Annotated in this window: 46 protein-coding genes and 2 pseudogenes (1 of these 48 running past the window's edge); 31 read left to right on the top strand and 17 right to left on the bottom strand. The window is 64.8% G+C overall.

Annotation, left to right across the window (positions count from 1 at the left end; genetic code table 11):
• Positions 1–338: 338 nt before the first annotated feature.
• The 9 genes from V0R59_RS16535 (at position 339) to V0R59_RS16575 (ending at position 12,602) form a co-directional block, all read left to right on the top strand.
• A complete protein-coding gene (locus V0R59_RS16535; protein ID WP_330073982.1) occupies positions 339–821 on the top strand; it encodes a CS1 type fimbrial major subunit in 483 nt (160 codons plus the stop codon).
• A 109-nt stretch (positions 822–930) separates the two neighbouring features.
• Positions 931–3,438, top strand: coding sequence for a TcfC E-set like domain-containing protein (locus tag V0R59_RS16540; RefSeq protein ID WP_330073983.1), 2,508 nt, complete (start codon positions 931–933; stop codon positions 3,436–3,438).
• The gene (locus tag V0R59_RS16545; protein WP_330073984.1) at positions 3,438–4,622 is read left to right on the top strand and encodes a hypothetical protein; all 1,185 of its coding nucleotides are present in this window, start codon (positions 3,438–3,440) and stop codon (positions 4,620–4,622) included. The genes V0R59_RS16540 and V0R59_RS16545 overlap by 1 nt, the downstream gene beginning before the upstream one ends.
• Before the next feature lie 21 nt (positions 4,623–4,643).
• Entirely contained in the window at positions 4,644–5,375 is a 732-nt protein-coding gene (locus tag V0R59_RS16550) for a fimbrial biogenesis chaperone (RefSeq protein WP_330073985.1), read from the top strand.
• 157 nt (positions 5,376–5,532) lie between these two features.
• Positions 5,533–6,159 (top strand): response regulator transcription factor, encoded by a 627-nt coding sequence (locus V0R59_RS16555; protein WP_330073986.1) that lies wholly within the window; start codon positions 5,533–5,535, stop codon positions 6,157–6,159.
• Positions 6,160–6,184: 25 nt separating this feature from the next.
• Complete coding sequence (locus V0R59_RS16560) at positions 6,185–9,805, top strand: transporter substrate-binding domain-containing protein (protein WP_330074128.1); 3,621 nt, start codon at positions 6,185–6,187, stop codon at positions 9,803–9,805.
• Positions 9,806–9,922: 117 nt separating this feature from the next.
• Positions 9,923–11,092 carry an EAL domain-containing response regulator gene (locus V0R59_RS16565; protein WP_330073987.1) on the top strand — a complete coding sequence of 390 codons (1,170 nt, stop codon included), beginning with the start codon at positions 9,923–9,925 and terminating at the stop codon, positions 11,090–11,092.
• Between the two features lie 104 nt (positions 11,093–11,196).
• Positions 11,197–11,664, top strand: coding sequence for a YbjN domain-containing protein (locus V0R59_RS16570; RefSeq protein WP_330073988.1), 468 nt, complete (start codon positions 11,197–11,199; stop codon positions 11,662–11,664).
• Positions 11,661–12,602, top strand: coding sequence for a peptidylprolyl isomerase (locus V0R59_RS16575; protein WP_330073989.1), 942 nt, complete (start codon positions 11,661–11,663; stop codon positions 12,600–12,602). Before V0R59_RS16570 ends, V0R59_RS16575 begins: the two co-directional genes overlap by 4 nt.
• Before the next feature lie 49 nt (positions 12,603–12,651).
• On the opposite strand, the gene V0R59_RS16580 is transcribed toward V0R59_RS16575, so the two are convergent.
• Positions 12,652–13,974, bottom strand: coding sequence for a spinster family MFS transporter (locus tag V0R59_RS16580; RefSeq protein WP_330073990.1), 1,323 nt, complete (start codon positions 13,972–13,974; stop codon positions 12,652–12,654).
• A 238-nt stretch (positions 13,975–14,212) separates the two neighbouring features.
• Here V0R59_RS16580 and V0R59_RS16585 point away from each other — a divergent pair, with 238 nt between their 5' ends.
• The 10 genes from V0R59_RS16585 (at position 14,213) to V0R59_RS16630 (ending at position 25,496) form a co-directional block, all read left to right on the top strand.
• The gene (locus tag V0R59_RS16585; RefSeq protein WP_330073991.1) at positions 14,213–15,295 is read left to right on the top strand and encodes an alkene reductase; all 1,083 of its coding nucleotides are present in this window, start codon (positions 14,213–14,215) and stop codon (positions 15,293–15,295) included.
• The gene (locus V0R59_RS16590) at positions 15,292–17,127 is read left to right on the top strand and encodes a long-chain-acyl-CoA synthetase (RefSeq protein WP_330073992.1); all 1,836 of its coding nucleotides are present in this window, start codon (positions 15,292–15,294) and stop codon (positions 17,125–17,127) included. Before V0R59_RS16585 ends, V0R59_RS16590 begins: the two co-directional genes overlap by 4 nt.
• Positions 17,120–18,178 (top strand): MBL fold metallo-hydrolase, encoded by a 1,059-nt coding sequence (locus V0R59_RS16595; RefSeq protein WP_330073993.1) that lies wholly within the window; start codon positions 17,120–17,122, stop codon positions 18,176–18,178. Before V0R59_RS16590 ends, V0R59_RS16595 begins: the two co-directional genes overlap by 8 nt.
• Before the next feature lie 39 nt (positions 18,179–18,217).
• The gene (locus tag V0R59_RS16600; protein ID WP_330073994.1) at positions 18,218–19,867 is read left to right on the top strand and encodes a DUF1302 domain-containing protein; all 1,650 of its coding nucleotides are present in this window, start codon (positions 18,218–18,220) and stop codon (positions 19,865–19,867) included.
• A gap of 46 nt (positions 19,868–19,913) precedes the next feature.
• Positions 19,914–21,125, top strand: a complete 1,212-nt coding sequence (locus V0R59_RS16605; RefSeq protein WP_330073995.1) for a thiolase family protein — start codon at positions 19,914–19,916, stop codon at positions 21,123–21,125.
• 2 nt (positions 21,126–21,127) lie between these two features.
• Positions 21,128–22,069, top strand: a complete 942-nt coding sequence (locus V0R59_RS16610) for a bifunctional OB-fold nucleic acid binding domain-containing protein/MaoC family dehydratase (protein WP_330073996.1) — start codon at positions 21,128–21,130, stop codon at positions 22,067–22,069.
• A 93-nt stretch (positions 22,070–22,162) separates the two neighbouring features.
• On the top strand, positions 22,163–22,738 hold the full coding sequence (locus V0R59_RS16615; RefSeq protein ID WP_330073997.1) for a flavin reductase family protein: 576 nt from the start codon (positions 22,163–22,165) through the stop codon (positions 22,736–22,738).
• Between the two features lie 286 nt (positions 22,739–23,024).
• A complete protein-coding gene (locus tag V0R59_RS16620) occupies positions 23,025–23,693 on the top strand; it encodes a helix-turn-helix transcriptional regulator (protein WP_330073998.1) in 669 nt (222 codons plus the stop codon).
• A gap of 10 nt (positions 23,694–23,703) precedes the next feature.
• Positions 23,704–24,492: a PhzF family phenazine biosynthesis protein gene (locus V0R59_RS16625; protein WP_330073999.1), complete on the top strand. Its 789-nt coding sequence runs from the start codon at positions 23,704–23,706 to the stop codon at positions 24,490–24,492.
• A 101-nt stretch (positions 24,493–24,593) separates the two neighbouring features.
• The gene (locus V0R59_RS16630; protein ID WP_330074000.1) at positions 24,594–25,496 is read left to right on the top strand and encodes an SDR family oxidoreductase; all 903 of its coding nucleotides are present in this window, start codon (positions 24,594–24,596) and stop codon (positions 25,494–25,496) included.
• Between the two features lie 45 nt (positions 25,497–25,541).
• On the opposite strand, the gene V0R59_RS16635 is transcribed toward V0R59_RS16630, so the two are convergent.
• On the bottom strand, positions 25,542–26,660 hold the full coding sequence (locus tag V0R59_RS16635) for an aminotransferase (RefSeq protein ID WP_330074001.1): 1,119 nt from the start codon (positions 26,658–26,660) through the stop codon (positions 25,542–25,544).
• A 125-nt stretch (positions 26,661–26,785) separates the two neighbouring features.
• Positions 26,786–27,400 carry a helix-turn-helix transcriptional regulator gene (locus V0R59_RS16640; protein WP_330074002.1) on the bottom strand — a complete coding sequence of 205 codons (615 nt, stop codon included), beginning with the start codon at positions 27,398–27,400 and terminating at the stop codon, positions 26,786–26,788.
• Between the two features lie 133 nt (positions 27,401–27,533).
• Here V0R59_RS16640 and V0R59_RS16645 point away from each other — a divergent pair.
• A pseudogene (locus V0R59_RS16645) lies at positions 27,534–28,037 on the top strand (DUF4142 domain-containing protein); the annotation flags it as partial.
• Between the two features lie 381 nt (positions 28,038–28,418).
• On the opposite strand, the gene V0R59_RS16650 reads toward V0R59_RS16645, so the two are convergent.
• From V0R59_RS16650 to V0R59_RS16665, 4 genes are all read right to left on the bottom strand, one after another.
• Positions 28,419–32,540 carry a CheR family methyltransferase gene (locus V0R59_RS16650; protein WP_330074004.1) on the bottom strand — a complete coding sequence of 1,374 codons (4,122 nt, stop codon included), beginning with the start codon at positions 32,538–32,540 and terminating at the stop codon, positions 28,419–28,421.
• A 113-nt stretch (positions 32,541–32,653) separates the two neighbouring features.
• Positions 32,654–32,884, bottom strand: a complete 231-nt coding sequence (locus tag V0R59_RS16655; protein WP_330074005.1) for a hypothetical protein — start codon at positions 32,882–32,884, stop codon at positions 32,654–32,656.
• Between the two features lie 76 nt (positions 32,885–32,960).
• Positions 32,961–34,475 (bottom strand): MDR family MFS transporter, encoded by a 1,515-nt coding sequence (locus tag V0R59_RS16660; RefSeq protein WP_330074006.1) that lies wholly within the window; start codon positions 34,473–34,475, stop codon positions 32,961–32,963.
• Between the two features lie 42 nt (positions 34,476–34,517).
• Entirely contained in the window at positions 34,518–35,168 is a 651-nt protein-coding gene (locus tag V0R59_RS16665; protein ID WP_330074007.1) for a TetR/AcrR family transcriptional regulator, read from the bottom strand.
• Between the two features lie 226 nt (positions 35,169–35,394).
• On the opposite strand from V0R59_RS16665, the gene hflK (V0R59_RS16670) reads away from it, so the two are divergent.
• Genes hflK (V0R59_RS16670) through V0R59_RS16685 form a run of 4 tightly spaced genes read left to right on the top strand, consistent with a single transcriptional unit; the run spans position 35,395 to position 41,381 of the window.
• Positions 35,395–37,377, top strand: a complete 1,983-nt coding sequence (hflK, locus tag V0R59_RS16670; RefSeq protein WP_330074008.1) for a protease modulator HflK — start codon at positions 35,395–35,397, stop codon at positions 37,375–37,377.
• Positions 37,374–38,396, top strand: coding sequence for a protease modulator HflC (hflC, locus tag V0R59_RS16675; RefSeq protein ID WP_330074009.1), 1,023 nt, complete (start codon positions 37,374–37,376; stop codon positions 38,394–38,396). The genes hflK (V0R59_RS16670) and hflC overlap by 4 nt, the downstream gene beginning before the upstream one ends.
• Entirely contained in the window at positions 38,389–39,417 is a 1,029-nt protein-coding gene (gene hflK / locus V0R59_RS16680; protein ID WP_330074010.1) for a protease modulator HflK, read from the top strand. The genes hflC and hflK (V0R59_RS16680) overlap by 8 nt, the downstream gene beginning before the upstream one ends.
• A 14-nt stretch (positions 39,418–39,431) precedes the next feature.
• Entirely contained in the window at positions 39,432–41,381 is a 1,950-nt protein-coding gene (locus V0R59_RS16685) for a cation-translocating P-type ATPase (RefSeq protein ID WP_330074011.1), read from the top strand.
• Between the two features lie 3 nt (positions 41,382–41,384).
• Here V0R59_RS16685 and V0R59_RS16690 read toward each other — a convergent pair whose 3' ends face one another.
• Both V0R59_RS16690 and V0R59_RS16695 read right to left on the bottom strand, forming a co-directional pair.
• Complete coding sequence (locus tag V0R59_RS16690) at positions 41,385–42,293, bottom strand: LysR family transcriptional regulator (protein WP_330074012.1); 909 nt, start codon at positions 42,291–42,293, stop codon at positions 41,385–41,387.
• Positions 42,294–42,431: 138 nt separating this feature from the next.
• A complete protein-coding gene (locus V0R59_RS16695; RefSeq protein WP_330074013.1) occupies positions 42,432–43,046 on the bottom strand; it encodes a class I SAM-dependent DNA methyltransferase in 615 nt (204 codons plus the stop codon).
• Positions 43,047–43,128: 82 nt separating this feature from the next.
• On the opposite strand from V0R59_RS16695, the gene V0R59_RS16700 reads away from it, so the two are divergent.
• Positions 43,129–43,863 carry a PA3715 family protein gene (locus V0R59_RS16700; protein ID WP_330074014.1) on the top strand — a complete coding sequence of 245 codons (735 nt, stop codon included), beginning with the start codon at positions 43,129–43,131 and terminating at the stop codon, positions 43,861–43,863.
• Positions 43,864–44,012: 149 nt separating this feature from the next.
• On the opposite strand, the gene V0R59_RS16705 is transcribed toward V0R59_RS16700, so the two are convergent.
• A complete protein-coding gene (locus tag V0R59_RS16705; RefSeq protein WP_330074015.1) occupies positions 44,013–44,939 on the bottom strand; it encodes a LysR family transcriptional regulator in 927 nt (308 codons plus the stop codon).
• A 229-nt stretch (positions 44,940–45,168) separates the two neighbouring features.
• On the opposite strand from V0R59_RS16705, the gene V0R59_RS16710 reads away from it, so the two are divergent.
• Both V0R59_RS16710 and V0R59_RS16715 read left to right on the top strand, forming a co-directional pair.
• The gene (locus V0R59_RS16710; protein ID WP_330074016.1) at positions 45,169–46,605 is read left to right on the top strand and encodes an NAD-dependent succinate-semialdehyde dehydrogenase; all 1,437 of its coding nucleotides are present in this window, start codon (positions 45,169–45,171) and stop codon (positions 46,603–46,605) included.
• Positions 46,606–46,617: 12 nt separating this feature from the next.
• A complete protein-coding gene (locus V0R59_RS16715; RefSeq protein WP_330074017.1) occupies positions 46,618–47,613 on the top strand; it encodes an NAD(P)H-quinone oxidoreductase in 996 nt (331 codons plus the stop codon).
• 130 nt (positions 47,614–47,743) lie between these two features.
• Here the strand turns inward: V0R59_RS16715 and V0R59_RS16720 are convergent, their stop codons facing one another.
• The 4 genes and pseudogenes from V0R59_RS16720 to V0R59_RS31960 form a co-directional block, all read right to left on the bottom strand.
• Positions 47,744–48,394 (bottom strand): DCL family protein, encoded by a 651-nt coding sequence (locus V0R59_RS16720; RefSeq protein WP_330074018.1) that lies wholly within the window; start codon positions 48,392–48,394, stop codon positions 47,744–47,746.
• A 20-nt stretch (positions 48,395–48,414) separates the two neighbouring features.
• On the bottom strand, positions 48,415–49,398 hold the full coding sequence (locus tag V0R59_RS16725) for a 5'-nucleotidase (RefSeq protein WP_330074019.1): 984 nt from the start codon (positions 49,396–49,398) through the stop codon (positions 48,415–48,417).
• 157 nt (positions 49,399–49,555) lie between these two features.
• Positions 49,556–49,957 (bottom strand): CZB domain-containing protein, encoded by a 402-nt coding sequence (locus V0R59_RS31955; protein WP_375547353.1) that lies wholly within the window; start codon positions 49,955–49,957, stop codon positions 49,556–49,558.
• A 12-nt stretch (positions 49,958–49,969) separates the two neighbouring features.
• Positions 49,970–50,230, bottom strand: a pseudogene (locus V0R59_RS31960) (methyl-accepting chemotaxis protein); the annotation flags it as partial.
• 601 nt (positions 50,231–50,831) lie between these two features.
• Between V0R59_RS31960 and V0R59_RS16735 the strand changes: the two are divergent.
• From V0R59_RS16735 to V0R59_RS16750, 4 genes are all read left to right on the top strand, one after another.
• Positions 50,832–51,215, top strand: a complete 384-nt coding sequence (locus V0R59_RS16735; protein WP_330074021.1) for a DUF2946 family protein — start codon at positions 50,832–50,834, stop codon at positions 51,213–51,215.
• A gap of 106 nt (positions 51,216–51,321) precedes the next feature.
• Positions 51,322–53,238, top strand: a complete 1,917-nt coding sequence (locus tag V0R59_RS16740; RefSeq protein WP_330074022.1) for a TonB-dependent receptor — start codon at positions 51,322–51,324, stop codon at positions 53,236–53,238.
• Between the two features lie 55 nt (positions 53,239–53,293).
• Positions 53,294–53,731 carry a copper uptake system-associated protein gene (locus V0R59_RS16745; RefSeq protein ID WP_330074023.1) on the top strand — a complete coding sequence of 146 codons (438 nt, stop codon included), beginning with the start codon at positions 53,294–53,296 and terminating at the stop codon, positions 53,729–53,731.
• A gap of 136 nt (positions 53,732–53,867) precedes the next feature.
• Positions 53,868–54,311, top strand: coding sequence for a GNAT family N-acetyltransferase (locus V0R59_RS16750; protein WP_330074024.1), 444 nt, complete (start codon positions 53,868–53,870; stop codon positions 54,309–54,311).
• A gap of 10 nt (positions 54,312–54,321) precedes the next feature.
• On the opposite strand, the gene V0R59_RS16755 is transcribed toward V0R59_RS16750, so the two are convergent.
• The 3 genes from V0R59_RS16755 to V0R59_RS16765 all read right to left on the bottom strand — a co-directional run.
• Positions 54,322–54,942, bottom strand: coding sequence for a dTMP kinase (locus V0R59_RS16755; protein WP_330074025.1), 621 nt, complete (start codon positions 54,940–54,942; stop codon positions 54,322–54,324).
• A 78-nt stretch (positions 54,943–55,020) separates the two neighbouring features.
• On the bottom strand, positions 55,021–56,361 hold the full coding sequence (locus tag V0R59_RS16760; protein ID WP_330074026.1) for a hypothetical protein: 1,341 nt from the start codon (positions 56,359–56,361) through the stop codon (positions 55,021–55,023).
• A 65-nt stretch (positions 56,362–56,426) separates the two neighbouring features.
• Positions 56,427–57,671, bottom strand: the final stretch of a protein-coding gene (locus V0R59_RS16765) for a hypothetical protein (RefSeq protein WP_330074027.1). 5,010 nt of this gene lie beyond the right edge of the window; 1,245 of the gene's 6,255 nt are visible here — the last part of the coding sequence; the start codon falls outside the window, past its right edge — the gene reads right to left on this strand; the stop codon is at positions 56,427–56,429.

Raw genomic sequence — 57,671 nt, forward strand, 5'->3', positions numbered from 1 at the left:
CGACCCCTGTCTACCTCAACTACCCGCCCCCCCCCCCCCGTGGGGGCGCGGGTTGCCCCCCGATGGCGGTGGTGAGTTCACCATCGCAATCGCGGGTAAACCCGCTCCCACAGGGTCCGTGTCGCTCTTCTCACTCCCCGCCGGGTAGTCCCCAACCACCTTTCAACGGACGTCGGTGGGAAATTTCCTCGTCTCGCTGGGACACGTCTGATGTAAGCCATTTCCGCAGTCGCGAATAATCCGCCTCGCTCACCGGGACATCTGCCAGTCACTCCGACGTTCGCCGATGTTCCCTGTGGATTCAGCGGATTTTTCTCACCCATACAAGGAAATTGGTAATGAAATACAGCATTCTCGCCCTCCCTCTGGCACTGATGATGGCCGCCGGCAGCGCCATTGCAGCCGACCCGATCGAAAAGCAGGTGACCATTACCGCCACCATCCCGACCGAGAGCTTCTACGTCGAGCCGGTCGGCGGCAACTGGATGAACGAACCGCAGGACATGGCCTGGAACTCGTTCCAGCAAACCCTGCAACCGATCCGCAAGCAGCTCCAGGTGCGCAGCACCACCGGCCCGATCTCCGCCTACCTGCTCAACCCGGCGACCATCACCAGCGGCGCCGACACCATCGGCCTGGATGTCAGCGTCGCGGGCAAGGCCCTGACCCTGACCTCGTCCGAGGTCATCAGCGAAGAACAGGCGGCGCCGGGTGCCATCGTCGGCTTCGAAGTCGCGGCGCAGACCGCCGGTGCTGGCGGCTACACCCCGGGCAACTACCTCGGCGTGGTCAACATGATGTTCGAGACCACCACCGAGTAAGCCCTTCGGGCACGTTGCTTTCTCCCTTTCCGATCGTCTCCGGTCCGGCGCTCCCCATGTCGGACCGGAGGGGGTTGGTGCAGCCTCCCTCTGCGACGAGCAATCACACATGTCTCTTGCGACATCCATACGACTGGCGGTCGGCTGCTGCGTGGCCACCGTCTGGCTGACCGACGTCAGCGCCAGGGAAGAGACGGGACGAACCAGTCAGCTTGGCATCCTGCGACAGGCCGAAGGATTGCCCAAGGAATTCGACCAACACTTCTTCGATGTACCGCTTGCCGTGCGCATCGACCTCGACGGCCGCCTGCTGGGCGAGGCCATGGTGGTCCTGGGCCGCGACGAACGCGTACAACTGCTGGAATTCACCGATACCCACGAAAGCCAGGAACCCGACACCGTGCGCCAGCGCTGGGGCGAGGTGCTGCAGGCCGGGCAAGCCCTGGGCAACTGCGTCAGTGCCTGCCCGCAGGACCTGGTGGCAGTGCACTACAGCCTGGTCAATTCGCAACTGTCGATCCTCACCCGCAATGCCGAACGCGGCCAGCAGGCGGCCTGGTACAGCCTGCCGGAGCAGGGTAGCCAGGGCGTGATCCTGCGCAACCAGCTCAACCTCAGCCGCGACGGCCAGGACACCGTGGGCCGCTACGCCCTGCGCGGCCAGGGCAGCGTCGGCAACTGGACCACAGTGGCCGAGGCCCAGGTCGACCGCAGCAACGAGGACCGCCCACAGACCCGCCATCGGGTCGACGAGCTCTACGCGGAGCGGCTCCACGAGGACCATTTCTATCGCCTCGGCTACTTCACGCCCTCGGCGCAGGGCCTCAGCCGCCAGCCACGCCTGCTCGGCAGCAGCCCGGATACCACGGTCGGCCTGATGTTCGGCAGCAGCGACAGCCTGGCGGTGAACAACGGCACGGCCAGCGCCACGCCGATCTACGTCACCCCCAACCGCCCGGGGATCGTCGAGATCTACCGCAACGACCAGTTGATCAACAGCCAGCCGGTGCAGCCGGGCCTGCAAGCCCTGGACACCCGCGTGCTGCCGGGCGGCATCTATGAAGTGGAGGTGCGCCTGGTCGAGGACGGCCAGGTCACTTCGCGCAGCCAGGAATTCATCTACAAGCCGAGCAACTGGAGCAACACCGGCTCGCCCTGGCGCTACAACCTGTACCTCGGTCGCCAGGAAGAACTGCTGAGCAACTGGGAAGACGACGCCTACGGCGGACTGGCCGCCGGGGTCATCGGCAACTATCTGCTGCATCCGCGCATGGTGGTCGGGCTGTCGACCCAACGCATCGACGGGCAGATGCAGTACGGGACGTCGCTGGACTGGGACGTGCTGGACCGCTTCAAGGTCTTCGGCAACCTGTTCCACACCGACGAGCAGGGCAATGGCTACGACCTGCAAGGCGTGTGGCATCACGATTCCGGCAGCGTGGTGCTCAGCCACAATCGTTCCTGGCTGGAGTACCCGCGGGTCTACCGCCTGGAAAACCGCGACCAGCCGCGGATCCGCGAGGTGCGCCAGACTTCGCTGTCCCTCAGCCAGCGGGTCACTCGCAAGAGCACCGCGACCCTGCGCCTGAGCCAGAGCAGCGGCAGCAACGGCGGCACCGGCCTGGACCTGGGCTGGTCGCAGTACGGCCAGGTCATGGGCTCGGACGCCAACTGGCGGGTCGCGCTGTTCGACCGCCCGGGCAACTTCAGCAGTGGCAACCAGCGCAACCGCGGCATCACCTTCAGCCTGAGCATGAGCCTCGGCGGGCCGGGCCGGCGCATCAACGGCAGCCTCGGCACGCGTACCTCGCGGGACGGCGGGCGCGACCTGAACGCCTCGCTGAGCTACCAGCAGGACCTCGACCACGGCACCTTCCGCTCGCTGGCCGGCACCCTCAATGCCGACCGCTATGGCGCGGCCTTCGCCGCCAACACCCAGTTCGAGAACCAGGCGCTGTATGGCGACGCCTACGTGCAGAATTCCTCCTACAACAACGACATCAGCGCCGGCCTCAACCTGGAAAGCACCCTGGCGCTGGGCGGCGGCAAGCTGGCGTTCAGCGGCCAGTACCTGCCCTACGAGGCCGGGCTGATCGTCGACGTCGAATCGGACCTGGACAACCTGCGCCTGCGCGTCGACGACCTCGACGGCCACAGCAGCCTGTTGCGCCCCGGGCGCAACGTGATTCCGGTGAACGCCTACCGCAGTGGCAGCGTGCAACTGGACTTCGAGGACGGCGCCGTCCCGGCGGCGGTGATCCAGCCGTCCTCGCTGAGCTACCACCTCAACCGCGGCGGCGTGGACTACCGGGTCCTGCGGGTGATGCGCACGGTGACCGTGCTTGGGCGCCTGCTGGATGCCCATGGCCAGCCGCTGCGTGGCGCCATGGTGATCAACCATGCCAGCCGCAGTGTCAGCGAGGCCGACGGCTTCTTCGCCGTGGAAATGAGCGAATCGACCCCGACCCTGGAGATCCGCCAGGGCAGCCAGCGCCTGTGCCTGCTCAGCCTCGACACCGGCGCCCAGCGCCAGGACGACGTGCTGCTGGTGGGCGACCAGGTGTGCACCCCGGACAGCCTCGCCGCCACCGACAAAACCGCAAGCGGAGACGCCTGATGTCAAGCCAAAACTATCTGCTCCGTGCCGCGCTGGTGGCCCTGGCCCTGCACTGGGCGCCACCCGTGGAGGCGGCGGAGGTGACCATCACCGCCCAGTACCGTGGCGGCACCGAGTTCACCAACACTACGCCGCAGGCGGCGTTCTGCGGTCGCTGGCCGCACTACTGCAATGGCGTGGAAACCGTCGGCCTGCCCATTACCTACGAGAAGAAGACGGTCAACGAGGCGCCCGATCCGCGGGACAACTTCTACATCGGCTTGCCACCGCGGCGCAGCGTTACCGTGACCCATGAGCTGACCGGGGAAACCTACACCCTGACCTTCGAGATGTACGCCGTCAGCCAGTACGTGGCGACCCTGCAGGGAGGCGGCCAGCCACCGGTGCACACCCGCTATGTCAGGGGCGGCTGCAGCTACCTGTTCACCCTCAGTGGCGGCAACTGGTCGTCCTACCTGTGGGATGTAAAAACGCCGGCGAGCCCGACGGGTTGCTATCCCATCGGCAGTCCCGGTGGCGTCGGTGCAGAACGGCTGGTAGGTACCCGCGACTTCGGCGTGGCCTACCGCCTGGTCATGCCATCGCCACTGAAGATGAAGCAGGGCGTCTACCGCGGCAGCCTCGACTACAGCGTCGGTCCCGGCCAGGACTTCGACTTCGGCAACGACGTCAGCAACCTCAGCGACAACAGCCTGACGGTCAACTTTGAACTGGACGTGGTGCATGCCTTCGTCATCGACTTCCCGGCCGGTTCCGAGCGGGTGGTGCTGGAGCCGCCGGGCGGCTGGACCCAGTGGCTGAACCACCGGCGCCTGCCGGATCGCCTGTACCGCGACCTGCCGATGCGCATCTGGTCGTCCGGGCCGTTCACCGTGCATACCCGCTGCGAATACCCCCTGGGTGGTCGTTGCGCGATCCGCAACCCGGGCAACCAGCACCAGGTGCCGGTGCAGGTGGCGCTGACCTTGCCCACGGTGATCCATCACAACGGCCAGCCGGTCAACCGCTTGCCGCTGCCGGTAAGCGAGGCCGAGGCGATCCAGTTCGAAGCCATGCAGCCAGCACTTAACCGCAGTGCCAGCCTGCATTTCCAGGTGGACAAGGCCGCGGTAGAGGAAATGACCCGCTACCCCGGCGCCCGCTACGAAGGCGACGTGACCATCGTCTTCGACGCCAATTTCTGAGCACTCTGAAGGAGCACAAGCATGAAACCACTGTTGGCCGGGATGCTCCTGGCCCTTTTCGCGGGCGCCGCGCAGGCGGGGCCGCAGATCAATGTCGGCGGCCTCTACGACTACCTCGAAGGAGGCTCCAGCACCTTGCTCAAGCGGGTGCGCAACGTCGGCGATACCACGGCGTTCGTCAAGGTCAGCGTGGTCGAGCTGATCTATGACGGTCGTGGTCAAGTCCGCGAGGTCTCCCATGACGATCTGCCGGTCGGCGAGCGGCCGCTGATCGCCAGCCCGGCGCGGCTGATCGTGCCGGCCAATGGCATGCAGGCGGTGCGCCTGCTGTACCGCGGCGAGCGCGAGCAGGAGCGTTACTTCCGCCTGCGTTTCGTCCCGGTGCTGCCCGAGCAAGGCGACGGCTTCGCCATCAGCGACGACGAAGCGCGCAGCTACGAGGCCGAGCTCAAGGCCGGGGTGAACATCCTTGCCGGTTACGGCTCGCTGCTGTTCATCCGCCCGCAAGAGACCCGCTTCGCCACCGAGATCAGCGAGCTGGACGGCCAGTTCCGCGTGCTCAACAACGGCAGCGCCACCGTAGTCCTCGACCATTTCAACGACTGCGACCGCGGCGGCAGCCAGTGCGCGGTGGCCACCAAGCACCATATTCGCCCTGGCCTGGCGCGACCATTCAGCCGCGCGCCTGGGCGGGTCTACCGCTTCGAACTGATCGAGGGAGGAGAGCGCCGGCGCGTCGAGATCAAGGGCTGAATTGCACGTTCGGAAATTTCCTTCGCTATCGCGGGAATCGTCCGGTGCACATGTGCCTATCCGGCAATCGATACTCCTGCTCCAGCGGTGGTGGCTATTTGATGTTATCGGCCGCTTCACCCGCCGACAGGCAAGTCATCAGAAAAGTGAGGGACCCATGTACAAAGCCATGATCGTGGACGATCACCCCTTCATCCGCGCCAGCGTGCGAATGCTGCTGCGCCAGGAACAGTTCGATGTGGTCGCCGAGGCCGACAACGGTGTCGACGCCATGCGCCTGATCCGCGAACACGAACCGGACATCGCCATTCTCGACATTTCCATCCCGCGCATGGACGGCCTGGAGATCATCACCCGGGTCAAGGCCGCCCATATGAGCATGAAGATGCTGGTGCTGACGTCCCAGGTCCCGGGTTACTTCTCCTTGCGCTGCATGCGCCTTGGCGCTTCGGGGTACGTGTCGAAGAACGACGATCTCAGCGAACTGCGCAAGGCGATCATGGCGATCATGTCCGGCTATACCTACTTCCCGGAAATCTCCCTCAGCTCGGTGAACCGCTACGACTGCCAGGCGACCGAGACCCAGCGCATCGAGCGGCTCACCGACCGCGAACTGCTGATCCTCCAGCAACTGGCCCGCGGCCTGAGCAACAAGGCCATCGGCGAGATCATGCTGCTCAGCAACAAGACCATCAGCACCTACAAGACCCGCCTGCTGGAAAAGCTGCGCGTCACGTCGCAGGTGGACCTGGCCGACCTGGCCAGGCGCCACTCGCTGATCTGACCGCCTGCACTTGCCCTTGGCATCGATGAAGTACCTCGCCAGGTTGGCCTCGCTGCTCGTGCTGTGCCTGTGGCTGGGCAACGCCCTGGCCTGGGGCGAGGCGCCGAGCCTGCTCGGGCGTTCCAGCCTGGCCGAGGACCTGCGCCTGGAGCTCGATACCGAGGACCGCAACTGGCTGTGGACGCGCAATGTCCTGTGGCTCGGGGTCAGCCGGCCGGACCGGGTACCGTTCGACATCACCACCACCGGACGCGACTACGAGGGCCTGACCGCCGACTATGCCGGCCTGCTCGGCGAGTTGCTCGGGGTGCAGGTGCGGGTGCGGCGCTATGCGTCGCGCGGCGCCGCACTGGCGGCGCTCAACCGTGGCGAGATCGACCTGCTCGGCACCGCCAACGCCGATGAGGCCGCCCGTGGCGGCCTGTTGCTGTCCAGGCCCTATGCGGAGAATCGCCCGGTGCTGGCCAGCCGCAGCGAAGAGGGCGGCATGCCCGACCCGCAGCGACCGGGAATCCGCCTGGCGATGCGCGAAGGCTACCTGGCCGAAGCCCATGTCCGCGAACTGTTCCCCCAGGCACAACTGACCCTCTATCCCTCGATGCGCAACGCCCTCGGCGCCGTGGCGTTCGGCCAGGCCGACCTGTTTCTCGGCGACGCCCTGGGCACCCACTACCTGTTGCAGACCAGCTACCTGACCCAGTTGCAACTGTCGCCCACCGACCTGTTCGAAGACAGCCACTACGGCTTCGCCCTGAGCCCGGCCAACCTGCGTCTGAAAGGCCTGGTCAACCAGGCGCTGGCGAACATCCCGGAGCAGGCCCGCCTGGACATCCTGCAACGCTGGAACGCCGGGACCAGCAAGGTCATCGCCCCACGGCGACTGGAACTGAACCCGGCGGAGCGCCATTGGCTGGACCAGCACCCACGGGTTCGCGTGGCCATCGACGAACAGTTCCTGCCGGTCAGCTATCGCGACGACCAGGGCGTGTTTCGCGGCATCAGCGCCGACCTGCTGGAGCTGATAAGCCAGCGCAGCGGGCTGGCCTTCGACATCGTCGACAGCAGCGGCTTCAGCGACAGCGTCAGGCGCCTGGAGCTGCAGGAAATCGATCTGCTGGCGGCGGTGCCGTTCAGCCTGCGCCGGCAGAAGCAGGTGGGCTTTACCCGCTCCTGGCTGAGCAACAGCCTGGTCCTGGTGACGCCGGAGCGCTCGGCCCTGGAGAACCTCGAACAGATGGCCGGCAAGCGCCTGGCCGTGGTCGAGGGCAGCGTGCTGGAAGACTACCTGCGCGAGCAGCACCCGCGCATCCGCGTGCTCTGGAGCCGCGGCCCGCAGGAAGCACTGGAGCGGGTCGCCAATGGTGAGGCCCAGGGCGCAGTGGTCAGCCTGATCGGCGCGCGCTACACCATCGCCCGGCAATTCCGCGGGCAACTGCGCATCCGCGCGGCGCTGCCGGTACCGGCCATGCATTTTGCCTTCGCTACCCAGCGCGGTGCCGGGGAACTGCTGTCGATCATGAACAAGGCGCTGCTGAGCATCTCGCCCCGGGAACTGGACGAACTGACCAACCGCTGGAGCAGCGAGGTAATCATCAGCGACAGCTACTGGCGCAAGTATCGCGGCATGATCCTGCAGGGCTTGTTGATGGCCGGGGGGCTGCTGTTTCTCGCGGTGTACTGGATCCGCGGGTTGCGCCGCCAGGTGCGCCGGCGCCTGCAGGCGGAGCGGGAGCTGGGCGACCAGGTGGAGTTCATGCGGGTGATGATCGACGGCACGCCGAACCCGATCTACGTGCGCGACTGCAACGGCCTCCTGCTGACCTGCAACGTCAGCTACCTGGAAGCGTTGGACGTGCCGCTGGAAGCGGTGATCGGCCAGGTGCTGCCGGAGTGGCTGATCGGTGCGGCGCAGGCCCGGCAATGCCGCGAGGCCTATCGCCAGGTGATCGCCCAGGGCGCCTCGGTGGTGGAGGACCGCGAGCTGGTGCTGGGCGGGCGCCGCCTGACCATCTACCACTGGATGCTGCCGTACCGCGGCAGCAATGGCGAGGTGGCCGGGCTGATCGGCGGCTGGATCGACATTTCCGAACGCCAGCAGCTGTACCACGCCCTGCAACTGGCCAAGGACGAGGCCGAAGCGGCCAACCGGGCCAAGACCAACTTCCTCGCCACCATGAGCCACGAGATTCGCAATCCGCTGAACGCCCTGCTGGGGATGCTCGAACTGGCCCTGCGCAAGTCCGATGACGGCCTGCTCGACCGCCTTGCCCTGGAAGTGGCTTCCGGCGCGGCGCGGGGGCTGCGCGACCTGGTGGGGGACATCCTCGATATCACCCGCATCGAGTCCGGTCACCTGACCCTTTCGCCGCAGCAGGTCGACCTGTACCGCGAAGTGGAAAGCACCGTGCGCCTGTTCGAAGGCCAGGCACGGCAGAAGCGCCTTCAATTGAAGCTGGACATGGACGGCCAGGGTTCGCTGCAAGTGCTGCTGGACCCGCTGCGCTTCAAGCAGGTGCTGTCCAACCTGATCAGCAACGCGATCAAGTTCACCGACGAAGGCATGGTCTGCGTGACCCTGGTTTTGGACGTCGGCCATGAGCGGGTCGGGCTGCACCTGGCAGTGGAGGACACCGGGGTCGGCATCCCCGCCGACGAACTGGCCGAGCTCGGCAGCCCGTTCCGCCAGGCCAGCAACAACCAGCAGAGCGCCCGCAGCGGCTCGGGGCTGGGCCTGAGCATCAGCCATGCGCTGTGCGCGATGATGGGCGGCGAGATGCAGCTGGACAGCACCCTGGGGGCCGGCACTCGGGCCCAGTTGCGTCTCGACGTGCCACGCCTGGTGCCGTCCGGGGCGACGCTGGCCAGCTTGCCGCCAGCCATCGCCGATACGGTCATGCCGCTGCATATCCTGGTGGTCGACGACTACCCGGCCAACCGCCTGCTGCTGCAGCAACAACTGAGTTTCCTCGGCCACCGGGTGGCCACCGCGGCCAACGGTCATGAAGGCCTGCGCACCTGGTTGCGCCAGCGCTTCGATGTGCTCATCACCGACTGCAACATGCCCGGCATCAACGGCTACGCCCTGACCCGGGCGATACGCCTGGACGAGCGGCGCAAGGGCAAACCCTCGGTGCTGCTGCTTGGCTGTACCGCCAACGCCCAGCCGGAAGAACGCGTGCGCTGCCTGCAGGCGGGCATGGATGACTGCCTGTTCAAGCCCCTGAATCTCAAGGAACTGGCCGGCAAGCTGGGCGCCTGCGAGCAGCGTCCGCCGGTGGCGGGGCAGACGGCGGAAAGCGAGCTGCGCGAAGGCCTCGACCTGTCCAGCCTGGACCAGCTCACCGGCGGCGACCCGAAGGCGATCGGCGACCTGCTCATGGACCTGCTGAACAGCAACCGGGAAGACCTCGAGCAACTGCTCGCACTGCATGCGGCCAACGATCTCGGCGGCCTTGTCGACCTGGTCCACCGGATCAAGGGCGGGGCGCGGATCATCAAGGCGCGCTGGTTGCTGCAGGCCTGCGAAAGCCTTGAACAGGCGTTCCAGGACAGTCGTCCGGGACATTGTCTCGATCCGCTGGTTGACGACCTGCGCCAGGCCATGACGGCGCTGGCCGAGCGTCTGCAACCGTTCTGCAAACCCTAGCGTCGGAGATTTCCGCCGAAGGCTGGGAAGCCTCCTGATTCATCCGCCGTCCGGCCGTAGCACCATGGGGCCTGGACCTTAGCGAGGGAAGCGGTTGTGCCGGCCAAGTCTTTGCGTGTGTTGATCCTAGAAAACCAGTCATTCCAGCGCGCCATCGCGGTGAAGATCCTCGGCCAGCTGGGCTGCCGGGAAGTCTTCGAAGCGTCCGGCGGCAGCGAGGCGATCACCTTGCTCGAACGCATCGGTCGGGTGGACGTGGCCATCTGCGACGTGCGCATGGAAGGCATGGATGGCGTGGAGTTCATTCACCGGGCGGCGGAGTCGTCGCTGATCGGCGGGGTGATCGTCAGCAGCGGCCTGCATTCGGAGGTGCGCCGGGCGATCACCCAACTGCTGACGCGCCTGGGCGTGAGCTTTCTCGGTGATGTCGGCAAGCCGTTGCAGCTGGACAGCATGCGCCAGGCCCTCGATCGCCTGCGGGGATCGGCGACACTGACGCTGCCGGCGCCCAACCGCTGGGCACCGGTCAGCGAAGCGGACATCCGTCGTGGGCTGTCCTACAAGGAATTCGTCGCCCACTACCTGCCGCGCTGCGACCTGGCCAATGGCGAAATCCATGGCGTCGACGTGGTCGCCCAGTGGCGGCACCCGGAAAAGGGCATCCTTGCCGGGAACCAGTTCATGCCGGTGGTGGAGCGTTGCGGACTGCTCGACGACATGCTCGTGGTGCTGCTGGAGCAAGGCCTGGAGCTGCAGCGCACGGTGATGTCGGAAGGTCAGGTGCTGCGCCTGTCCTTTGCCCTGGAACTGGCGCAACTGGGCAGTCGCGGGCTGACCCGGCGCATCAAGTCGCTGATGCAGTTCCACCGTTCGGTGGGGCAGGGCATCGGCTTCGAACTGGCCTTCGACGGCGCGGCCGAGCCCACGGTGATGCACCTGGAGAGTCTGATCCGCCTGCGCATGCTGGGCTGCGGCCTGGGCCTGGGCGCGTTCGGTGGGCATGGCGGATCCTTCCTGCGACTGAGTCAATTGCCCTTCAACGAGGTCAAGACCTCCAGCCAGCTCATGCACGAACTCGATAACCAGCCGCGCAACCGGGCCGCACTGCGGGCCAGCCTGGGCCTGGCCCGCAGCCTCGGCATGAACATCACGGTGGCTGGCGTGGAGAACGCCGAACAGCATCTGATGCTGATGTCCATGGGCTGCACGCTCGGCCAGGGCCGTTATTTCGCGCCGCTGCTGGGGCAAGAGGAACTGCTCAAACGATTGGGCAGTGTCCGCCGCTAGCGCCAACGGGCAGAAGGTTTGCGTGCGTGCTATACCCAATGCCATCAATGTGCTACAAATTTTGCCTTTAATTCAGGCTTTTAACCGCGCTAGGAAGGTGACACATGACTGCAAGTACGCTGATCGAAACCGTAAGTGCCGATTCCCTGACCACCCTGTTGCAGGACGCCGGCTGCCGCGTCAACCGCAACGAGCAGAACTCCGTGGTCCAGTTGCTCAGTGCCAGCCAGGGCGTGGGATACGCAGTACGTTTCGGCAATCGTGCGGTGGAAGAAGGCCAGTTCCTCGATTTCACCTACAGCTGCGCGCTGCGTATCCAGGGCGACCTGCCGGAAGGCCTGGCCAACCTGTGGAACGCTTCCCGCCGTTACTCGCGCCTGTCGGTACAGGGCGAATTCCTGGTCCTGGAAAAGGACGTGGTGGTCGCTGACGGCGTGACCCAGAAACACCTGCAAGGTTCTCTGGTGCTGTGGGACCGCCTGCTGCAGGAATTCATCGTGTTCCTGCGTGACTACAGCCGCAATATCGCGGCTGCCCAGGAAGCTGCCGCGCAAGCGGAAAGCGCCTCGTGAGTCGTCGCAAACTCTGGGCCGGCGCCGGTGCGCTGGCCGTCCTGGCGGTTGCGGTTACGCTGGCGCTGCGTCCGGGTGCAGACCCGGTCGCAGCCAGCCGCTCGCCGGAAGCGGCGCAAAGCGGTGATGCCCTGGCTCGCCTGGGCGAGCAGAAGGTCGATGCCGGCGAGCTGAAGGCGCTGTTCGCACAGCTGCCGGTTCAGGCCCGCGAGCAACTGCGCAACGACCGTCCGGCCCTGGAAACCTGGATTCGTGCACGCCTGGCAGAGAAGGCCCTGTACCAGCAGGCCGAGTCCAAGGGCTGGTCCAAGCGTCCGGAAGTGGAGGCACAGGCCAAGGCTGCTGTCGAGCAGATCGTCCTGCGCAGCTACCTCAACAGCGTGACCGAGGTGCCGAAGGACTATCCAAGCGACGAGGAGCTGAAACAGGCCTACGAGAACGGCAAGGCATCCTTCCAGGTGCCCGCGCTGTATCGCGTCAGCCAGATCTTCCTCAGCGTGCCGGACGAAAGTGCCCTTGAGTCGGTGCGCAAGCAGGCCCAGACCCTGGCCAAGCGAGCCCAGGCCGAGGGTGCGGACTTCGCCGAGATGGCGCGCACCTATTCGCAGGACAACGGCAGCGCGACCCGTGGCGGCGACACCGGCCTGCAACCGCTGACCCAGCTGTTGCCGGAAGTGCGTGGCAGCGTGTCGAAGATGAAGGTCGGCAGTGTCAGCGAGCCGCTGCAAAGCTCGCTGGGCCTGCACATCATCAAGCTGACCGAGCTGCAGCCGGCGCGCACCGCGACCTTCGAGGAAATGCGTGCCCAGCTGCGCGATGCCTTGCGCAGCCAGCGCCAGGAGCAGGCGGCCAAGGCGTATGTCGAAGGCATGTTCAACAGTGCCACCCTGAGTATCGACGGGGCGGTGTTGAACAAGGTGATCGAGGCCGAGCGCTGAGATCCATCAAAAGGGCCACCTCGGTGGCCCTTTTCTTTATATCCCCGAATCAGGCCGCTACCACCCGACCCAGCGCAACGTCCCCGCGCAACTGGCGCCGATACCCCGGCAACGCCATCCCCAGGAACAGCGCCGCCAGCACCAGCATGCCCACCGAAGCGGCCAGTGCGTAACGCAACGATTCCCCGCCCAGCGTGCCCACGAAGAAATCACTCAGCACACCGATCAGCAAAGGCCCGATGCCGACGCCGAGCAAGGTCATGGCCATGACGAAGATCGCCGTGGCCTGGGCCAGCCGCGTGGCCGGGAACAGATGGGTGATGGCTCCCAGGCAGGGCGTTGCCCACCACACCCCGAAGAAACCGAAGGCGCTGTAGAACAGGAACGCCTGCGGTACCGGGATGCTGCCGATATGGAAGGCGATTCCCTGCGGCCAGAGGAAATAGGCGAGGGCGAACGGAATGCTCAGCAGGGTTCCGAGCAGCGGTACGCCAATCTGCCAGCCTGCGTCACGCCGGACCAGACGGTCGGTGAGCAAGCCGCAGGCGAGGGTGCCGAGGGTCGAGCCGGTGCCGCCCACGACGCCGACGAGAAAGCCCGCTTGCTGCAGGTTCAAGCCATGGGAGCGGATCAGGAAGCTCGGGCTCCAGGTGCCGATGGCGTAGCCGGCAATCGCCGCCGCACCGCCGGTCAGCACCAGCCAGACGAAGGACGGCATGCGCAACAGTTCCAGCAGCGTCTTCAGCCAGCCCTCCTGCGCTGCGGCCAGCCGCTGCGCGGGTATCGCCACGGGCTTAGGTGCACGCACGGTCAGCAGCAGGACCAGGCCGAGCAGGATCCCCGGCGCACCGATCAGCAGGAACGCATGGCGCCAGCCATGATGCTGGGCAATCCAGCCACCCAGGCCCAGGCCGACGATCGCGCCCAGGCTCGATCCCAGCATCAGCACCGACAACGCCGTCGAACGGCGCTCGGCCGGGTACAGGTCGGACACCATCGCCACCGACGGCGCCGTACCGCCGGCTTCGCCCACCGCCACGCCAATACGAGCCAGCACCAGGGTCAGGAAGTTGCCGGCCATGCCGCAGAGCATGGTCATCAGGCTCCAGGCCATGCAGCTGAAGGCGATCACCGGCTTGCGCCCGATGCGGTCGGACAGCCGGCCCAGGGGGAAACCGAACACGGTGTAGAACACCGCGAAGGTCACCCCCGAGAGCAGGCCGATGCCGGTATCGGAAATGCCGAACTCCAGTTTCACCGGCTCGATCAGGATCGCCATCAGCTGGCGGTCGATGTAGTTGAAGACGTAGATGCTGGCGAGCACCAACAGCGCGTAGTGGGTGCGCCAGGTGACAGGTTTGGAAGGGTTCACTGCGCGGCTCCGGTTCTTGTTCTGTGAGCTTGATCGTCGGCGCATCCGGCACCCGCTTCATCGTCCGTTCAGACCATTTTTCCCGCCTGTTGCAAGGCGTTCCGGACGATACCGGAAGGCGCAAAACTAGTCTTGTCGGACGATGTTTGCGCCTCGTTCGCCGTCAATCATGCAGCCCATGTCCGAGCTTGCGGCAGGCCCGCCGGCCCGGAAAACAACAAGAATCGAAGGAGCTGACATGAGCATTCTGTTCGAGCCGGTGCGCCTGGGCGAACTGCAGCTGGCCAACCGCATCGTCATGGCCCCCATGACCCGCAGCCGTGCCGACGCCCGGGCGGTGCCCGGGGCCGAGATGGTCGAGTACTACCGCCAGCGCGCCGCTGCCGGGCTGATCGTCGCCGAAGGCACCGCGCCCTCCGCCAGTGGCCTGGGCTACTGCCGCACCCCGGCCATCTACACTGCCGAGCAGATCGCCGCCTGGCGCAGGGTCACCGAGGCCGTGCATGGCCAGGGCGGGCGCATCGTCCTGCAACTGATGCATGTCGGCCGCGCTGCCAGCCGTTTCAACAAGCCGCAGGGTGCCGCCACCGTGGCGCCCTCGGCGATCCGCGCGCAGACCCAGGTGTTCAGCGATGCCCAGGGCATGGTGGATACCGAGACGCCCGAAGCCCTGAGCCTGGATGGCATCGCCGGGGTCATCGGCGAGTACCGCCAGGCCGCGCTGAACGCCCGCGAAGCCGGGTTCGACGGCGTCGAGCTGCACTGCACCAGCGGCTACCTGCCCATGCAGTTCCTCGCCTCCGGCAGCAACCAGCGCAGCGACGCCTATGGCGGCAGCGCGGAAAATCGCGTGCGCTTCGTCGCCGAGACCGTCCAGGCCATGGCCGCGGCGATCGGCGCGGGGCGCGTGGCCGTGCGCCTGTGCCCGGGCAATCCCTACAACGATATCCACGATGAAGACCCGGCAGGGACCGCCATTGCCCTGTGCCAGGCCCTGCAGCCGCTGTCCCTGGCCTACCTGCACGTGATGCGTTCGCCCGTAGAAGGCCTCGATGCGTTCGGCCTGGCCCGCGAGCATGCCGGGCAGAAGCTGGTACTCAACGACGGCTTCGACGCTGACTCGGCCCGCGCCGCGCTGGAGGCGGGCGAGGGCGTGGCGGTGTCGTTCGGCCGGCATTTCATCGGCAATCCGGACCTGGTGGAGCGCCTGCGCCGTGGTCAGCCGCTGGCCGGTTTCGAGCGCAAGACCCTGTACACCACCGGCAGCCGTGGCTACACCGACTACCCGACCTTCAGCCAGGCGCTGGAGGTGACCCCATGAACCTGCCCGCCAACCTGGCGGTGCCGAGGGAACAGACCCAGGCACTGCTCGACCGTCGTTCCGCCGCCAGCGCGCAGATCAAGCCGGCGGACCTGTATACCCTGGCCGACCGCCTGGAACAGCAGGCCGACCGCTTCGCCGAGCGTCCTTTCCTGATCTACGGCGACGAGGTGCTCAGCTACGCCGAAGTGGATGCCCGCGCCAACCAGATGGCCCATACCTTCTATGCCAAGGGCCTGCGCGCCGGCGACGTCTGCGCCATCGCCATGGAAAACCGCCCGGCGTTCTTCAGCACCTGGTTCGGCCTGGTCAAGCTCGGCGTGGTGGTGGCCTTCATCAACGCCCAGGTCAGCGGCAAGCCCTTGTTGCATGCCCTGGCCACCACCGGGGCCAAGGCCCTGGTGATCGGCGAGGAATGCCTGGGCAACCTGCTGCACACGCAACCTGCGCCGGCGCTGGCCTGCTGGCTGGTGGCCGACCCGGAGAACCCGTGGCACGGCGATATCCCCAGCCACATCGACCGCCAGTTCGCCAGTCGCCTGGACAGCGCGCCGCGCAGCGCCTTCCCGCGGGATATCCGCGCCCAGGTCGAGGCGCAGACGCCGACCCTGCTGATCTTCACCTCCGGCACCACCGGCCTGCCCAAGGCGGCGCGCTACAGCCATATGCGCTGGCTGTCCTCGGGTGACGTCATGGAGGTCACCCTGGACGCCACCTGCGAAGACGTCTTCTACTGCTGCCTGCCGCTGTACCACGGCGCCGCCGCCACCTCGGTGACCTCCACCGCACTGCGTGCCGGGGCCAGTATCGTGGTGCGGCGCAAGTTCAGCGTCAGCGAGTTCTGGCGCGACGTGAACCGCCATGGCATCAGCGTGTTCCAGTACATCGGCGAGATCTGCCGCTACCTGCTCAACCGTCCGCCGCAAGCGGGCGAACGCCAGCACAGCCTGCGCTGCATGCTCGGCGCCGGCCTGACCCCGGAATCCTGGCAACGCTGGATCGAGCGCTTCGGACCGATCCAGGTGTTCGAGGGCTGGGGCGCCACGGAGGCCAACACCAACCTGATCAATGTCGACAACTACCCCGGCTCCTGTGGCCGGGTGCCGGACTGGCAGCGCACCAACCTGCGGCTGATCCGCTACGACATCGAGAACGATTGCCACCCGCGGGACGAGAACGGCTTCTACCAGCTCGCCGAAGTGGGCGAGGTGGGCGAGGCCATGGGCTTTATCGTCGATCACCCGGAGATCGGCGGTGGGCGCTTCGAGGGCTATACCTCGGCTGAAGCGACCGAAAGCAAGATCCGCCGCAACGTGCTGCGCGAGGGCGACGCCTACTGGAGCTCCGGCGACCTGCTGCGCGAGGACGCCAACGGCTACTGCTACTTCGTCGACCGCATCGGCGACACCTTCCGCTGGAAGAGCGAGAACGTCTCGACCCAGGAAGTGGCCGATGCCCTGAGCGACCTGCCAGGCCTTGAGCTGATCAATATCTATGGCGTGCAGGTGCCCGGCCACGAAGGTCGCGCCGGCATGGCCGCGGTGCTGATGCAGGCGGGCCAGGCGTTCGATCCGGCAGCGCTCTATGCGCTGACCGAGGCGCGCCTGCCACGCTACGCCGCGCCGGTGTTCGTGCGGGTCAGCGCGGCGGCGGACCTGACCAGCACCTTCAAGCTGCGCAAGGTCGACCTGCAGCGCCAGGGCTACAGCCCGACGGCCTGTGCCGATCCGCTGTACATCCGCGACGAAGGCAGTCGCAGCTACCAGCCCTGGTCGCTGGAACTGCTACAGCACCTGGAACTGGCACCTTTCGCGGTCGCCGATCATGGCTGAGTTCGATAGCGACGGCCACGAACTGCGCGACGGCCTGCGCTATCCCTGGCCGCAGGCGCCGGACAGCGGCCAGGTGCGCGAAGTGGCGGATGGCGTGCTGTGGCTGCGCATGCCGCTGCCGTTCCGCCTCGACCATATCAACCTGTACCTGCTGCGCGACGGCGACGCCTGGGTGGCGGTGGACACCGGGATGAACACGCCGCAGACCCGCGAGGTGTGGGACGCGGTCCTGGCCGGCCCCTGCGCCGGCCTGCCGCTGCGGGCGGTGCTGTGCACCCATTTCCACTCCGACCATGCCGGCGTCGCCGCCTGGCTGGCCGAGCGTTTCCGTTGCCCGGTGCTGATGAGCGAGGCGGAATACCAGGCCCTCTACGTCAAGGTGCCGGAAGGCGACGAGCCGAGCTGGGATTTCCTCGACTACTACAGCCGTGCCGGTTTCAGCGCCGAACAGGCCGGCGAGATGTACCGGACCATCCAGAACGGCCATTTCCGCCCGCTGCACTTCAACAGCTACCGGCGCCTGCGCGAGGGCCAATGCCTGCGCATCGGCACGCGGGACTGGCAGGTGGTGGTGGGCCGCGGGCACTCGCCGGAGCACGCCTGCCTGTACAGCGCCGCCGACGGCCTGCTGATTTCCGGCGACCAGGTGCTGCCGCGCATCACCTCCACGGTGGGCGTGCACGCCACCGAGCCGGATGCCGATCCGCTGCGCGACTGGCTGGCGTCCATCGAGCATCTGCGCAGCGTGCCCGACACGGTGCTGGTGCTGCCGGCCCATGAGCGGCCGTTCCGCAACCTGCATGCGCGCCTCGACCAACTGGCCGCCCATCACCAGGCGCACCTGGCGCGCCTGCTGGAGGCCTGCGACCTGCCGCGCACCGCCCTGGAACTGATGACCGTGCTGTTCCCGCGGCTGGCCGGGCGTTTCGACGAACTGATGGCGCTGGGCGAGACCCTGGCCCATGCCAACTACCTCATGGCCGAAGGGCTGCTGCTTCGCGAGGAGGACGGCGCACTGCATCGCTACCGGCGCCGTGCCGCCCTCGCTTAAACCCGGCGGCCGCCTGGGCCGCCCAACAGGAGAGTCAGTGTGATCGATAACAACAAGAAAACGCCTGGCCTTGGCTTGAGCGCGCTGGCTACGGCCATCGCCCTTGCGTCCAGCCCGACCTGGGCCGGGGAAACCATCGAACTGGACGACGGCACCACCATCGACTGGTCGGTGACCACCAGCTACGGTGTCGGCATGCGCCTGGGCAAGCAGAGCGACCGCCTGCTGGGGGCCAACGCCGACGATGCCAACCGCAACTTCGACCGCGGTGCGCTGACCACCAACCGCATCGGCGCCCTTGGCGAGATGATCCTGCGCAAGGACAACTACGGTGCAGTGGTGCGCGCCAGTACCTTCTACGACGACGTCTATCACAAGGGCAACGACAACGATTCGCCGGCCACGGTGAACAAGAGCGGCGACAACGACGAATTCACCAGCCGGACCCGCTACTACAGCGGCGGCCGCACCCGCCTGCTGGATGCCTACGTGTTCGGCGGCTGGCGTTTCGACAACGACACCATGCTCGACGTCAAGGCCGGGCGGCACATCGAGTCGTGGGGCGAGAGCCTGTACTACCCGGGGGTCAACGGCGTGCAGAACCCGTCCGATGCGGTGAAGGCCTCGCAGCCCGGGGTCGAGGTCAAGGAAGTGCTGCTGCCGGTGGGCCAGGTGTCGGCGTCGTTCCGCCTCAACCCGCAGATCACCTTCGGTGCCTACGTGCAGTACGAATGGAAGGGCACCGAACTGCCGCCGGTGGGTAGCTACCTGTCCAGCAGCGACGTGATCGGCCCGGGCCGCGAATTCCTCATCACCCCGACCGGGCGGGTCGCCTACAAAGGCACCGACGAACCGCGGGACAGCGGCCAGTGGGGCGTGCAGGTGCGCTTCCGCCCGGTGCCGGCGATCGAGATGTCGCTGTTCCACGTCAACTACCACGACAAGAACCCGGCCACCGCCCTGGTCGGCTACGACCCGGTGCCGGTGGGGGGCGGGCTCTATGCCTTCGCCGCCAATGGCTACAAGGTCAAGTACTTCGAGGACATCAAACTCACCGGCATCAGCGCCTCGACCAAGATCGGCGAGGTGCAGGTCGGTGGCGAATGGTCGTACCGCGATGGCGCGCCGATCATGGTCAACACCGGCCTCGGTCCGGTCCCGGCCCGGGGCAAGGGCCAGCAGATGCAGTTGTCGGCCATGCGCGTGCTGGGCGACCGGCCGTGGGCCAGCCAGACCACCCTGACCGGGGAAATCATCCATGTGCGCGCCGACAGCGTCGACGCCACCTCGGCGGCGCCCAACCTGCAAGGCGTGAACCTGCTGCCCTCGCTGGGCGGCATGGTGGGGGAATCCGATGACTACAGCTACAAGACCGCATCCGCCTGGCGCAGCCGCACGGCCAGCGCCTACACCCTGGGCGCATCGTTCAGTTATCCGGGGGTTTTCCAGGGCTGGGATCTGGAAGTGCCAGTGCGCTTCTCCAACGTGTTCAGCGGCTCGACACCCATGGCCGGCAGCATCTCCGGGGTGCAGGGCGACCGACGCATCAGCGTAGGCACCACCTTCAAGTACCTGGGCAACCTGGAGGTCGGCCTCAACTACACCGGCTACCTGGGCTCGCCCGACCCGATCAAGCGGCCGTTCGCCGACCGCGACTACGCCACCTTCTCGATGAAGTACAGCTTCTGATCTCAACCACGACACCCGGGCCATGGGGCCCGGGCTGGGAGGAAACATGGGCCTCAAAGGGCACGCGGCCATTGTTGGCACCGCGCAATACAAGCCGGAGAAGTACGCCACGGCGCCGAAGATGTTCCACCTGGAGCAGGTCGCCGACCTGGCCGCTCGCGCCTTGCGCGATGCCGGGCTGAACGCGCAGGACCTCGACGGGCTGGTGATCAACGGCCCGCAGTTTCACGAAGCCTCGGTGTTCGTCCCGGCCATGGCCGCGGAATACCTGGGCCTGCGCCTGAATTTCGCCGAAGTGGTCGACCTCGGTGGCTGTACCTCGGTGGGCATGGTCTGGCGCGCGGCCGCCGCCATCGAGCTGGGCCTGTGCCAGGCGGTGCTCTGCGTGCTGCCGGCGCGCATGGCGCCGCTGGGCCCGGACGAAGACCCGAGCTGGATGGCCCGGGCCATGCGCTTTGGTGGGCACAGCACGGCGTTCGGCGCACCCGAAGCCGAGTTCGACCTGCCCTACGGGCACATGGGGCAGAACACCGGCTACGCCATGATCGCCCAGCGTTATGCAGCCCGGTACGGCTACGATCCGCTGGCCATGGCCAAGATCGCCGTGGACCAACGCACCAATGCCCAGGCCAACCCGGAGGCGATGTTCTTCGGCCAGCCGTTGACCGCCGAGCAGGTCCTGGCCAGCCGCATGGTGGCCGACCCGCTGCATGTGCTGGAGATCGTCATGCCGGTGGCGGGCGGGGCGGCAATGATCGTCGCCTCGAAGGAAGTGGCGGCACGGGCACGCAAGCGTCCGGCCTTCGTCACCGGCTTCGGCGAGCACCTGGCGTTCAAGTCGCCGTCCTATGCCGAGGACATGATCCACACGCCGATCGGCCCGGCTTCGCAGCGTGCCTTCGCCATGGCCGGGCTGAAACCGGCGGACATGCATGCCGCGCAGATCTACGACTGCTACACCATCACCGCCTTGCTGACCCTGGAAGACGCCGGGTTCTGCGGCAAGGGCGAAGGCATGGCCTTCGTCCGCGAGCATGACCTGACCTTCCGCGGCGACTTCCCGATGAACACCCACGGCGGCCAGCTGAGCTTCGGCCAGGCCGGCTCGGCCGGCGGCATGTCGCAGGTGATCGAGGCCGTCACGCAGATCGCCGGCGTGGCCGGCGAGCGCCAGTTGCCGCGCTGCGACGACGTCTACGTCTCCGGAACCGGCGGCGTGATGAGCGAGCAGGGCGCATTGATTCTTCAGGGAGCTTGAGCATGTCCAACAACAAACCGATGCCCGTCGCCACGGAAATCTCCGCGCCGTTCTGGGAAGGGCTCAAGGCCCGCCGCCTGTTGCTCCAGCAATGCAATGCCTGTGCGCACTGGGTGTTCTACCCGCGCCGGCATTGTCCGCAGTGCCTGGCCCATGACCTGGCCTGGCGCGAGGTGCAGGGCGCGGCGACGCTGTACAGCTTCACCCTGACACGGATTCCCACCCTGCCGGACTTCGCGGACGAGATGCCACAGGCGCTGGCGGTGGTGGAGCTGACCGAGGGGGTGCGGATCAATACCACGCTGGTGGGGCTGGCGGAGGACGAAATCCGCATCGGCATGGCCCTGCAGCCGGTGTTCGCGGAGGTGGACGGCAAGGGCAACCGCCTGCTGCGCTTTACCGGCCCGGACAAGGACGCCGGGGCGCTGGAGCCGCTTCCCGGGCTGGAGCCCGTGGTCGAGGTGGACGTTTCCTCGGTGCCGAAGATCGACTTCAACGATGCGGCGGCCTTGCAGGCGCTGGTCAGCGACGACTTCAGCGACTGGAGCAACGTGGTCGTGGTCGACCAGGCGCTGATCGATGCCTTTGCCCAGCTGTCCGGAGATGACTACTGGATTCACACCGATCCGGAGCGGGCGCGGCTGCAGAGTCCGTTTGGCGGCACCATCGCCCATGGCGCGCTGGTCCAGGTGCTGCAATCGCGGATGAAGCTGCAACTGGGCTTCGAGATCACCGGGTTCGGTACCCAGATCAACTATGGCTCGGACCGTCTGCGCTTCCCCGCCCCGGTGCCGGCGGGGGCGCGGATTCATGCGCGGGCGCGGGTCAAGAGTGTGGAACTGCTGGGGCGCGGTACCCAGCTGACCCTGGAGATCAACACTCATGTGCTGGGGCAGGAGCGGCCTTCGGTGATCAATGACCTGGTGATTCTGTATCGCGCTTGAGTCAGTATTCGCAGGCGAGCCCGACTCCGCACAGGAGCGGGCTTGCCTGCGAAGGGCCGCAAGGCGGTCCCACCACTGATTCCGAGGTTCCCCATGTCCCCCCACTTCAAGCCCGTCGACCTGAAGAAAGCCTATCGCCTGCTCAATCACGGCCCCACCGTGCTGGTCTCTGCCAGCCATGCCGGGGTCGACAACGTCATGGCCGCCGCCTGGGCTTGCGCCCTGGACTTCGATCCGCCCAAGGTCACCGTGGTCATCGACAAGATCACCCGCACCCGCGCGCTGGTGGAAAACAGCGGCTGGATGGTGCTGCAGGTGCCCAATGCCGCGCAGTTGCAACTGACCCACCAGGTTGGTAGCCATAGCCTGGCGGACGAGCCGGACAAGCTCGGCCAGGCGGGTGTCGAGCTGTTCCGCGTCGAGGGTTACCCGGCGCCGCTGGTGGCGGGTTGCTCCGCCTGGCTGATGTGCCGGGTGATCGACGAGCCACACAACCAGGCCACTTATGACCTGTTCATCGCCGAAGTGGTGGCGGCCTGGGCGGATGAGCGGGTGTTCGTCGACGGGCACTGGGTGTTCGAGAAGGCGGATCCCGGGTTGCGCAGCCTGCACTATGTGGCGGGTGGGCATTTCTATGCGATCGGGGAGGCACTGGATGTAGAGGAATAACCAAGTGTAGGGAGAATAGCGGTTGAGAGAGCGACGCGGACCCTGTGGGAGCGGGTTTACCCGCGATTACTGTAGTGAACTCACCATCGCAATCGCGGCGGTCCGGCGTTCCGGTAAACCCGCTCCCACAAGGTCCGCGTCGCTCTTGGACCTGACAGCGCAGCCAGAAAGTCTGGGCATACTCCCACAGGGGAACGTGTCGCGCTGAGGCCATCAAGGAAAACGCTTTGTTGAAATATCAACTTCCTGTTGATATTTTGCCTGTCCAGCCACCCCGGACAGCCCCATGCCTGAACGCCAACTGGTCCTCGACGTCCTCCACGCCACCGTGCGCATGCTCGGCACGGTGCTGGGGCGCAACACCGAAGTGGTCCTGCACGACCTGACCCGCCCGGAACACTCGGTGCTGGCCATCGTCAACGGCCATCTCAGCGGCCGCCAGGTCGGCAGCCCGATCCTCGCCGGGCCGCGTCACGATCGTGGTTTCGATGCCGTGCTGCACGCGGCCTTGGAAAAGCACAGCCAGACCCCGGTGGTGATCGGCAACTACCCGACCCTCGGCCACGACGGCAAGGCCTTCCGCAGCGCCACGGCAGTATTCCGCGACAGCAGCGGCGAGCCTTTCGCCAGCCTCTGCGTGAACACCGACCTCAGCGGCATCGCCGCAGCCCAGGCCTGCCTTGAGCAACTGCTTGCCACCGCCGAAGAGCCCGTGCCCGCACCCCGTGAGTCGCCAGACCTGGAGCAGCTGATGACCCGCATCATCGACGGCTCGCTGCAGGATGCCCGCCGCCAGGGCGTGCGCTTCGGCAAGGCGCAGAAGCTCGATGCCGTACGGCAGATGCACGACGGCGGCCTGTTCATCGTCAAGGGCGCGGTGGAGAAAGCCGCCGCGGCCCTCGGCGTCAGCCGCTACACGATCTACAACTACCTCGAAGAAATCCGTAACGGTTAAGGAAATCGCCATGCAACTTCCGATCTATCAGGTCGATGCCTTCAGCGACCATGTGTTCGGCGGCAACCCGGCGGCGGTCTGCCCGCTGGAGCGCTGGCTGGACGACGCCACCCTGCAGCGCATCGCCGAAGAGAACAATCTTTCGGAAACCGCGTATTTCGTCGCCGAAGGCGAAGGTTATCGCCTGCGCTGGTTCACCCCGGGCGTGGAAGTGGACCTGTGCGGCCATGCCACCCTGGCTGCGGCCTGGGTGCTGTTCAACGAACTGAAGGTGCAGACGCAGGTGTTGCGCTTCTTCACCCGCAGCGGCGAACTGCGGGTCAGCCGCGACGGCGACTACCTGGTCATGGATTTCCCGCAGAAGCACCCGCAACCCGCCACGCCGCCTGATGGACTGGCCGAGGCCCTGGGCTGCCGGATCGACGCGTTGTACCGCAGCGACGACTACATCGTGGTGGTCGAGAACGAACAGATCGTCGAGGGCCTGCAACCGGACTTCGCCGCCCTGGCGCGCTACGACGTGCGCGGCGTCGCCGTGACCGCGCCGGGCACCGACTTCGATTTCGTCTCGCGCTGGTTCGGCCCGCAGGTCGGGGTCAACGAGGACCCGGTGACCGGCTCGGCGCACACCTCGCTGGTGACCTACTGGGCCGAGCGGCTTGGCCGGCGCAGCTTCAGCGCGCGCCAGGGCGGGGCGCGTCGCGGGCAGCTGCGTTGCGAGTTGCGGGACAACGGGCGGGTCATCCTCGGCGGGCAGGCGCGCCTGTATATGCGCGGCACGCTCTACCTGGCGGATTGACCGCCGGTCGGCAGCCGGTCTGGCGCGGACAAACCTTCCCGCGCCGTTCGTCCTCGAACCTCACAGAAGCACTTGAGTTCTTTTCTGTGGAGGTGTTGCCGATGTCGAAGAAACGCGATCAGTTCAGCATGCAGAACCCGCTGACCCAGTACCCGCAGCCGCCGTTTCCGTCCCAGGGCCAGGAGGCACCGGGACTGGACGCGCGGATGACGCCCGAGCCGGACCATGGCGAGGAAACCTACGTGGGCTTCGGTCGCCTGGCCGGGCGCAAGGCGCTGATCACCGGTGCCGACTCGGGCATCGGCCGTGCCGTGGCCATCGCCTTCGCCCGCGAAGGCGCGGATATCGTCCTTAACTACCTGCCGATCGAACAGGTCGACGCTCGCGAGGTGATCAAGCTGATCGAAGCGCAAGGCCGGCGCGCCATCGCCATGCCCGGCGACCTCAAGGACGAGAAGTTCTGCAAGGAACTGGTGGACAAGGCCCACGAGCAACTGGGCGGCCTGGATATCCTGGTCAACGTCGCCGGCAAGCAGGTGGCACGCAAGGAGGTCGGGCACGTGACCAGCGAGCAGTTCGACGCCACCATGAAGACCAACGTCTACGCGCTGTTCTGGCTGTGCCAGGCGGCCGTACCGCTGATGCCGCCGGGCGGAACCATCATCAATACGGCCTCGATCCAGTCCTACCAGCCCTCGGCGACACTGCTGGACTACGCCACCACCAAGGCGGCAATCGTGGCATTCACCAAGGCGCTGGCCAAACAGGTGGTGGAACGCGGAATCCGGGTCAATGCGGTGGCGCCGGGGCCGATCTGGACGGTGTTGCAGCCCAGTGGCGGGCAACCGGCGGAAAAGATCCCGCATTTCGGCGAGCAGGTGCCGATGAAGCGGCCGGGGCAGCCGGCGGAGTGCGCGCCTTTGTATGTGCTGCTGGCGTCGCAGGAATCGAGCTATATCACCGGGGAGGTGTTCGGGGTAACGGGTGGCAATCCCTTGCCTTGAGGCGAAGGGTTTCGGGCCTGCATTTCAGGCCCGAAACCGGAGGACTCAGAGCTCCCGCAGGAACTCCGACACCTTCGCCAAGCCGGCCTTCATCACCTCGGCATTATTGGCATAGCCAATCCGCACATAGCCTTCGATATCCAGCGCGCTGCCCGGGGTGAACATCACGCCCTTGGCTTCCAGCAGCTTCACGCAGAAGTCCCGCGAGGGCATGTCCACGTCGATCTTCAGCAATGCGGTGGTCCCGGCCTTGGGTTTCACGTAGCTGACCCGCGGCTCGCCGGCCACCCAGGCATCCAGCAGCGCCAGGTTGTCGCGGGTGATGGCATGGGCCCGGGCGAGGATGTGCGCGCGATGCTCCAGGGCAATGCTGGCGAAGTGATCGTCGAGCATGCCGACGCTGATGGTGTTGTAGTCGCGGTGGATCGACACGGCCCGGATCAGTTCCTGCGGCCCGACGATCCAGCCCAGGCGCAGGCCGGCTAGGGAGAAGGTCTTGGACATGCTCGCGGTGCTGATGCCTTTCTCGTACAGGTCGGCGATCGACACGGTGAAACCGTCGCCGTGCTGGTCGGTACCACGGTAGACCTCGTCGCACAGTAGCCAGGCATCGACGGAACGGGCGATGTCGACGATGGCTTCGAGCATGCCACGGTCCATCAGCGAGCCGGTGGGGTTGTTGGGGTTGTTCAGGGCGATCAGGCGGGTGTTGCCGCGGACCATGCCGCGCAGTTCCTCCAGGTCCGGGAGGAAGGCGTTTTCCTCGCGCAGGCGCAGGATCGACACGTCGGCGCCGTAGCTTTCCGGAATCGAGTAGTGCTGCTGGTAGGTCGGTGCTACCGAGATCACATGGTCGCCGGGCTCGACCAGGGTCTCGTGGACCAGGGCGTTGGCGCCGATGGCGCCGTGGGTGACGGTGACGTTATGGCGCTGCTGCTTGTCGTACAGCCCGGCGATCAGGTCGCGCAGACGGTCCGAGCCTTCGATGGCACCGTAGGTCATCTTCATTGGCAGCAGCTCATCGAGAATGCTCTCGCGCTTGCCGGCGAAGTCCAGCAACTGGGCGAGGGTGATGGACTCGACACAGGTTTCCGCGAGGTTGTAGCGGCACTCGTTCTCGTAGGCGTTCATCCAGATCTCGACGCCGAATTCCTTGATTTTCATTGAGCTATCTCTTGTTCTTTAAGCGGAGTGGTAAGAGTGCTGACGATGCGCGGCGTCAGGCGACTGGAGTACCCGGGCGAGATAGTTATAGCCTGAAAATCTACGGTAGACAAATAGTCTCTGCGCTAGACCTGTTCGCGAAGCGCCTTGACCCACTTGTAGACCGTGGCCCGGCCCAGGTTCAGGACGTTGGCCACGTAGTCGGCGGCATTGCGACCGTCGAAGGCGCCTTCGGCATACAGCGCTTCGACCAGCGTGCGCTTGTCCTTCATGCCCAGGGTATTCAGCGCCAGTTGTCGTTCGCCCAGCCAGGCATGGAGGAAAGTGTTGATACGTTCCTGCCAGTCATCGCGGAACAATGCCTCGGGTTGCGGCAACAGGCGGCTGACCTGGAAGAAGGCGTTGAGCGCGTCACGCGCCTGGTCGAGCACCGAGAAGTTCAGGTTGATGCACAGCAGCGCTTGGGCCTGGCCGTCGTCGTCACGCAGCACGCTGGTGATCGAGCGGATCTTCTGGCCGTTCCAGTTGAGCTTCTCGTAGGGGCCCAGGCTGGAGACCTCGTCGAAGTCGCCGGGCAGCTCGTCCAGGGCCGAGTCGTCACCGAGTTGGCGCTTGGAGAAGTTGTTGGCGATATGCACCACGGTCTGGCTGTGCAGGTCGTGGACGATGACTTCGGCATGGGGGAAAAGCAGGGCGGCGATGCAGTCGGCGATGGTCTTGTAGTTGTCCAGTTTTTTCATGGGTGACGGCAGCGTCCGTGGAAGAGGCGTCCATGATAGCCGCGTCGCAAAAAAGATGAACCTCGGCAGAGGCCCTTGGCTCAGAACAGGTAGTGACACTGCAGAACCCTGGAACTGACAAGAGGATTCAATGATGAACACACTGTTGCGTAGCGCAGGCTTTGCCCTGGCATTCACCCTGGCGGGCGCCGTGCATGCCGCCCAGGACGCCGATGACTTCGTCGAGGACGCCTCGGCCAAGGGTGTCGCCGAGGTGGAAGCGGCCAAGCTTGCCCAGGAAAAAGGCACGGCGGCCGACGTCAAGGCATTCGCCGCGATGATGCTCAAGGACCATGGCCAGGCCAACGAGAAGCTGAAAAGCATCGCCGCCAGCAAGAAGCTCGAAGTGTCCAGCGATGCCGACCTGATCGACAAGGCCAAGGCGATGATCCTTGAACTGCGCGGTGCCAAGTCGTTCGACCAGGCCTATGCGAACAACCAGGTCAATGCCCACGAGGCGACGATCAAGCTGTTCGATGAGTACGCCAAGGATGGCAAGGACGCGGAACTGCGTGCGTTTGCCGAAGAGACCTTGCCGACCTTGCGCACCCACCTGGAAAAAGCCCGGGCACTGGCACACGCCCATGGCGGCAGCTCGGTCGATCCGGCCGCGACTACGCGCGATGCCACCGACCCGGTGGTCTATGACAAGGACGGCAAGCCGATGACGCCGAAGGATCATGCCAAGCCTTGACGTTTGTAGTGGCTGTACCGGCCTTATCGCGGCATGGGTATCTACACGTTTTCCTATTGCACATAAGTATCCGGACGGCCGCGACCCTGTGGGAGCGGATTTATCCGCGATTGGGCGCGCAGCGGCCATAAAACCTGCCTCTTCGGTGGATCAGACAAATCCGGGATCGCAGGATTTACGACGGCTTCGCCGCCGATCGCGGCGGTCCGGCGTTCCGGTGAATCCGCTCCCACAGAGTCGCGTTTCGCCCTAGGCCTGTGGCCGGCGATGAGGCCGGCAAGAACCCTACCGCTCCAGTACCGACCGCACCGTCTGCCGCAACACCTCAAACGACACCGGCTTGTCGACATGGGCATTGAACCCGGCCTTGAGGGCACCATCCTTGTCCTGGCTGGCACCGAAGCCGGTCAGGGCGATCACCGGCAGCTCGCTGAAGCGGCTGTCGCGACGCAGGCGGCCGATCAGCTCCAGGCCATTCATCACCGGCATGCCCAGGTCCGACAGCACCAGGTCGAACGCAGCCCCGGCCTCCAGCCGCTCCAGCGCTTCGGCGCCATTGCAGGCCAGGGTTACGTCGGCTCCCTCCAGCTCCATCAGGGCCTTCATGATGTTGAGGATGTCCTCGGAGTCGTCCACCACCAGCACCTTCAGGCCCACGAAGTCCCCAGGAGACGGCTCCAGTGTCTCGGCCACCGGCGCATCGTCGCGGCTGTAGTGCGGCAGCCAGACGCTGAATGTGGCGCCACGCCCCAGGCCCGCCGATTTCGCCTCGACCCGCCCGTGATGGGCTTCCACCAGCTCGCGCACCAGTGCCAGGCCGATGCCCAGCCCGCCACGGTTCTGGCCGTGGCGGTGCTCCGGGACCTGGCCGAACATGTCGAAGATCAGCGGCAGTGACTCGGCCGCGATGCCTTGGCCGTTGTCCTGCACGTCCAGGCGCACCTGCGTGCCGTCGTCCACCAGGCGCAGGCAGATGCTTCCGCCCGCCGGGGTGAACTTCAGGGCATTGTTCAGCAGGTTCCAGATGATCTGTTCGATGCGCACAGGATCGGCATCGATCACCAGCGGTTCCTCGGATTCGCGGGGCAGGTCCAGTTCGATCTGAACCTGCTGGCTCGTGGCATCGTCCTTGGCCACGCCTGCAATTTCGCCGAGCAACTGCTGGACCAGCACCGGCCCCCGGTTGAGCTTGAGCTTGCCGGTATTGATCCGCGACAGGTCGAGCAGGTCGTCGATGATCCGTGCCTGGCTGCGCACGGCACCGAGGATGGTCTCGACCGCGCGGCCGGCCACGGCGTTGCCGCGCACCAGCGGCAGGCGCGCCATCAGCTCGCCGTTGAGCTGGATCAGGTTGAGCGGGTGCTTGAGCTCGTGGGACATGACCGCGAAGAATTCGTCCTTGAGCTTGCTGGTGGTCCGGCTTTGCTGCAGTTGCCAGACCTGCTCGGACTCCAGGCGCTTCTTGTCGGTGATGTCGCGACCGATCTTGGCGAAGCCTTGGGTGCCGTCATGCAGGGCGTTGGTCACGCCGCTGCAGAAGAAGCGGCTACCGTCCTTGCGTTGCAGCCAGCGTTCGTCGTCGGCGCGGCCATCCTTGCGCGCGATGCGCAGTTCCTCCTGGAGAATTCCGTTCTCGCGATCCTCGGGCAGGAAGATCAGCTCGGCCGAACGCCCCAGCACTTCGTCCTCGCGGTAGCCGAAGGTGCGTTCCGCACCGCGGTTCCAGGTGGTGATCACGCCCTGGGCATCCATGGTCAGGATGATGAAGTCCTGGGTGCTTTCCGCTGCCAGGCGCAAGCGTTCCTCGCCCTCGCGCACGCGCTCTTCGGCCTGGCGGCGCTCGCTGATGTCGATGAAGGTCAGCACCGCGCCGTCGATCAGGTCCTCGGTGGTGCGGTAGGGCAGCAGCCGGGCGATGTACCAGCGGCCGTCATTGCTCGTTACCTCGCATTCGATGATGCGCAACGACTCGAAGGCTTCCACCGCATCGGCGGCCATGGCCGGGTAGTCCAGGCGGTGGGTGATATCCAGCAGGGAGCGACCGGTGTCCGAGGGAATGATGCTGAAGATCTCGGTGGCCCGGGGCGTGTACGACTTGATGCGCATGCGCCGGTCGACGAATACCGTGGCGATGTCGGTGGAGGCGATGAGGTTCTGCAGGTCGTCGTTGATCTTGCCGGTTTCCTCGACCTTGCTCTTGAGCTCCTGGTTGACCGTGATCAGTTCTTCGTTGATCGACTGCAGCTCTTCCTTGCTGGTCTCCAGTTCCTCGGTGGTGGAACGCAGCTCCTCGTTGATCGCCTGCAGTTCTTCGTTGGAGGCCTTGAGTTCCTCGGTGGAGGTTTCCGATTGCTCCACCGTGGCCTGCAATTGCTCCTTGGTCCGTTGCAGCTCGCCTTCGAGCTGCGACAGCACGCTGTCCTTGCCTTCGTCGCGCGGGCCCTTGGCCTCGGCGCTCATGGTTTCCTCGACTTCGTCGAACAGCACCAGGACGAAGTCGGCATCCATGTCGCGGAACGGCCGGGCGACCATGTTCACGTAGTAGTTGCGCCCGTCGCGCTCCAGTTGCACGCGCCGCGCCTCGATACTCTTGCCGGTCTGGAAGGCCTGGAACAACGCGGTGCGCAGCTCCAGGCGCAGCTCCGGCAGGACCTGAGTCAGCAGGTTGTGCGACGGCTCGCCACCGACATGGCGCAGGAAGCGCCCGGCGCGGTCGGACATGTGCACGATGTCCGAGTCCTGGTTGACCACCACGCTCGGCGGCCCGTACTGCTCCAGCACGCGCTGGTGTACCTCGGCAAAGGACACCTTGCGCCGCTCCAGGCTGCGCTCGATGTTCGGCAGGGCGAAGCCGGTGAAGGCATTGAGGGGCAGGGTAGGGGTCGGCCGGCCAAGGCTGGAACTGGCCTTGGCGCGGTAGATGCGGTTTTTCTTGTCCACCGGGGTGAACAGGTCCAGGCACACGTCCGCCGACTCCGAGCTGCCGAGGAACAGATAGCCGCCGGGCGCCAGGGCGAAGTGGAACATCTGCAGGATGTCGGCCTGCACCTGACGATCGAGGTAGATCAGCAGGTTGCGGCAACTGATCAGGTGCAGCTTGGAGAACGGCGGATCACGCAGCAGGTTGTGCAAGGCGAACAGCACCCGCTCGCGGATCTCCTTCTTGACCCGGTAATGGGTCTGTTCCTTGGCGAAGTGCTGGCGCAGCCGCGCGGGCGGAATGTCGGTGACCACCGCCTCGGGATACACGCCCGCACGACCGACGCCGATGGCGTGCTCGTCGATATCGGTGGCGAACACCTGGAACTTGTGGGTGCTGTGGCTGAAATCCAGGTGGTCGGCCAGCAGCATGGCGATGGAGTAGGCTTCCTCGCCGGACGAGCAACCCGCCGACCAGGCGCGCACGGTGGGATCGGTTTCGCCGGTGAGCTCGAACAGGCGCGGGATGATCTCGCGCTCCAGCGCCTCGAAGGACTCGCGGTCGCGGAAGAAGTTGGTGACGCCGATCAGCATGTCGTCCAGCAGGGCACTGGCTTCGTCGGTATTGACGTTGAGGAAGTCGCGGTAGGCCGGCAGGTCGCTGAGGCGGTTGACCTGCATGCGCCGTTCGATGCGGCGCAGCACGGTGGCGCGCTTGTAGTGCTTGAAGTCATGCCCGGTGCGGGTGCGCAGGATGACGATGATCTCGCGCAGGGCGGCATCGGCGGCGCGCTCTTCCTCGGCGGTGTCGGGATTGTGCAGCGGTGGCTCGATCTCGTCGCCCAGGGGCAGTTCGATACGGCGCATGTTGTCCCACAGTTCCACCAGCTTCTGCGGCATGTCCACCACCGGCATGATGAAGTCCACCTGGCCGGTGGCGATGGCGTTGCGCGGCATGCTCTCGTATTCGGCGTCGTCGAGGGACTGGGCCAGGGTCACGCCGCCCTGTTCCTTGACCCGCACGAGCCCGGCGCTGCCGTCGTTGCCGGCGCCGGAAAGGACGATGCCGATGCTGCGATGGCGGTGGGCATCGGCCATGGTGCGGAAGAACACGTCGATGGCGATATGCCGCGGCTGGCCGCTGGGTCGCTCGGTGACGCGCAGGTAGCCGTCGAGCATTTCCAGTTGCTGGGCGGGGGAGATCAGGTAGACGTGATTGGCTTGGACCGGTGTCGGCTGGGTCACCTGGCGCACCGGCATCCGCGTGACCTTCTGCAGGATACGGTCGGCGCTGCTTTCGTGTTCGGCGGAAAGGTGCATCACCACCACGAAGGCCATGCCGCTTTCGCTGGGCATCTGTTCGAAGAAGCGCAGCAAGGCGCCGAGACCGCCGGCGGAGGCGCCGAGGCCGACGATGGGGAAGGGCAGGAAACTGGGGAGCGAGGTGTAGGGCGTCTTGGCCTGTAGCGTCTCGTCGGGTGTATTCATGTTCGGGTGCTCTGCTGACGCATGTTGGCCGGACTGGTAATGCAGGAGACAGCCAAGCTGCTGCCGTCCTGGCGCAATCGGGAAACTTTACCGCATAAATAGCCGCGCCGGGCTCAAAGACGCGGTCTGGCGGCGAGCTGTGCGCGAACCTGGTCGAGATCGTCCTCGATGCTGCTCAGCTGGATTTCCAGCAGGGCAGCGGCCTGGGTCATGTGGCTGACCTGGACTTGCAGGCGCTTCATGCTGTCGAGATGCGCGCCGATCGCATCGCTCAGCTGTGCGCCCTGCAGCAGGTGCCTGGTCCGGTGGGGTTCGTCTTGCGCGGGGGTAGCAGGCAAGCGCATCGGAGAGTTCCTTGGCGGATTGAGGTTCTATTCAGGTATCGACTGTCGCGATGAGAGGAAAGTTGCCTGAACGAGACTAAACCGGCAACGCCTTGCGCAACGGCACCTCCCGCAACCACCACGACAGCCCGAACGCCACCGCGGCCACCGCACTGGCCACCAGGAACACCCCGTGCATCGCCCAGGAAAACGCCAGCAGGTACTCCTGCTGCAGCGCCGCCGGCAGGGCATGCACCGCTGTCGGCGACAGCGTCGCTGGTGCACCGGCGGCGGTGGCGAAGTCGCCTGACAAGCGGACCACCAGCCCATGGGAAAACAGAGCGCCGAACACCGACACGCCGATCGATCCGCCGATCGAGCGGAACAGCGTCGCGCCCGAGGTGGCCACGCCCATGTGGCGCAGCTCCACGCTGTTCTGCACGGCCAGGATCAACACCTGCATGACCATGCCCAGCCCGGCGCCGAGCAAGCCCATGTACAGGTTCATCAGGACCATCGGCGTGTCCAGGTCCAGTCGGCTGAGCAGTCCCATGGCGATCACTTGCAACGCCGTGCCGAGGATCGGGAACATCCGGTAGCGTCCCCAGCGGCTGACCAGCCGGCCGGTGATCGCCGAGACCACCAGCAACCCACCCATCAACGGCAGCATCTGCAGGCCGGCGCCGGTCGGCGAGGCATCCTTGACCACCTGCATGTACAGCGGCAGGAAGGTCACCGCGCCGAACAGCGATACCCCGACCATGAAGCCGATCAGGCTCGCCAGGACGAAGGTGCGATGGCGGAACAGATGCAGGGGCATGATCGGTTCCGCGGCGCTGCGCTGTTCGATGATGAAGCCGGCCAGGCCGATCAGGCCCACCAGGACGAGGCAGAGCATGTCCAGCGAGGTCCAGGCCAGCAGGTTGCCTCCCAGGCTGGTGATCAGCACCACCGAAGCCAGGGCCAGGGTCAGGAAGAACGCGCCGAAGTAGTCGATGACGTGCTTGACCTTGGCCACATGGGGACGGAACACCACGCCGATCACCGCCAGGGCGACCAGGCCCAGGGGCAGGTTGATATAGAAGATCCAGCGCCAGGACAGATGCTCCACCAGGAAACCGCCGATCAACGGCCCGACCACCGTGGCCAGGCCGAACACGCCACCGAACAGGCCCTGGTAGCGGCCCCGTTCGGCCGGCGGGATGACATCGCCGATGGCCGCCATGGCTACCACCATCAGGCCACCCCCCCCAAGGCCCTGCAGCGCACGCAGGACAATCAGTTGGGTCATGTCCTGGGCCAGGCCGCACAGGGCCGAGCCGAGCAGGAACAGGACGATGGCGATCTGCAGCACGCGCTTGCGCCCATACAGGTCGCCGAACTTGCCGTACAGCGGCACCACCACGGTGGAAGCCAGCAGATAGGCGGTGACCACCCAGGACAGCCAGCGCAGGCCGCCAAGGTCGCTGACGATGGTGGGCAGGGCCGTGGAAACGATGGTCTGGTCCAGCGCGGCGAGGAACATCACCAGCAGCAGGGAACCCAGGAGCAGGGCGATCGGCGGATTGCCATCGCGCTCGCGGGCGGAAACGCTATCGGAAGTCGGTTGCATGGTGTCGACCTGAAGGAAAAGGGAGGGCTGCGTCCTGCAGGTTCAGTCGTCGTTGCCTTCGGCGTAGCGCCGGCCGGCGTCGTGCAGGCCGGCCAGGGCGAAGCCATGGAGCTGCGCGACCACCGCGTCGCCGGGCATGTCGAGGATTTCCCGCAGCACACCGGAACCACCGCGCGGGCCGATCAGCAACATCGCCCAGGGTGCGGTGACACAGAGGATGCAGCGGGTCAGGGCCGGGGCGTCGGCGGGGATGCCGCTGACTTCGCTGAACAGCGCCCTGAGCAGGGACAGGCGCAAGGGTGCGTTTTCCCGCAGATGGGCCTGGGCTTGCGGGCTCGGCGTGAGAATTTCCGCGGCAAGCACCCGCAGATGCCAGCTTTCCGCACCCCGGCCAGCCTTGCGCACCACCAGTTCGATCAGTTCGCGCAGCTTGTCCGCGGCTGGTTGCGCGCTCAGCGAGATCCGCTGCAGCTCGCTGATATCGAGGAAACGTCGGCGCGCTTCGTCGAGCACCGCCAGGTACAGGCCGTTGCGGCTGCCGAAGTGGTAGTTGATGGAGGCGAGGTCGACCTCCGCCCTGGCCGCCACTGCCTTGTTGCTGGTTTCACCCTGGCCGTGGGCCGCGAACAGTTCGCCGGCAGCTTCGAGAATGCGGGTGCGCGTGGCTTCGCCGTCTTTGCGGGGGGTGGCCATGATCAGCTCCGGGAAGGAAATCGTTGCGGGATGCTGACGCAGGTTAAATTTAAATTCAATTTAAATTTAATGATGGCGACGAACGACAGGGCGGTGATGGCACGTTGGATGAACACTGCAAATCACCCCAAGTCAATGCACGAATTTTTCACCTGTTTCGCTATAACGTAACTTAATGTTTCGCCTATAGTTTACGGCATTCACTTACCGGGGTTTGCGCAAGTCCATGAGTTTCAGTCCAGGCACCACGGATCCGGATTTCGCCGATACACCGCGTTTCCAACAGTCCCTGCTTCGTTCCCGACAGCTCGCCCGGGTGGTCCGGCTGTCGGCGCTCGCGGCGTTGCTGCTGTGGCTCGGTGCTCTGCTCGTCGGCGTGTTCAGTCCTCTCAGCCATTGGCTTCCCTTGCTCGCCATCAACGCCGCCACCTTGCTGTTGCTGGCAGCGGCGGGGCGTTCGGCGTGGACGGTGAGCAAGTGGCGAGCCGAGGCGCTCGGCCAGACAGCGGCCCCCTTGGCGTTGTGGCGCAAGAACTCGCAGGCCGAGGCTGACGACGAGCCACTCAGTGCCATCGAGCGCGGGCTGCTGCGCCTGGGACTGGCACTCAAGGACCAGTTGCAGCGTCTGGGCTTCGATGCCCTGTGGCTTGCCGGCTTGTCCCTGCTGGCCTTGCTGGTGGTGGCGCAGGCGTGGCGTCTCGATCTGCCGGCACCGGTCGCGGCAGGCGAGGGCAACTGGATCGCGGTGGCGCTGCTTGCGCTGTCGGCCTTCGGCCTGGTGGTGATCGAGCGTCACCTGAGCAGCGAGAACCCTGCCGTGTGGCCCGAAGCGGCGGCATTGGGCGCGGTAATCCGGGTGGTGGTGGCGGTGCAGGTGCTGTCGATCGTCTGCCTGGCCCTGCCTGATGGCGAACGGCTGTGGCCGGCGCGACTGGCGGTGCTGATGGGCGTACTGCCGGGCCTGCTGGCACTGGAACTGATGATCCGTGCCGTGCTCTCGGTATTCAGCCCGCAACGACCGCAGCAGGAGCCAGAACTGGTCGCCCGTAGCCTGGTGGCCGGCTCGCTGCAGTGGCCGCCGCGGCCACTGGCGTTCTTGCACGGCGAGCTGCACCAGCGCTTCGGTATCGACCTGCGGCAGGTCTGGGCCTTCGATTTCATGCGTCGCGCTGCGCTGCCGGTGCTGGCGCTGGTCGCCCTGGTCGGCTGGCTGCTCACTGGTGTCAGCGAAGTGGCGCTGGACAAGCGCGGCATCTACGAGCGCTTCGGCAATCCGCAGGCGGTGTGGCAGCCGGGCCTGCATGTCGGCTTGCCCTGGCCGTTCGGCAAGGTACTGAGCGTGGATAACGGCCAGGTCCATGAACTGGCCACCTCGGGCGATGCCGCGCTTGCCGATCCGCTGGCCGACGCCGAAGGCCCGGCACCGGCGGCCGCCAACCGGCTGTGGGACGCCACCCACGTCAGCGAAAACGCCCAGGTCATCGCCGGTGCCAGCGGCGGGCCGCAGAGTTTCCAGATCGTCAACATGGACGTGCGCTTCATCTATCGCATTGGCCTGGACGATGCCGCCGCGCTGGCAGCGACCTACCACAGCACCGACGTCGCCGTACTGGTGCGCAATATCGCCAACCGCGTGCTGGTTCGCGATTTCGCCAGCCGTACCCTGGATGGCGTTCTCGGTGCCGAGCGCGAAAGCATCGGCCAGGATGTCGGCAAGGCGGTGCAGGCTGACCTTGATCGTCTCGACAGCGGCGTGGAAATCCTCGTCACCTCGGTAGAAGCGATCCATCCGCCCGCCGGCGCGGCCAATGCCTACCACGGCGTGCAGGCGGCACAGATCACCGCCCAGGCCCTGATCGCCCGCGACCGCGGCAAGGCCGCCGAGCAGTCCAGCCAGGCCCGTCTCAATGCCACCGCGCTGACCGACAAGGCCAGTGCCAGTGCCCGGGAAACCGATGCGAAGGCGCGTGTCGCCGAACTGCGTTTCGGCGCCGAGCGCAGCGCCTGGCAGCAGGCCGGGCAGGCGTTCCTTCTCGAACAATACCTGGAGCACCTGGGCAAGGGCCTGGGCAAGGCCAACAGCCTGATCATCGACCACCGGCTCGGTGCCGGACAGGCCCCGACCCTGGACCTGCGCAGCTATTCATTCCCCTTGGACCCGAGCGCCGCCAAGGCTGCGGCCCGACCTGACCAGGAGCGCTCCCATTGAGCCACGCTCACCACGATCACAGCGATGATCACGACTGCGGCCACGATCATTCCCACGACCACGCGCATGACCACGAACAGCCGGCGGGTCCGGTCTGGCGGCGCTTCCTGCTGGCGGCGCTGCTGGTGCTGGCGATGCTCGCCACCGCCTGTTTCGTCCAGGTACGCACCGGCGAAGCCACGGTGGTGACCCGCTTCGGCAACCCGGCGCGGGTACTGATCGAACCAGGACTGGCCTGGCGCTGGCCGGTGCCGTTCGAAGCCACGGTACCGGTGGACCTGCGCCTGCGCACCACCTCCAGCGGCCTGCAGGACGTCGGCACCAAGGATGGCCTGCGCATCATCGTCCAGGCCTATATCGCCTGGCAGGTCAGCGCCGATCCGCAGAGCATCCAGCGCTTCATGCGTGCGGTGCAGAACCAGCCGGACGAAGCCGCGCGGCAGATCCGCACCCTGGTGGGCTCGGCGCTGGAAACCAGTGCCAGCGGTTTCGAACTGGCCGACCTGGTCAATGTCGACGCCAGCCGCGTGCGCATCGACGCCTTCGAGCAACGCCTGCGCGAGCAGATCGCCAGGCAACTGGCCGATACCTACGGGGTCAGCGTGGTGCAGGTGGGTATCGAGCGGCTGACCCTGCCCAAGGTGACCCTCGAAGCCACCGTCGACCGCATGCGTGCCGAGCGCGAGACCATCGCCACCGAGCGCACCGCCGAAGGCAAGCGCAAGGCCGCCGAGATCCGTTCCGCAGCGGAGCGCGACGCACGCATCCTGGAGGCGGAGGCAGGCGTCAAGGCGGCGGATATCCAGGCGCAATCCCAGGTGCAGGCCGCGCAGATCTACGCCAAGGCCTACGCCGGCGCGCCGGAGCTGTACAACCTGCTGCGCTCGCTGGACACCCTCGACAACCTGGTCAATCCGGGCACGCGCCTGGTCCTGCGCACCGACGCGGCGCCATTCCGCGTGCTGGTGGACGGGCCGCCCGCGCCAACCGTCAGCCGGGCAGGGCGCGAGCATGAGTAACCGCGAGCAGGCCCCGGCCACGCCGTGGTTCCAGGCCGGGCGCATCGGCTTCATCGCCCTGTATGGGGTGACCCTGCTGGCGGCGCTTGGTTGGCTGTTCGGCAATGTCCGCGAGGTCGGCCCGGAAAGCCGCGCGGTGGTTCTGCGCCTCGGTGCGGAAAACCGTATCCAGAATGCCGGCCTGCTGCTGGCCTGGCCACGGCCGTTCGAGCAGGTGCTGATGCTGCCCTCGGCGGGCCGGGTCAGCGAGCGTCGGGTCGAGCTGCTGCTGCGCTCGGAAGCAGCGGTCAAGGCCGACCGCGACGCCACCCTGGCTGGCGATGCCACCGCCGGATCCGGTTATCTTCTGACCGGCGACGCCGGCATCGTGCAGTTGGACGTGCGGGTGTTCTATCAGGTCAACGAGCCCTATGCCTTCACCCGTCAGGGCGGGCATGTCGAGCCGGCGCTGGATCGCCTGGTGGAGCGCAACGCCGTGAAGATCTGTGCCTCGCGGGACATGGACGCGATCCTGGTGGCACGGCCGGAACTGGTCGGTGCCGACGCCCAGGTGGCCGAGCGTCGCGAGCGCCTGCGCGGTGATCTGCAACAGGGCATCAACCAGAGCCTTGCCGCATTGAAGGCCGCCGGCACCGATCTCGGTATCGAAGTGGTGCGGGTCGATGTGCAGTCGGCGTTGCCAACGCCTGCGGTCAACGCCTTCAACGCGGTGCTCACCGCCAGCCAGCTGGCCGAGCAGGCCGTGGCCAGTGCCCGCAACGACGCCGCGCGGCAAACCCAGCAGGCTACGCAGAACGCCGATCGCAGCGTGCAGGTGGCCGAGGCCGAAGCCCGCGAGCGCCTGTCCCGGGCCCAGGCGGACACCGCGACCATCGTCGGCCTGGCGCAACAGAACGATCCCGGCCTGATGCTGCGCCTGTATCGCGAGCGGGTCCCGGCGATCCTGTCCCGCGCCGGCTCCGTCACCACCGTCAATCCCGAGGACAGCGGCCGGCTAATCCTCGATGGCCCGAAACCCTGAATCGCGGGAGTCGCATGAGCGCTCATCACCAGCATGGCCACGGCCATCACCATCACGGCCATGTGCATCTCAGCGCCGGCCTGCTGTCCCATGACGAACGTCGCCAGGCCGCGCGGCAACTGACCCTGGCCATGGTCGCCCTGGGCCTGCTCGGCCTCGGCCTGGTCTGGCGCTGGCTGGCACCCGGGCAGGCCAGCGTGGCGCAGGTCCTGCTTGGCATCGCCTCGTTGCTTGTGGCGGTGCCGGTACTGCGCTCGGCCTGGCACAGCCTGCGCCATCCGAGCCTGCACGGCATCACCGACCAGTTGATCGCCCTGGCCATGCTCGGCGCCTGGGCCACCGGCGACCTGGCCACGGCGGCGCTGCTGCCGATCATCATGATCCTTGGCCACGTGCTCGAAGAGCGCAGCGTGCTCGGCTCCCAGGAAGCCATCGCGGCCCTGGGTCGCCTGACCCGCAGCCAGGCGCGCCTGATCGGTAGCGATGGCCAGGTGCGTGAAGTCGACAACGCCAGCCTGCAAGCGGGCGACCTGGTGGAAGTTCGCGCCGGCGACCGGGTGCCGGCGGACGGCCGGGTCGTGGAGGGCCAGGCGAGCCTGGATACCGCGCCCATCACCGGCGAGGCGGTGCCCCAGGAGGTCGAGGTGGGCAGCGATATCCATGGTGGCGCGATCAACCTCGATGGTTTGCTGCGGGTGCGGGTCAGTCGCGTGGGCGACGACTCGACCCTGGGCAAGGTGATCGCCCTGATGCAGCGGGCGGAACAGGCCAAGCCACCGATCACTCGTTTGCTGGAACGCTATGCCGGACGCTATCTGCTGCTGGTGCTGTTGATCGCTGCTGCCACCTGGTTCATCACCAGCGATGCCCAGGCCATGCTCGCCGTACTGGTGGCAGCCTGTCCTTGCGCGCTGGTGCTCTCCGCGCCGGCGACTGCGGTGGCGGGCATTGCCGTCGCCGCGCGGCACGGCATCCTGATTCGCGGGTCGGCGTTCCTGGAGGAACTGGCCGACCTGTCGTCGCTGGTGATCGACAAGACCGGCACCCTGACCCATGGCGCGCTGCATCTGCGCCAGGTGGTGCCGGCCACGCCGGCGCTGGCGGAAGAGGACATCATCCGCCTGGCCGCCGGCCTTGGCGCGGCCAGCAGCCATCCCGTCAGCCGTGCGCTTGCGCGCCTTGTGCCCCACGAGCAGCAACTGCCGCTCAGCGAGCTGCACGAACGCCAGGGGTTCGGCGTGGTCGCCCACACCTCGCAAGGGCAAGCGGCATTGGGGCGTCCCGAGCTGTTCCAGCAACTGGGGATCGTGATCCCGGCCATTCCCGAACACGACGGTCCGATCGCCGGGCTGGCCATGAACGGGCGCTTCCTGGGCTGGCTGCTACTGGCCGACAGCGTTCGCCAGGAGGCGCCGCAAGCCTTGCAGCAACTGCGCGAGCTGGGGCTGCAGCGGCAACTGTTGCTGACCGGCGACCGCCATAGCGTGGCCGAGGCGGTGGCGACGCAGACCGGGATCAGCCGTGTCGTGTCCCAGGCCCTGCCGGAGGACAAGCTGCACCAGGTCAACCAGGAGCTGCGGGCCGGCTTCCGGCCCATGGTGGTGGGGGACGGCATCAACGATTCCCTGGCGCTCAAGGCCGGTGTGGTGGGGGTGGCGATGGGCGCAGGGGGCGCGGATATCGCCCTGGCAGCGGCGGATATCGTGCTGATCAACGGCGACCTGCGCCGCCTGGCCACCTGCGTGCGCCTGAGCCGGGCATGCCGGCGCACCTTGCAGTGGAACGTGCTGATCGGCCTCGGCTGGACCCTGGCGATCGTGGTCGCGGCGGCTTTCGGCCTGCTGGGTGCGGCGGGGGCGATGATCGCGGCGTTGCTGCATAACCTCAGTACGCTGCTGGTGCTGGGCAACGCCGGACGGTTGTTGCGTTACGACGAAACGGACGGTGGAGAACCGAGGCCGTAAGTACTAACGCTCGGCCGCCATGTGCTCGACGATCATGCTGCGCAACCAGCGCTCGCCCGGATCGTTGTCGGTGACCTCGCCCCAGACCATGGCCAGTTCAGAGGTGGCGATGGGGAAGGGTGGGTCTTCGGCGCGCAGGCCGCTGCCCTCGATCAGCGCCGCGGCGGCGAAGTCGGGAACGCAGGCCAGCAGCTCGGTGCCCGGCAGGATCGAGCGCAGGCCGCTGAACTGCGGCACGGCGAGCTTCACCCGCCGGGTACGGCCGACCCGGGCCAGATCATTGTCGATGTTGCCGCACAAGTCCCCGGAGAACGACACCAGCGCGTGGGGGCGCTCGCTGAAATCATCCAGGCTCAGGGGAGCGGGGCGGTCGTCACCGCGCAACACCTTGACCGCCATGTCGCGCAGTTTGCGACGCTTGGCGTTGGCCGGCAGGTCGGTGGTATAGCTGACCCCGACGGAGATCTCGCCCGAGGCCAGCATCCCCGACATCAGCAGGAAGTTCACCCGCCGCACCACCACGACCACCTCCGGCGCTTCCTCGCGGATCTGCTTGAGCAACTGGGGGAACAGGGCGAACTCGGCGTCATCGGAGAGGCCGATGCGGAAGGTGTCGCGATTGGTCGCCGGATCGAAATCGCGGGCGCGGCTGACGGCACTGGAAATGGTGTCCATCGCCGGTTGCAGTTCGCGGAGGATGGCCAGGGCGCGCAAGGTCGGCTCGAAACCGCGGCCGTTGCGCACCAGCAGTGGGTCGTCGAACAGGTCACGCAGACGGGCGAGGGCGGAGCTGACCGCCGGCTGGCCGAGGAACAGCTTTTCGGCGGCACGGGTGAGGTTGCGTTCGAACATCAGGGTTTCGAAGATCACCAGCAGGTTCAGGTCGATGCGGCGCAGGTCGTTGCGGTTCATGCTGGTTCCTTGAGGGGCGCGTTTTCAGGCCGCCAGTATCGTGGCGCGAGAGGAGAGTGCCAATAGCGTGTGGGCCGGTAGAACTTATATAACTCAACTAAATAATCATTTTGTTGAGTTATAAATAAGACTTATTTATCAGCAAGGCAGGGCACGACACAACCAGATCGTGAGGCCGCCACTTTGCGGGTCTTCGACAACATGGTCCAGCACTTCGAAGCCGTGTTCCTGCAGCAGATTCGCATACTCCTGCGGGTCGAGACTGGCGTGATACAGCGTCTCGCCCTGGAATTCGCCGAGGGCTTCGCCCAGCCCGGTACCACTGGTGAACATCAATAGCGCACCGGGTGCCGCATGGCGCTGGAACAAGGGGAACATCCCGCGCTGATCGTCGTAGTGCAGATGGAAAAAGCTGTTCCAGGCCAGGATGCCGTCGAACCGACGGTTCAGGTCGAGGGTGCGCATGTCCGCTTGAATCCAGGTGTGCCCGGCGAAGCGCTCACGACACATCGCGATCATGCGTGCGGACGAGTCCACACCGGTGACCGCGTGGCCAGCCTCGATCATGGCGCCTGCAACGGGCTGGCCGGCACCACAGCCCAGATCCAGCACGCCCGAAGATGGCGGCAACGATGAAGCGAAACGTTCGATCCACTTGCGGTCGTTGAAATGGTTGCTGCGCAGGCGATCCCAATGGCGGGCGTGGCGATCGTAGAGCGCGATGATATGGCGGGCGGATGGGTGATGAGGCATGGATGGCAACCCCGGTGGAAATCTGTGAAGTCTGGGGTTGCTCATCTACTATGGCAACCCGTCAAGGGAATGAGCCAGAGCCATGCGTGGATTCACCGTACTGTCGTTGTTTGTTTTCCCCGTGATCGCCTGGGGCGATTGCACAGAGCACCTGTCAGCCTGGGCCCAGGCGCTGCATCCGACGCTGGAATTCGATAGCGAGCATGCCGTGTGCAAGGTCAATCCGGCAGACCCAGGCCAGCTGCTGGCGGCCTTGCCAATCGAAACCAATGTCGACGAAGACCGGCAAGGTGACTACGGCCTGGAGGTCGTGGTTGCCGATGCTGTCAGCGGCAAGATCGTTGGTCATCATTACCAGGAGGCGGCGATTGTCTCCGATGCGGTGCAGTTCAGCAGCCTGGCGCTGGACACGGCGCGCTATCAGGTTGCGCCCGGGCTTCGCGCATTTGGCGTACGCATCGGTCATACGGGTGCGTCGCGGGTCAATCCGTTCGGCAGCGAGACGCTCAAGCTTTATGTGTACGACAGCACGCAACTGCGCCAGGTCATGAACGAGCTCGTGGTCAATCAAAGCGGCGGCGAATGGGATGGCGTCTGTGCCGGCGAATTCAACGAGACTAAACGAACGGTGGCTATTGGCAAGCCTGGCAAGGATGGGTTCGCCAGCTTGCGGGTAAGCGAAAAGTCGACTGGCAGTCGCGCCGTGGTCAAAGGCGATGATGACTGCGAGGAAATCGAGAGTGCCTCGACGACGGCGACGTATGTGTTGGAGTACGACGGTAATCGGTATGGGGTGCCCAAGGGGTTGTCGTATTAGTCGGGAGGCTTTGGTGGAGGTCGAAATCTGGCCTCCACTGGGTGGCAACGATCAGTACGAAGGTTCGTATAATGTATATTATGTTAAATTGCGTATGAAGAAGAGCCACCACGGTCATTCGAGGCGCTCTCTCCATAGCTTCCGCTCTTCTAATAAATGAGCTCCTCGGCAATCCCCGCCAACTGACACCCGACCTTGTCCTTCAGAACCTCAATGAACCGGGTGATCTTGGCATCGATAAACTGCCTCGACGAATACACCGCGTACACGTTCCGCTCCTCAGTGAAGTAATCAGGAAGCACACGGATCAGTTTTCCCGCCCGCAGATCGTCGATGGCTGCGAATCCTGCCAGCAAGCCAATACCCGCACCGCTTCCGACAGCGACAGACATGGCCTCCATGTCATTCACACTGAAGCCTGGCCCGCTGGGGATGAACGTTGCATCGCCCATTCGGCTCTTGAGCTGCCACTCATCCCGGGCGTAATCGACGGTACCCAGCAAGAGACATCGATGATCAACCAGATCCGCAGGTGTCTCGGGCGCTCCGTGGATCTCCAGGTAACCTGGTGATGCCACCAGCACGCAGTGGCTGACTCCGATTTTCTGGCTCACATAGCTTGAGTCTGGCAGCACCCTGGCGATCTGGATCGACACGTCCAGCTGGTCTTCAAGCAGGTTTGGCATGCGCTGGGAAAGCATCAAGTCGACCGTTACCTCAGCAAACGCCTTGCGGTATTCCAGTGCGGCCTCGGTTACAAGGTGTCGAGCAAGCCCGGGCACACAATGAACGCGAAGCGTACCCCGAGGTTGAAGCAATGCATTGCTCGCCTCTGCTTCAGCGTTTTCCAGGTCGGCCAGGATAACGGTGCAGCGCTCATAGAATCGCCTGCCTGCATCGGTGACTGACAAGCGCCGGGTGGAGCGCTGGAGTAGCCGTGCATCCAGCATCTGCTCCAGCGCCGACACCGCCCTCGATACATTCCCCACCGTGGAATCGAGGTGATTGGCTACGGCCGTGAAGCTGCCCATCTCAACGACCTTCACGAACACCGACATATTGGAAAACTTGTCCATCGCCCTCTTCCCTTGTGCCGACCCATTTACCTGCAACTGTGTGCAAATCGGTCGGGATTTTGAAGTGATTCTGTCTTTCTGCACAACAATCATTCCCGTCAGCCGGGCTAAATCCATGCCGGCGACCTCCATAGACTCAATTTCACGGGCCGGCGCCAGCCACCGTCTTCCGAACCCTGCGCAACTTCGCAGTGCAGTTCAAACAGAGAACCCTATGAAGGTCACAGCCATGAACACACCCTATGACTCGCTCTATCTTTTCATCGGCGGCAAATGGATCGACGCAGACGGTCGCAAGACTGCGACCGTCAGAAACCCCGCAACTGAAGAAATCATCGGTCAGGTGCCGCTGGCTACTGCCGACGAGCTGGATCTGGCCCTCGAGGTGGCACAGAAAGGGTTCGAGCAATGGCGCAACACGGTTCCAGCTGAGCGTGCCCGGGTTCTCAAACGTGCTGCCGACCTGATCCTGGAGCGTACGGCACACATCGCTGCGCAGATGACGCTAGAAGAAGGCAAGCCCATTGGCGAAGCCATGGATGAGGTCACCCGGGCGGCAGAGTATTTCGAATGGTTCGCTGAAAGTGCGCGTCGCATCGATGGCCGTGTGGTACCCGCCAACCGCCCCGGTGTGCTGCAACTGGTCAAGCGCCAGCCCATAGGCCCGGTGGCAGCGTTCACACCCTGGAATTTTCCGGCAATCACGCCGGCGCGCAAATTGTCTGCCGCGCTTGCCGCCGGTTGCAGCGTCATTCTCAAGCCTGGTGAGGAAAGCCCCTCCACTGCCCTCGCCCTTGCTCGGGCCCTGGATGATGCCGGGTTACCGAAAGGTGTGCTGCAGGTCGTGTTTGGAGTGCCCGATGAGGTCTCCAGCCAGCTGATCGCTTCACCGATTATCCGCAAAGTGACCTTCACGGGCTCTGTGCCCATTGGCCGTCTGTTGTCGAGTCGCGCAGCTGAAGGCGTCAAGCCGATCACGCTTGAGCTGGGTGGCCATGGCCCGGTGCTGGTGTTCGATGATGCCGACGTGGAGCGAGCCGCGGTGGAGGGCGTCGCCAACCGCTTCCGCGGTACCGGCCAGGTCTGCATTTCATCGACCCGTTTCCTGGTTCAACGGGGTGTCTACCAACAATTCGTCGATCAATTCGTTGCCGCCACCAAGGCACTGAGGGTCGGCAACGGCATGCACCCCCATACCCAGGTCGGGCCGCTCGCCAATCTGCGGCAACTGAACAAGATGGAGGAACTGGTGGCTGATGCCGTCGCCAAGGGAGCGCAGGTGCTGGCCGGGGGCGAAGCCTTGCCAGGGCCAGGTTTCTTCTTTGCCCCCACCGTGTTGGCCGATGTGCCGATGGATGCTCGGGTCATGCACGAAGAACCGTTCGGCCCGATCGCTATCTTGATGCCATTCGAAAGGCTGGTGGATGGATTGGCCGAGGCAAATCGCCTGCCCTATGGCCTGTCGGCCTATGCGTTCACCAGCAATGCGCGGACGGCAATCGATGTTGCCGATGGCTTGGAGGCCGGCATGATCGGGATCAATCAGTACCGCATCGTCGCCACGGAGCTTCCCTTCGGCGGCATCAAGGAGAGTGGTCACGGCTCGGAAGGCGGCATCGAAGGTATCGAGCACTACCTCACCCACAAATTCATCAGCCAGGTTTGAGGAGCTGCCCCCATGAAAGCGATCACCTTTGAAACCTTTGGCGGCCCAGAAGTCCTCCAGGTGACTGATGTACCCGTGCCGGAAGTCCGTCCCGCCGACCTGCTGGTCCGCGTGCACGCTGCCGGCGTCAATCGAGCTGATCTAACCCATCGTACCGGTGGCTATGGGCGCCCCGACTTCGGCGACTCGCTGATCATCGGCCTGGAAATTTCGGGTGAGGTGATCGAGGTTGGAAGTGAGGTCTCAGGCTATCAAGTCGGCGATCGAGTGATGGGGGTTGTGGGTGGCGGCGCCTATGCTGAAATCGCGCGCATTGATTACCGCATGGCGATGCCGATTCCTGCCGATCTCGACTACGTGCATGCTGCGGCGATCCCGGAAGTCTTTGTGACCGCTCACGAAGCAATGATCCACCTGGCGAAACTGAAACAAGGCGAATCGGTACTCATCCATGCCGCTGCCGGCGGCGTAGGTTCGGCAGCCGTACAGCTTGCTTACGCTACAGGCGCCAAGGTTTTCGCCACGACCGATGGCGGCAAACTGTCCCGAGTCGAGCATCTGGGGGCCGACTTCGCCATCGATTACAAAACGCAGGACTTCGCCCAGGTCGTAGCCAGGCACACGGATGGGCAAGGTGTGGATGTCATCATCGATTTTGTAGGTGAGCCCTACTTCACCAGGAATATCAAGTCGCTCGCCAAGGGTGGCCGCCTGGTGCAGGTCGGTATCCTGGGCGGTGGGGGCGATGTCGGCCTCAGGCTGGAGGACATTCTGTATCGCCATCTGCAGATCATCGGCACGGTGATGAAGTCCCGCACACAGTCTGAAAAGCATGGGATGGTCAGGCGCTTCCGCGAACATTGGCTCGATCGCTTCGAGGGAGGAGGCAGTCTCGAACCTGTGGTCGATAGCACCTTCCCGTTGGCGCGAGCCGCGGATGCTCACCGGAAAATGGAGGCCTCACTCAACGTCGGGAAAATCATTCTGACTATGCCGCCTGGAGCCTGACTTGGAGCCAACCCTGGCTGTGATGAGCCAGGATTAGCCCACTTGCCCGCTCCGGCGGGCTTTCTTTTGTGCGCAGCACGCTCCTGGCGCGCTATTCTGTAGATGGGAATGGACAATTGCGGAACGGAGGTCATTCAGTAGCAATTTGAAGCCGGCCTCCTTTCCACACGTTAGCTTCCCGGCAAGTCGGCTGAAGTTGAGCATGGTGGTGGTGGTACTCGATAAACGCTTCGGTTACCTGACGATTGGCCAAAGCAAGCGTCATCCCGTTTCCGACCACCTGCAGGTTGGGTAGCTCTATCTCGTGCTCGCTACAGAACTGTTCCAGTAGACGCCAGAATGCGACCTTATGATCGATGTGCAAGTCGTTGGGATGAGCAATTTCAACGCCCTTTATCGCGCACTTCACAGGCCATTCCAGGGACTCGCGAAAAGCCTCCATCTGCGGTCTAACAGCAAACCTCAATGCTTCACAGACCTTTCCATGATGGGATTGAGTTACGCCAGTGATACAGCGTTTGTAGGAGAAGCTGTCGCTCGTGCCATCGAAACGCACTAACCGAAGTCCGCGGCCTGCGAGTTGATTTCTCTCCAATCGGAAATGATCAACGCCCACACCGATTTTCCTGTCTGCCTCAGGATGCAGCGCCAGCAGCAAGTGTAGTTTCTGCACGGCGACTGGATGATTAATCTGCCCGAGGTCGGCACTGCGGATGAAGTGCTTAAGGCGATCCAAGAGAGCTTGTTTGGATGGGTATTCGAATGGGCCTAACCAGTACATCCATGTACTCCTTCAGGAGCCTATGCCATATCTTCAGCGGATATTGGCACCGCGGTAGGAGGTTGGTCGGGAGCTGCCTGGTTGGTGATACCAAACGGGATATGCACCGATGGTACGACGGCACTCGCTGATTTGAGATGACCTGATTGGTCATCAAAGAAGATATGGGGTTTGAGTACAGCTAGCACTTTCCCCTTCTCGATACCGCCGAGGAAGAAGGCATCGTTCGCCATCACGCCCCAACTCTTGAGTGTATTCAGTGCACGCTCATGGGAAGGTGCATTTCGGGCTGTGACGATGGACACTCGAATGCGGTTTTTGTAAGCCGGGTTGCGCTTTTTGTGTTCTTCCTCCACGGACTGGATTTTTGCCAATCGCACCATGAACTCTTTCAAAGGCCCAGGGTTATGGGGCTGCATGACATTTTTGACTTCATGATCGTGGAACTTCGTGAGCCCACCTGTCTGCATCACGGCTTCTGACTCGTCGCCGGCAAGGACACCATCAAAGTCGAATGCAATACGCAAGGTATGGTCGCTCTCATCGTCATCAAACTTTGAATCTAGCATCCGTCCTGCAGGATGGTCAGCTTTGATCGCAGCATCCACATCCTCTTTGTCTCCTGATAGAAAGAGAGCAATATTCAACGCCGGGATGTATTCATATGGGGACTGGCCCTGCATAAAAATGGCACGCGTCATGGGGAGGCCATAGTACTCGATGGTCTTCATCACACGCATGCCCGTGTCGGGATCATTCTTAGAAAGCAGAACCACCTCAACCAGAGGGTCGGATGGATCGGGTGAAAGGTCGTTCACTGACAAAAGACGCTTGATGAAGGGATAGGCGATCCCTTTTGGCAAGGGGTTATTCAGGTTTGCTTCCTGAAATTTGCGGTATTTTTCCTCACCGTCGCTTTTGAATACAGAGTCAGACTCACGTAGATCAAACACAGCACTGGAAGCCACACCAATGACCAGGCGACCTTTTAGCTCATAAGGCATACAGCTCTCCATAGATGACGCTTGATTCATGAACCCCCGACCAGCCCGTGCACCTGATCGAGTCATACTCCAAAGTTCAGGGTCAATTAGCAACTGCCGAGTTAACCCAGAAAATTCCATTTTTTGACGTCTCTTTCAATTTCGACCAAGGATCAACCTAGCTCGAAGCCATATGCTCCAGACACTCCTGCACACCGAGACTGGCATCCTCCATCTCGGCCACAGCCTTGAGCAAACCTGGCACATCATTCAGGGCATGCGCCTTCAACGCCACAAACGCGGCATCATGCACACGCTTGTGCGGCGCCTCCATGTCCCGATAACCCGGTAGCTGGGAGTAGCTCGTCTTCCCTTCCCCTTCGTAATACCACTTGCCCAGCCGGCAATGGGTATGCGCCGCAAAGCTGCTCTCGGTCTCGGTGGAAATGCCGAACAGCACCTTGTAGACCCGGAACTTGTAGATCAGATGATCAACCTTCGCCAGCTCGCAGAAACTGCGCAGCGCCGAGGACGACACCGCTTGTTCTGTCTTGGTCGACATGTCCAGCAAACGCCGCATGGTATCGGCCGCCGCTTGGCCATCCTGGCTGAACGTCGCCGAACGCGAAGCCAGCACGGCGATCTGGTCGCGGCTGTCGGCACTGTCCTGGCGAATCTGGCCGACCAGTTGGGTGATATCCGCCGTAGCCTCGGCAGTACGCTTGGCCAGCTTGCGCACCTCGTCGGCCACCACCGCGAACCCCCGTCCCGCATCGCCCGCCCGCGCCGCCTCGATGGCCGCATTGAGCGCCAGGAGGTTGGTCTGGTCGGCGATTTCCCGAATCATCTGCAGGATGCCGCCCACCTTCTGCGCCTGCTCGTCCAGTTGCCCGACCCGTTGCGACGCATCCTCGGAAGAGGATGCGAGGGTCTGCAGGTTGCCGGCGATCATGTCGATGGATTGCCGGCTTTCCCGGGTGATGAGCTGGGCCTCGACCGCATGCTGCTTTTCATCGCCCATGCAGCCTGCCAGGCTGGCAAAGGATGACTGGGTCAGTTCCAGGGAATGGGAGAACGTTGCAAGGTTGGCCGCCAGGTCGACGAACTTGCGACTGTTGGCCTGGCATTCGGCTGCTTGCCGCTCGGCCTCCCGAGTCCGTTGATCCGCTGCGGCGAGGTCGGATTCCGCTGCCTGCAAGGCCTGTTTCAGACGTTGCACCTCGGCGCTCTCTTGCGCCTCCTTGTTCCACCACCACACGTGCATTTCTCCCCTGCTGATTAACCATCGAGGACATTGTCAGCCGGAAAGACGGCCTCAGGCGTGACCTGCATCTATGTAGCGTTGAAAACCGGGCCACCCTTCTCCTGACCTGTCGCACCAAGCAAAACGCCATCAGCCTTGCTAGACTCACGCACCGCCAGACTTTTCACACCGTGGTTGCCGAGCAAAGGACATGCATCGACCCGCAGGACGCCGTCAAACCCTCGCCTGGATCCTCTACGCCAGCCTGCTGTTCACCCTGCTGCACTGCGGCCTGGGACACGGCCAGGCGGCAGGCCTGGTGCTGGCGGGTGTCGAGGGTGCGTTCTGCAGTCATTCCGGTACCACGCCGGCACCCGCACCTTTCGATCACTGGCTGGGTGACACCCTCGGGGGCGGCACCTCCCTCGACTGCCCGCTGTGCAGCCACACCGGCGCCCCGGCCCTCCCCCTGCTGCTGACGGGTCTCGTCGGTGCCGGTCGCTTCCTGCGCAGCCTTCTACCCGATCATCCCTACGCCGCCCCACGGCATCGCTGGCCGCCCGCCAACCCCCGCGCCTCTCCTGCCCTGCACTGACCCTCGTCCATTGCCATCCCGCGCCCCCAGGCTTCAGCACATGGGAACACCCCTGCGCGCCGGGAAGCGCTGCATCACGACTCTTTGCACCAGGAACACTCAAGGCATGAACAACAAGACCCTCTGCTGCGCGGCCGCACTGGCCCTTTCCAGCGGCACCGTACTGGCCCAGCCTGACGCGGTGGAGCTGGACGCGACCGCGATCGTCGGCACCTCCGTCATCGACCAGAACAGCAGCGACAGCTTCGCCAGCCTGACCACCACCGTCGGCCGGGAGCAGATCCGCGACCTGAACGCCCTCGACCTCTCTTCTGCGTTGCGGCGCACGCCCGGCGTGGTGGTCTCGCGCTTCAATCCGGTAGGTTCGTTCGGCGGCGCCGAAGGTGGCGCGGTGTATATCCGCGGCATGGGTGCCAGCCGCCCGGGCAGCGAGATCAAGACCTACATCGACGGCGTGCCCTTCTACATGGGCGTCTGGGGCCATCCCTTGCTGGATCTGCTGCCCATCAATGCCATGGACAGCATCAGCGTCCACAAGGGGCCACAGCCGCAGAAGTTCGGCAACACCTTCGCCGCCATCGACCTGACGCCCCGGGTCGCCGAAGCGGGGGACAACCACCACGGCGAACTGCAGTTGACCGGCGGCAGCTTCCGCACCGCCACCGAGCAAGCGAGCCTGATCGGCCGTGAAGGTGCCTTCGACTACCTGCTGGCCCAGGGCGCGGCGCACTCCGATGGCGACCGCAGCGACGGCGATGGCCGCCTGAACAATGGCCTCGCCCGCCTGGGCTATCGCCTGAACGACAACTGGAGCACGGGACTGCTGGTGCTGCACGCCAACAACCAGGTTTCCGACCCCGGCCAGAAAGGCCTGCCGGACACCAGGAACGGTGAGTTCAACACGCGGGGAACGCTGGCCTCGTTGTCCCTGGCCCACGACCATGACTGGGGCAAGGGCAGCCTCAAGGTCTACCACAATGAAGGCCGCGGCGCGGCGCTTGACCAGACCGGACTGGACGGCGACACCATCAGTGACTTCGCCCTCCAGGGCATCCGCTGGGAAGAGCAACTGCGCCCGTGGCAAGGCGGTGAGGTCGCCCTGGGCCTCGACATCGACGAGAGCAAGGGTGAGGTGCGCTTCAAACGCCTCGCGCCGGCAGTGCCTGCGAAGTTCGAGGCTCCAACCCTGCGCGTGACCTCGCCGCATCTGGCGCTCAGCCATGCCTTTGTCCTCGATGACCGCTGGACACTGACACCCTCGGCCGGCGTGCGCACCTACGATCACAATGTCTTCGAAAGCGCGACCGCGCCTCACGCCGGACTGCTGCTCTCATCGGAGAATGTCGAGTTCCGCGCCAATGCCTCGCGCGGCATCAACTACCCAGGCCTGGAAGCCTCGGTGATGTCGAGCCTCATACCGGCCCTGGGCGACACCTGGAAAGACCTGAAACCGGAGAAGGTCGACCATCAGGAACTGGGTGTGCGCTTCAACCCGATCGACAGCACCACCCTGGACCTGGCGGTATTCAAGGACAAGCTGCAGGACCGCTACCTGTTCGCCTTCCCGCCGGCGGTATCGCGACCGTCGTACATCAACCTGGGCGACTACAGCATGAAGGGCGCCGAAGCCACCTGGCAGCAGCGCTGGACCGGCAACTGGAGCAGCTTCGTCGGCTTCACCTGGCTCGATCCGTCGCTCAAGACCTTGCCTTACGCGCCGCGGAAGTCGTTGTCGCTGGGTACGACCTACGAGATCGGCCAGTGGCGGCTGTCCGCCGATGCGCAGTATCAGCAGGACATGTACGTGCTGGCTGAAGAACGCAGCGCCGGCGCCAGCAACTTCTCCAGGGTCGACAGCTTCACCGTGGTCAACCTGCGTGTCGGCTACGCCGTGCCAGCGCTGGGCAAGGTCGGGGAACTGTTCGTTGCCGTGGAAAACCTGTTCGACCGCGACTACGCCTACCGCACCAGCTACCCGATGCCCGGAACCTCGGCGCAACTGGGTGTGAAGATGGGCTTCTGAGCCCCACAGGACGCTGCCGGCATTCGGCCGGCAGCCTTTGAAAAGGAAGATCCACATGCAGATGAAAGCACCGATCCTGGCCCTGTTCCTGGCCTGCAGCCCGTTGCTGGCCGTTGCCGATGTCAGTAGCGAGCAACAGAGTATCGAGCACCTGATGCGACACAACTTCGAACGTCCCGACGCCCCGCTGGATGTAGGCCCGGTCACCGTCGAGGGCGATCACGCCGTGGCCGGCTGGCTGCAGGACCAGCGGGGCGGCCGGGCGCTGTTGCGCAAGGGCCCGCAGGGATGGCGCGTGGTGTTGTGTGCCGGCGATTCGCTGCTGGAGGCGAAGACACTGCGCAGCGCCGGGCTGGACGAAAGCACGGCGGCCCAACTGAGCCGGGCGGTACGCAAGGCTGAAAGCACCCAGCCGGCGCAGCGGGTGAAGCAGTTCGCGTTGTTCCAGGGCGTGGTCAAGGTTGAACGTGATGCGGCTCATGGCAATCATTGACTTCAGCCTCGGTATTGGTTTTTTTGCTCATTCCCGTTGGCAACCATCAAACCATCGTGCGTGTCAGGTAATGGAACCAGTGCGGTAATAAGCCTGGTCGCATTCCATCCCTGACTGCGTTTTAGAGGAGCGCCACATGCAAATCATCGAATGCACCCTGAAGGACCTGGAGCAGGCCGCCCTCCTGTTCAACCAGTATCGGATCTTCTACGAGCTTCCCGACAACCTCGACGCCTCCCGCGATTTCCTCCAGGCCAACCTTCAGGACAACCGCTCCCGTATCTTTCTTGTCCTGGACGATCGCGGCAGCGCTGTCGCCTTCGCCCAGCTCTACCCGGCCCTCTGCTCCCTGGCGATGAAGCGTTTCTACTGGCTCTACGACCTTTTCGTCGCGCCTGAAGCACGCAAATCCGGCTACGCCCGCCACCTGATGAACCACCTCACCACCCTGCTCCGTGCCGAAGGCGCCGACCGTATCAGCCTCGATACCGCCACCTCGAACAAAGCCGCGCAGGCGCTCTACGAATCGCTGGGCTATGTGCGGGAAGGCGAATTCGTGACGTATCACCAGTACCTTTGACAAGGCGCAGTCACCGGGTGGCGCGCAGCACTTCCTGGATCTGCGCCACCACCTGCGCCGTCGCTTCTTCCACGGTGCCTTCGTTGCGACAGAGCATCCAGCCGTGCTCCGCCACGGCCCGCTCGAACGCTTCGGTACAGGCCACCTGCTCCGCCATCCTGAACATCACCGTGCTGCTCAGGCCGCGTGTCCGCGCCGCCGCCCGCGCCCAGGAAATCTCGGGCTCGGTGACGACGCCGACATGCAGGTCCGGCACCCGGACATCCCGCTCCAGGTTCAGTTGCAGGATCTCGTCGAAGGGAACCAGGCGACGAAACGCGGCATCGGACGGGTACCAGCGGTCGATCAGGATGATGCTGCCGGCGGGCTGCCTGGGCAGTACCTCCCGGGAGATCCAGACACGACTGTCGGCCAGGCGCTGGCAAATCGTCAGTTCCAGTTCACGGCTGGGGTGGCGGGCGACTTCGTTGACCAGGGCCATGGTCCCGGCCCGGCCGGGATCGTTGTTGCGCTCGCACAGGCGCACCACCTTTTCACCGGTGGCCCTCAAGGCCTGGGTGACAGCTTCCAGCAAGGTGGTCTTGCCGGTGCCCTTGGGGCCATCCAGCGAAACGAACAACGGATGATTCATGCTTCAGGTAACGATCAATTGAAGGGAGGGAGGTGAACTCTACCCTGATTTGCGGTGATCGGCGCTCCAGCACGCCACTCAGCGCCCCGATTCCAGCACCTGCTTGCCTACCCCATAAGCGGTCCCGCTGATTCCCAGGAAAATCAGCCAGGTCGGATCGAACACCGGATAGCTGAGTTGCTGCTGCACATGGAAGATCCCCACCACCAGCAAGAGGATATTCACCACCACCGCCTGGTAGCGATGCAACTGCTTGCGTTCGTCGAAACCGGTGAGCAGGTCGTACCAGAAACCGCGTGTCGGCACGTAGCCGCGGCCGCTGGGGGCATTGCGGTCGGTGATCCAGGACAGCCCCGCCGTGCCGACGCTGATGCCGAGCAGGACCAGCAGCGATCCGTCGATCCGGCGCAGGTCCCCGTACAGCAGCCAGAGGAACAGCCCGGTGGCGACGGCGAAGGTAAACCACAGCGCCATTTGCGTGCGGCTGAGGCTGAAGGACGCACGCACGGGCTGCCAGTCGAGCTTGCGCAGCGCCAGGCCGCAGCAGGTGCCGTCGACGTCCGCTGTCGCCACCGGCTCGCCGGCGAGGGCTTGATTGGCCAGGTATTCATATTGAGGCGCGCTAGCCGGATCGTAGGTGGCGTATTGGGCCTTGAGGTAGTCGTCGCGTGCCGCGCCGTCCGCCAACTGCGCCAATGCGACCCGCAGCAACTGGGCGTCTTTCCACCATGGCGGGATCGTTGCGTCCGACTCGTCGCGCAGGGTGTCCGTCGCTCTGCCGAGATACACAATGGCACCAATCACGAGCGCGACCAGCAACAGGGCAAACGACAACCTGTATCCGGTGGTGATGCTGACCGTTGTGCCCTGGCCACGCGACGGAATCATCGTCAGCGCGGCATCGTTGCTGGAGCGCCATCCCAGCGCCGCGTACAGCTCCTTGGAGGTGAACAAGGCACCATCGGCGTACAACATCGACCACAAGCGCTGGGTCTCCGGCCCCTGGCGGATTCTGAACCTGAGCTGGACAAACGGATCGACCGTTTCGGAGGCGATCAACAGCGCATCATTTGGCAGGGCCACGCCATTCAGATACAGCACGAACGCCCCACTCAAGTCGCCGTGCGACGCTTGCGAGGCGCTGAAGGCCGTCTTGTCCACGGCAATGATCAAGTCGCCGGTACCGACCAATGGACTGGTGTCGAGGCCAAGCGTGGCGCACGCCGGGTCGGGGTTGCTTTCACCCGTTGCCAGCGGCGTGCCGCTGCGCTCGGTCGGTTTGCTTTCGAAAAGCTCTGAATCCCTTACCACCACGCATTTTGTCGCCAGTTGCAAGCTGTCCTCGGCCTTCGCGCCTCCGGCGGCAAGCAGGTTCAGCGCCAGCAATGCGCCCATCAGTCGCCACAGTGTCTTGTTCATCGCACTCGTCCTTTGTCTCGATGATCCGCGGGCCGGATTGCACGCGGTTGGCTGATCCGTTTGCCTCACTCGCTCAACGTCAAGGAAATCCCTGGCGAGACCGAGATGATTCTTGCCTGGACTTCCTTCAGTTCCCTCAGCTTGTCTGCGTTTGCGGCGGTGTCGGTCGGTAGTGAGTCGGAGCCGAAGAACCAGTCGAGGTTCAGAGTGCTGTTGAAACCGTCGCGAGCACGGTTTTTATCGTCGTCTTTATTGCCATCTTCTTCATTGCCGACTTTATCGTCGTACGAACTGGCGAGCATCGACACCTCCAGCCAGAGCTCCCGAGGATTGCCGTCCTTGAACGTCGCCGACTCCACCGTCATAGCCAGCCCCTTGATACCCTTGGTCGCATCGGTACCCCATGGATCTCCCTGCCATTCGGCGGCAATGGCGTCGCGCTGACCAAGGGCGTACACCTGTGACGGTTTCGATACCTTGGCTGCCCCCTGAGCATCGAACTCAAGGCCCACATCGAGCGTGGCCAGCTCTTCACCAGCTATAGGGCGTAGCACCAGGACGTTGCCCGGGCTTGCAGTCGCCGATTCGGGGCGCAGGCGCAAACGCAACTCTGTCAGTTCGGTACGCGTAGCCGAGCTGGCGATCACACGCAGGTGCAGTGACAGCAGCACCTTGTTTTCGGGCTTCGCGGGCACGACACCCGGTGCCACAAGGTCCAGGTAACCGTACTTGTAGTGGTCCGGTATCGCATCGGAGCCATGGCCAAGGATGATCGCCGGGGTTTCGAACTCGATCACCCGAACCCTGCTATTACCGGCGTCAGGCACGCTGCCCTTCGTAACCGTGAGGCTCTTGGCACCGAGCATATGTAACGCAGTGGGGCGCTCCAGCGACCGACCCAGACCGGAACGCATCTCGCTGAACAACAGGGCGAGATGTCGTTGGGTATGGGTCGGGTATGGCTGCGCCGCTTGCGTGGGCCTGAGCCAGAGGGAATCGGCAGGTGCCGTGAGGGTAGCGAACTCCAGCGTTCCTTCGGTTTCTTCGGTTTCTCCGGTTTTTTTCAGGCGAGCCTGCAAGTCTGTCACCGGCCAGGACTTCCCCGTTTCCAGCAGCTTTTCACCAGCGACCATGACCGTGGCGAAGTTGCGGTTGGTGCGCGCCCAGTGCATTGCGGTGGTCTGGCTGACGCCGACGGCGCACGACCACAGGTCTTTCGCCTCCAGCACCAGGTGATCCCAGCCAAAACCTGCAGGCAGGTTCCATTCGATGCTCGCCAGCAGCTTCGGTGCATTACCGGCTCCACGTTC

The sequence above is a fragment of the Pseudomonas ulcerans genome, from assembly GCF_036324125.1.
GTDB lineage: Bacteria > Pseudomonadota > Gammaproteobacteria > Pseudomonadales > Pseudomonadaceae > Aquipseudomonas > Aquipseudomonas ulcerans.

Bases quoted from the DNA above. Each gene is read 5' to 3' on its own strand.
- V0R59_RS16540 (WP_330073983.1), top strand. From the start codon at position 931: ATGTCTCTTGCGACATCCATACGACTGGCGGTCGGCTGCTGCGTGGCC.
- V0R59_RS16695 (WP_330074013.1), bottom strand. From the start codon at position 43,046: ATGCCTCATCACCCATCCGCCCGCCATATCATCGCGCTCTACGATCGC.
- V0R59_RS16555 (WP_330073986.1), top strand. From the start codon at position 5,533: ATGTACAAAGCCATGATCGTGGACGATCACCCCTTCATCCGCGCCAGC.
- V0R59_RS31955 (WP_375547353.1), bottom strand. From the start codon at position 49,957: ATGCGGCGTTTGCTGGACATGTCGACCAAGACAGAACAAGCGGTGTCG.
- V0R59_RS16685 (WP_330074011.1), top strand. From the start codon at position 39,432: ATGAGCGCTCATCACCAGCATGGCCACGGCCATCACCATCACGGCCAT.
- V0R59_RS16535 (WP_330073982.1), top strand. From the start codon at position 339: ATGAAATACAGCATTCTCGCCCTCCCTCTGGCACTGATGATGGCCGCC.
- V0R59_RS16690 (WP_330074012.1), bottom strand. From the start codon at position 42,293: ATGAACCGCAACGACCTGCGCCGCATCGACCTGAACCTGCTGGTGATC.
- V0R59_RS16570 (WP_330073988.1), top strand. From the start codon at position 11,197: ATGACTGCAAGTACGCTGATCGAAACCGTAAGTGCCGATTCCCTGACC.
- V0R59_RS16665 (WP_330074007.1), bottom strand. From the start codon at position 35,168: ATGGCCACCCCCCGCAAAGACGGCGAAGCCACGCGCACCCGCATTCTC.
- V0R59_RS16655 (WP_330074005.1), bottom strand. From the start codon at position 32,884: ATGCGCTTGCCTGCTACCCCCGCGCAAGACGAACCCCACCGGACCAGG.
- V0R59_RS16610 (WP_330073996.1), top strand. From the start codon at position 21,128: ATGTCCAACAACAAACCGATGCCCGTCGCCACGGAAATCTCCGCGCCG.
- V0R59_RS16550 (WP_330073985.1), top strand. From the start codon at position 4,644: ATGAAACCACTGTTGGCCGGGATGCTCCTGGCCCTTTTCGCGGGCGCC.
- V0R59_RS16705 (WP_330074015.1), bottom strand. From the start codon at position 44,939: ATGGACAAGTTTTCCAATATGTCGGTGTTCGTGAAGGTCGTTGAGATG.
- V0R59_RS16745 (WP_330074023.1), top strand. From the start codon at position 53,294: ATGCAGATGAAAGCACCGATCCTGGCCCTGTTCCTGGCCTGCAGCCCG.
- V0R59_RS16725 (WP_330074019.1), bottom strand. From the start codon at position 49,398: ATGCCTTATGAGCTAAAAGGTCGCCTGGTCATTGGTGTGGCTTCCAGT.
- V0R59_RS16660 (WP_330074006.1), bottom strand. From the start codon at position 34,475: ATGCAACCGACTTCCGATAGCGTTTCCGCCCGCGAGCGCGATGGCAAT.
- V0R59_RS16625 (WP_330073999.1), top strand. From the start codon at position 23,704: ATGCAACTTCCGATCTATCAGGTCGATGCCTTCAGCGACCATGTGTTC.
- V0R59_RS16650 (WP_330074004.1), bottom strand. From the start codon at position 32,540: ATGAATACACCCGACGAGACGCTACAGGCCAAGACGCCCTACACCTCG.
- V0R59_RS16545 (WP_330073984.1), top strand. From the start codon at position 3,438: ATGTCAAGCCAAAACTATCTGCTCCGTGCCGCGCTGGTGGCCCTGGCC.
- V0R59_RS16735 (WP_330074021.1), top strand. From the start codon at position 50,832: ATGCATCGACCCGCAGGACGCCGTCAAACCCTCGCCTGGATCCTCTAC.
- V0R59_RS16635 (WP_330074001.1), bottom strand. From the start codon at position 26,660: ATGAAAATCAAGGAATTCGGCGTCGAGATCTGGATGAACGCCTACGAG.
- V0R59_RS16630 (WP_330074000.1), top strand. From the start codon at position 24,594: ATGTCGAAGAAACGCGATCAGTTCAGCATGCAGAACCCGCTGACCCAG.
- V0R59_RS16605 (WP_330073995.1), top strand. From the start codon at position 19,914: ATGGGCCTCAAAGGGCACGCGGCCATTGTTGGCACCGCGCAATACAAG.
- V0R59_RS16740 (WP_330074022.1), top strand. From the start codon at position 51,322: ATGAACAACAAGACCCTCTGCTGCGCGGCCGCACTGGCCCTTTCCAGC.
- V0R59_RS16585 (WP_330073991.1), top strand. From the start codon at position 14,213: ATGAGCATTCTGTTCGAGCCGGTGCGCCTGGGCGAACTGCAGCTGGCC.
- V0R59_RS16590 (WP_330073992.1), top strand. From the start codon at position 15,292: ATGAACCTGCCCGCCAACCTGGCGGTGCCGAGGGAACAGACCCAGGCA.
- V0R59_RS16560 (WP_330074128.1), top strand. From the start codon at position 6,185: ATGAAGTACCTCGCCAGGTTGGCCTCGCTGCTCGTGCTGTGCCTGTGG.
- V0R59_RS16640 (WP_330074002.1), bottom strand. From the start codon at position 27,400: ATGAAAAAACTGGACAACTACAAGACCATCGCCGACTGCATCGCCGCC.
- V0R59_RS16760 (WP_330074026.1), bottom strand. From the start codon at position 56,361: ATGAACAAGACACTGTGGCGACTGATGGGCGCATTGCTGGCGCTGAAC.
- V0R59_RS16720 (WP_330074018.1), bottom strand. From the start codon at position 48,394: ATGTACTGGTTAGGCCCATTCGAATACCCATCCAAACAAGCTCTCTTG.
- V0R59_RS16620 (WP_330073998.1), top strand. From the start codon at position 23,025: ATGCCTGAACGCCAACTGGTCCTCGACGTCCTCCACGCCACCGTGCGC.
- V0R59_RS16755 (WP_330074025.1), bottom strand. From the start codon at position 54,942: ATGAATCATCCGTTGTTCGTTTCGCTGGATGGCCCCAAGGGCACCGGC.
- hflK (WP_330074008.1), top strand. From the start codon at position 35,395: ATGAGTTTCAGTCCAGGCACCACGGATCCGGATTTCGCCGATACACCG.
- V0R59_RS16710 (WP_330074016.1), top strand. From the start codon at position 45,169: ATGAACACACCCTATGACTCGCTCTATCTTTTCATCGGCGGCAAATGG.
- V0R59_RS16700 (WP_330074014.1), top strand. From the start codon at position 43,129: ATGCGTGGATTCACCGTACTGTCGTTGTTTGTTTTCCCCGTGATCGCC.
- V0R59_RS16615 (WP_330073997.1), top strand. From the start codon at position 22,163: ATGTCCCCCCACTTCAAGCCCGTCGACCTGAAGAAAGCCTATCGCCTG.
- V0R59_RS16595 (WP_330073993.1), top strand. From the start codon at position 17,120: ATGGCTGAGTTCGATAGCGACGGCCACGAACTGCGCGACGGCCTGCGC.
- hflK (WP_330074010.1), top strand. From the start codon at position 38,389: ATGAGTAACCGCGAGCAGGCCCCGGCCACGCCGTGGTTCCAGGCCGGG.
- V0R59_RS16715 (WP_330074017.1), top strand. From the start codon at position 46,618: ATGAAAGCGATCACCTTTGAAACCTTTGGCGGCCCAGAAGTCCTCCAG.
- V0R59_RS16750 (WP_330074024.1), top strand. From the start codon at position 53,868: ATGCAAATCATCGAATGCACCCTGAAGGACCTGGAGCAGGCCGCCCTC.